This window comes from Sodalis sp. dw_96 (genome assembly GCF_018449575.1).
In the GTDB taxonomy this organism is placed as follows: domain Bacteria; phylum Pseudomonadota; class Gammaproteobacteria; order Enterobacterales; family Enterobacteriaceae; genus Acerihabitans.
Map to the genome: position 1 here is coordinate 1 of NZ_JAAVUT010000025.1, position 57671 is coordinate 57671.

52 protein-coding genes, 1 tRNA gene and 1 pseudogene are annotated in these 57671 nt (G+C 52.4%); 25 read left to right on the plus strand and 29 right to left on the minus strand.

Translation table 11 applies throughout. The features are described from left to right. A pseudogene (locus HB631_RS23525) lies at positions 1-313 on the plus strand (bifunctional acetaldehyde-CoA/alcohol dehydrogenase); the annotation flags it as partial. A gap of 558 nt (positions 314-871) precedes the next feature. Here the strand turns inward: HB631_RS23525 and HB631_RS23530 are convergent. Next, positions 872-1504 carry a thymidine kinase gene (locus HB631_RS23530; RefSeq protein WP_213993613.1) on the minus strand — a complete coding sequence of 211 codons (633 nt, stop codon included), beginning with the start codon at positions 1502-1504 and terminating at the stop codon, positions 872-874. A gap of 562 nt (positions 1505-2066) precedes the next feature. Here HB631_RS23530 and hns point away from each other — a divergent pair. Further along, entirely contained in the window at positions 2067-2474 is a 408-nt protein-coding gene (hns, locus tag HB631_RS23535) for a histone-like nucleoid-structuring protein H-NS (protein ID WP_132921376.1), read from the plus strand. 360 nt (positions 2475-2834) lie between these two features. On the opposite strand, the gene HB631_RS23540 is transcribed toward hns, so the two are convergent. The 4 genes from HB631_RS23540 to rssB form a co-directional block, all read right to left on the minus strand. Further along, positions 2835-3845 (minus strand): NAD-dependent epimerase, encoded by a 1011-nt coding sequence (locus HB631_RS23540; protein ID WP_213993614.1) that lies wholly within the window; start codon positions 3843-3845, stop codon positions 2835-2837. Between the two features lie 7 nt (positions 3846-3852). Then, the gene (locus tag HB631_RS23545) at positions 3853-5196 is read right to left on the minus strand and encodes a UDP-glucose/GDP-mannose dehydrogenase family protein (protein WP_213993615.1); all 1344 of its coding nucleotides are present in this window, start codon (positions 5194-5196) and stop codon (positions 3853-3855) included. Positions 5197-5242: 46 nt separating this feature from the next. Then, positions 5243-6151, minus strand: coding sequence for a UTP--glucose-1-phosphate uridylyltransferase GalU (gene galU / locus HB631_RS23550; protein WP_213993616.1), 909 nt, complete (start codon positions 6149-6151; stop codon positions 5243-5245). 210 nt (positions 6152-6361) lie between these two features. Next, entirely contained in the window at positions 6362-7375 is a 1014-nt protein-coding gene (gene rssB, locus HB631_RS23555; protein WP_213993617.1) for a two-component system response regulator RssB, read from the minus strand. A 457-nt stretch (positions 7376-7832) separates the two neighbouring features. Between rssB and HB631_RS23560 the strand changes: the two genes are divergently transcribed. The 4 genes from HB631_RS23560 (at position 7833) to xthA (ending at position 10450) form a co-directional block, all read left to right on the plus strand. Continuing rightward, a complete protein-coding gene (locus HB631_RS23560; RefSeq protein ID WP_213993618.1) occupies positions 7833-8297 on the plus strand; it encodes a YchJ family protein in 465 nt (154 codons plus the stop codon). Positions 8298-8366: 69 nt separating this feature from the next. Next, on the plus strand, positions 8367-9215 hold the full coding sequence (gene purU / locus HB631_RS23565; RefSeq protein ID WP_213993619.1) for a formyltetrahydrofolate deformylase: 849 nt from the start codon (positions 8367-8369) through the stop codon (positions 9213-9215). Between the two features lie 181 nt (positions 9216-9396). Beyond that, a tRNA-Tyr gene (locus HB631_RS23570) sits at positions 9397-9481 on the plus strand. 159 nt (positions 9482-9640) lie between these two features. Beyond that, positions 9641-10450 (plus strand): exodeoxyribonuclease III, encoded by an 810-nt coding sequence (gene xthA, locus HB631_RS23575; protein ID WP_213993620.1) that lies wholly within the window; start codon positions 9641-9643, stop codon positions 10448-10450. Between the two features lie 118 nt (positions 10451-10568). On the opposite strand, the gene HB631_RS23580 is transcribed toward xthA, so the two are convergent. Both HB631_RS23580 and HB631_RS23585 read right to left on the minus strand, forming a co-directional pair. Beyond that, positions 10569-12500, minus strand: a complete 1932-nt coding sequence (locus HB631_RS23580; RefSeq protein WP_213993621.1) for a DNA topoisomerase III — start codon at positions 12498-12500, stop codon at positions 10569-10571. Positions 12501-12548: 48 nt separating this feature from the next. Next, positions 12549-13100: an NAD(P)H nitroreductase gene (locus tag HB631_RS23585; protein ID WP_213993622.1), complete on the minus strand. Its 552-nt coding sequence runs from the start codon at positions 13098-13100 to the stop codon at positions 12549-12551. Positions 13101-13349: 249 nt separating this feature from the next. Between HB631_RS23585 and sppA the strand changes: the two genes are divergently transcribed. From sppA to pncA, 3 genes are all read left to right on the plus strand, one after another. Further along, a complete protein-coding gene (gene sppA / locus HB631_RS23590) occupies positions 13350-15200 on the plus strand; it encodes a signal peptide peptidase SppA (RefSeq protein ID WP_213993623.1) in 1851 nt (616 codons plus the stop codon). A gap of 114 nt (positions 15201-15314) precedes the next feature. Further along, on the plus strand, positions 15315-16349 hold the full coding sequence (ansA, locus tag HB631_RS23595) for an asparaginase (protein WP_213993624.1): 1035 nt from the start codon (positions 15315-15317) through the stop codon (positions 16347-16349). Next, on the plus strand, positions 16346-16981 hold the full coding sequence (gene pncA, locus HB631_RS23600) for a bifunctional nicotinamidase/pyrazinamidase (RefSeq protein WP_213993625.1): 636 nt from the start codon (positions 16346-16348) through the stop codon (positions 16979-16981). Before ansA ends, pncA begins: the two co-directional genes overlap by 4 nt. A gap of 67 nt (positions 16982-17048) precedes the next feature. Here the strand turns inward: pncA and HB631_RS23605 are convergent, their stop codons facing one another. Together HB631_RS23605 and msrB are read right to left on the minus strand one after the other, a co-directional pair. Next, a complete protein-coding gene (locus HB631_RS23605; protein WP_213993626.1) occupies positions 17049-17327 on the minus strand; it encodes a DUF1315 family protein in 279 nt (92 codons plus the stop codon). A 75-nt stretch (positions 17328-17402) separates the two neighbouring features. Continuing rightward, positions 17403-17816, minus strand: a complete 414-nt coding sequence (gene msrB, locus HB631_RS23610; protein WP_213993627.1) for a peptide-methionine (R)-S-oxide reductase MsrB — start codon at positions 17814-17816, stop codon at positions 17403-17405. Between the two features lie 350 nt (positions 17817-18166). On the opposite strand from msrB, the gene gapA reads away from it, so the two are divergent. Continuing rightward, positions 18167-19165 carry a glyceraldehyde-3-phosphate dehydrogenase gene (gapA, locus tag HB631_RS23615; RefSeq protein WP_213993628.1) on the plus strand — a complete coding sequence of 333 codons (999 nt, stop codon included), beginning with the start codon at positions 18167-18169 and terminating at the stop codon, positions 19163-19165. Between the two features lie 208 nt (positions 19166-19373). Further along, positions 19374-20249: a D-hexose-6-phosphate mutarotase gene (locus tag HB631_RS23620; RefSeq protein WP_213993629.1), complete on the plus strand. Its 876-nt coding sequence runs from the start codon at positions 19374-19376 to the stop codon at positions 20247-20249. A 66-nt stretch (positions 20250-20315) separates the two neighbouring features. On the opposite strand, the gene HB631_RS23625 is transcribed toward HB631_RS23620, so the two are convergent. From HB631_RS23625 to HB631_RS23635, 3 genes are all read right to left on the minus strand, one after another. Beyond that, a complete protein-coding gene (locus HB631_RS23625; protein ID WP_213993630.1) occupies positions 20316-21473 on the minus strand; it encodes a DUF4765 family protein in 1158 nt (385 codons plus the stop codon). Between the two features lie 277 nt (positions 21474-21750). Next, positions 21751-22599 (minus strand): aldo/keto reductase, encoded by an 849-nt coding sequence (locus HB631_RS23630; protein WP_213993631.1) that lies wholly within the window; start codon positions 22597-22599, stop codon positions 21751-21753. A gap of 97 nt (positions 22600-22696) precedes the next feature. Further along, positions 22697-23386 (minus strand): MipA/OmpV family protein, encoded by a 690-nt coding sequence (locus HB631_RS23635; protein ID WP_213993676.1) that lies wholly within the window; start codon positions 23384-23386, stop codon positions 22697-22699. A 498-nt stretch (positions 23387-23884) separates the two neighbouring features. Between HB631_RS23635 and HB631_RS23640 the strand changes: the two genes are divergently transcribed. Together HB631_RS23640 and HB631_RS23645 are read left to right on the plus strand one after the other, a co-directional pair. Then, complete coding sequence (locus tag HB631_RS23640) at positions 23885-25819, plus strand: PrkA family serine protein kinase (RefSeq protein ID WP_213993632.1); 1935 nt, start codon at positions 23885-23887, stop codon at positions 25817-25819. A gap of 36 nt (positions 25820-25855) precedes the next feature. Then, on the plus strand, positions 25856-27130 hold the full coding sequence (locus tag HB631_RS23645) for a YeaH/YhbH family protein (RefSeq protein ID WP_213993633.1): 1275 nt from the start codon (positions 25856-25858) through the stop codon (positions 27128-27130). Between the two features lie 144 nt (positions 27131-27274). Here HB631_RS23645 and HB631_RS23650 read toward each other — a convergent pair whose 3' ends face one another. Continuing rightward, positions 27275-28627, minus strand: coding sequence for a diguanylate cyclase (locus HB631_RS23650; protein WP_255557246.1), 1353 nt, complete (start codon positions 28625-28627; stop codon positions 27275-27277). A gap of 499 nt (positions 28628-29126) precedes the next feature. On the opposite strand from HB631_RS23650, the gene HB631_RS23655 reads away from it, so the two are divergent. Further along, positions 29127-30854, plus strand: a complete 1728-nt coding sequence (locus tag HB631_RS23655; RefSeq protein ID WP_213993635.1) for a potassium/proton antiporter — start codon at positions 29127-29129, stop codon at positions 30852-30854. A 2-nt stretch (positions 30855-30856) separates the two neighbouring features. Here the strand turns inward: HB631_RS23655 and HB631_RS23660 are convergent, their stop codons facing one another. Next, entirely contained in the window at positions 30857-31291 is a 435-nt protein-coding gene (locus HB631_RS23660) for a MarR family transcriptional regulator (protein ID WP_213993636.1), read from the minus strand. Positions 31292-31403: 112 nt separating this feature from the next. Then, on the minus strand, positions 31404-32690 hold the full coding sequence (locus HB631_RS23665; RefSeq protein ID WP_213993637.1) for a D-amino acid dehydrogenase: 1287 nt from the start codon (positions 32688-32690) through the stop codon (positions 31404-31406). Between the two features lie 329 nt (positions 32691-33019). Between HB631_RS23665 and HB631_RS23670 the strand changes: the two genes are divergently transcribed. Further along, positions 33020-34555 (plus strand): SpoVR family protein, encoded by a 1536-nt coding sequence (locus HB631_RS23670; protein ID WP_213993638.1) that lies wholly within the window; start codon positions 33020-33022, stop codon positions 34553-34555. A 194-nt stretch (positions 34556-34749) separates the two neighbouring features. Here the strand turns inward: HB631_RS23670 and fadR are convergent, their stop codons facing one another. Next, positions 34750-35469: a fatty acid metabolism transcriptional regulator FadR gene (gene fadR, locus HB631_RS23675; RefSeq protein WP_213993639.1), complete on the minus strand. Its 720-nt coding sequence runs from the start codon at positions 35467-35469 to the stop codon at positions 34750-34752. Between the two features lie 372 nt (positions 35470-35841). Here fadR and dsbB point away from each other — a divergent pair, with 372 nt between their 5' ends. Both dsbB and HB631_RS23685 read left to right on the plus strand, forming a co-directional pair. After that, positions 35842-36372 (plus strand): disulfide bond formation protein DsbB, encoded by a 531-nt coding sequence (gene dsbB, locus HB631_RS23680; RefSeq protein ID WP_213993640.1) that lies wholly within the window; start codon positions 35842-35844, stop codon positions 36370-36372. 181 nt (positions 36373-36553) lie between these two features. Beyond that, positions 36554-37645 carry an acyltransferase family protein gene (locus tag HB631_RS23685; RefSeq protein ID WP_213993641.1) on the plus strand — a complete coding sequence of 364 codons (1092 nt, stop codon included), beginning with the start codon at positions 36554-36556 and terminating at the stop codon, positions 37643-37645. A 122-nt stretch (positions 37646-37767) separates the two neighbouring features. On the opposite strand, the gene HB631_RS23690 is transcribed toward HB631_RS23685, so the two are convergent. Continuing rightward, the gene (locus tag HB631_RS23690; protein ID WP_213993642.1) at positions 37768-38118 is read right to left on the minus strand and encodes a hypothetical protein; all 351 of its coding nucleotides are present in this window, start codon (positions 38116-38118) and stop codon (positions 37768-37770) included. A 544-nt stretch (positions 38119-38662) separates the two neighbouring features. On the opposite strand from HB631_RS23690, the gene HB631_RS27165 reads away from it, so the two are divergent. Together HB631_RS27165 and HB631_RS23700 are read left to right on the plus strand one after the other, a co-directional pair. Beyond that, the gene (locus HB631_RS27165) at positions 38663-40567 is read left to right on the plus strand and encodes a hypothetical protein (RefSeq protein ID WP_255557247.1); all 1905 of its coding nucleotides are present in this window, start codon (positions 38663-38665) and stop codon (positions 40565-40567) included. After that, positions 40564-40923, plus strand: coding sequence for a hypothetical protein (locus HB631_RS23700; protein WP_213993643.1), 360 nt, complete (start codon positions 40564-40566; stop codon positions 40921-40923). The genes HB631_RS27165 and HB631_RS23700 overlap by 4 nt, the downstream gene beginning before the upstream one ends. A gap of 183 nt (positions 40924-41106) precedes the next feature. Here the strand turns inward: HB631_RS23700 and HB631_RS23705 are convergent, their stop codons facing one another. From HB631_RS23705 to HB631_RS23730, 6 genes are all read right to left on the minus strand, one after another. Continuing rightward, positions 41107-41988: a hypothetical protein gene (locus HB631_RS23705; protein ID WP_213993644.1), complete on the minus strand. Its 882-nt coding sequence runs from the start codon at positions 41986-41988 to the stop codon at positions 41107-41109. A gap of 161 nt (positions 41989-42149) precedes the next feature. Then, on the minus strand, positions 42150-42596 hold the full coding sequence (locus HB631_RS23710; protein WP_213993678.1) for a YcgN family cysteine cluster protein: 447 nt from the start codon (positions 42594-42596) through the stop codon (positions 42150-42152). 106 nt (positions 42597-42702) lie between these two features. Beyond that, positions 42703-43149 carry a YcgN family cysteine cluster protein gene (locus HB631_RS23715; protein WP_213993645.1) on the minus strand — a complete coding sequence of 149 codons (447 nt, stop codon included), beginning with the start codon at positions 43147-43149 and terminating at the stop codon, positions 42703-42705. Between the two features lie 87 nt (positions 43150-43236). Then, entirely contained in the window at positions 43237-43893 is a 657-nt protein-coding gene (locus HB631_RS23720) for a fumarylacetoacetate hydrolase family protein (RefSeq protein WP_213993646.1), read from the minus strand. A gap of 219 nt (positions 43894-44112) precedes the next feature. Beyond that, the gene (locus HB631_RS23725) at positions 44113-45177 is read right to left on the minus strand and encodes a lytic murein transglycosylase (protein ID WP_213993647.1); all 1065 of its coding nucleotides are present in this window, start codon (positions 45175-45177) and stop codon (positions 44113-44115) included. 122 nt (positions 45178-45299) lie between these two features. Next, entirely contained in the window at positions 45300-45572 is a 273-nt protein-coding gene (locus HB631_RS23730; RefSeq protein ID WP_213993679.1) for a YcgL domain-containing protein, read from the minus strand. A gap of 134 nt (positions 45573-45706) precedes the next feature. Between HB631_RS23730 and minC the strand changes: the two genes are divergently transcribed. Genes minC through minE form a run of 3 tightly spaced genes read left to right on the plus strand, consistent with a single transcriptional unit; the run spans position 45707 to position 47495 of the window. Then, positions 45707-46387 carry a septum site-determining protein MinC gene (minC, locus tag HB631_RS23735; RefSeq protein ID WP_213993648.1) on the plus strand — a complete coding sequence of 227 codons (681 nt, stop codon included), beginning with the start codon at positions 45707-45709 and terminating at the stop codon, positions 46385-46387. A gap of 22 nt (positions 46388-46409) precedes the next feature. Continuing rightward, positions 46410-47222, plus strand: coding sequence for a septum site-determining protein MinD (gene minD, locus HB631_RS23740; RefSeq protein WP_213993649.1), 813 nt, complete (start codon positions 46410-46412; stop codon positions 47220-47222). Positions 47223-47225: 3 nt separating this feature from the next. Next, the gene (gene minE / locus HB631_RS23745; RefSeq protein WP_213993650.1) at positions 47226-47495 is read left to right on the plus strand and encodes a cell division topological specificity factor MinE; all 270 of its coding nucleotides are present in this window, start codon (positions 47226-47228) and stop codon (positions 47493-47495) included. Between the two features lie 108 nt (positions 47496-47603). On the opposite strand, the gene rnd is transcribed toward minE, so the two are convergent. From rnd to HB631_RS23770, 5 genes are all read right to left on the minus strand, one after another. Next, positions 47604-48764: a ribonuclease D gene (gene rnd, locus HB631_RS23750; RefSeq protein WP_213993651.1), complete on the minus strand. Its 1161-nt coding sequence runs from the start codon at positions 48762-48764 to the stop codon at positions 47604-47606. A gap of 156 nt (positions 48765-48920) precedes the next feature. Then, a complete protein-coding gene (gene fadD, locus HB631_RS23755) occupies positions 48921-50585 on the minus strand; it encodes a long-chain-fatty-acid--CoA ligase FadD (RefSeq protein WP_213993680.1) in 1665 nt (554 codons plus the stop codon). 147 nt (positions 50586-50732) lie between these two features. Then, positions 50733-51356, minus strand: a complete 624-nt coding sequence (locus HB631_RS23760) for a Slp family lipoprotein (RefSeq protein WP_213993652.1) — start codon at positions 51354-51356, stop codon at positions 50733-50735. Between the two features lie 60 nt (positions 51357-51416). Then, positions 51417-52118, minus strand: a complete 702-nt coding sequence (gene tsaB, locus HB631_RS23765) for a tRNA (adenosine(37)-N6)-threonylcarbamoyltransferase complex dimerization subunit type 1 TsaB (protein ID WP_213993653.1) — start codon at positions 52116-52118, stop codon at positions 51417-51419. 167 nt (positions 52119-52285) lie between these two features. After that, positions 52286-54187 carry a helicase C-terminal domain-containing protein gene (locus HB631_RS23770; RefSeq protein ID WP_213993654.1) on the minus strand — a complete coding sequence of 634 codons (1902 nt, stop codon included), beginning with the start codon at positions 54185-54187 and terminating at the stop codon, positions 52286-52288. Between the two features lie 113 nt (positions 54188-54300). Here HB631_RS23770 and HB631_RS23775 point away from each other — a divergent pair, with 113 nt between their 5' ends. Further along, positions 54301-54645 (plus strand): Rid family hydrolase, encoded by a 345-nt coding sequence (locus HB631_RS23775; protein WP_213993655.1) that lies wholly within the window; start codon positions 54301-54303, stop codon positions 54643-54645. Positions 54646-54808: 163 nt separating this feature from the next. On the opposite strand, the gene HB631_RS23780 is transcribed toward HB631_RS23775, so the two are convergent. Then, positions 54809-55066 (minus strand): YoaH family protein, encoded by a 258-nt coding sequence (locus HB631_RS23780; RefSeq protein ID WP_213993656.1) that lies wholly within the window; start codon positions 55064-55066, stop codon positions 54809-54811. A 165-nt stretch (positions 55067-55231) separates the two neighbouring features. On the opposite strand from HB631_RS23780, the gene pabB reads away from it, so the two are divergent. Next, a complete protein-coding gene (gene pabB / locus HB631_RS23785; RefSeq protein ID WP_213993657.1) occupies positions 55232-56599 on the plus strand; it encodes an aminodeoxychorismate synthase component 1 in 1368 nt (455 codons plus the stop codon). Beyond that, positions 56589-57173 (plus strand): CoA pyrophosphatase, encoded by a 585-nt coding sequence (locus HB631_RS23790; protein WP_213993658.1) that lies wholly within the window; start codon positions 56589-56591, stop codon positions 57171-57173. The genes pabB and HB631_RS23790 overlap by 11 nt, the downstream gene beginning before the upstream one ends. The last annotated feature ends 498 nt before the right edge of the window (positions 57174-57671 follow it).

Below are 57671 nucleotides of genomic sequence, written 5' to 3' on the forward strand. Positions count from 1 at the left end.
CGAAATCAAGGCCGATTTGGGTATCCCGACATCTATACGTGAAGCCGGCGTGCTTGAAGCGGATTTCCTGGCGAAAGTTGATAAGCTGTCCGAAGATGCGTTTGATGACCAGTGTACCGGCGCCAATCCGCGCTATCCGCTGATTGCCGAACTGAAGCAGATCCTGCTGGATACTTACTACGGACGTAAATTCGTTGAGCCCTTCGCAAATGCCGCCGCGGTGGCCAATGCGCCGGCCCTTCCGGCCGATGCTGTGAAAGCGGCGTCTGCGGAAGCGAAAACCGAGAAGAAAGGCAAAAAAGTGACCAGCTGATCGCGGCTATAAATTCCCGCGTTAAGCATGGTCCCCCGCTGTTCGGGGGAAACACATCAGGCCCCTTTTGGGGCCTGATTTATTATGCGGAACGAACAAAATACTTCACACAGAAAGCTTGAAGCGGGCGTGTCAAAGGGAGACCGTGCTGAGGCCGGGTCGAAGCGGCCATCACCTGACCGCTTTAGCGCTCTAAACGCCTCGCTGCGGGCCTTTAAACGCCATCTGGCCGATGCATCCACTCCTAACCTGTCAAACGCGCCACGCCCTGCAAAATCACAGCTGAAGTCCAGCTTTGGAACAGAGCAGCCAGTGCCCGCCGCCGCTTACACCGAATGTCGAACACCGAACGCCGACGTTCAAGGGCAAAATTTTAAAATACCCTATATTATGGCCGACAGCGCGGTGACATTAAGGGACGGTGCGATGACCCCACCGAAGACTGAAAACCTCGCCACGGCTTTCTGAAGCGCATATAAAGCCCCCCTTGGGAGTGATCCTTTACACGGCTGCCGGCAGCAAAAGCCCGAGCTAAAAATTCGGTCGGCCGCGAGGCGGCTAAGATTGACCGGTAGTGGACGGAGCGAGTGACCTGTAACCCGGCACCGGTTTATCTTCCACCATGGCCTGCTTAAAATGTTTGCGACATACCGACACGTAGCGATCCTCGCCGCCGATAACCACCTGCTGGCCGTCATGCAGGGGTTTCCCGTCTTCACCCAGGCGAATCACCCGGTTTGCCTTGCGACCGCAATAACAAATGGTTTTCAGCTCAATAAGCTTATCCGCCCAGGCCAACAGATAATGGCTGCCGGGAAACAGCTCGCCGCGAAAATCGGTGCGCAACCCATAACACAAGACCGGAATATTAAGAAAGTCCACCACGTCCGATAAGCCGGCAACCTGTTCACGGGTTAAAAACTGACTTTCATCCACTAATATGCAGTGAAGGGTTTGCTGCTCATGGGACTGGCGAACAACCGCCAGCAAATCGGTATCCGGCCGATAGAGCTCGGCCGGTGAGGAAAGGCCGATACGGGAACTGACCTGACCGTGGGCAAAACGATTATCTATTTCTGCGGTAAATACCAGGGTGCGCATGCCACGCTCCTGATAATTATACGAGGACTGCAGGAGTGCAGTGGATTTACCCGCATTCATCGCAGAATAATAAAAATAAAGTTGAGCCATCAGCCCCTCTCTTCGGAAAAAATCAACGACATAATAAATAAGACACCTAGTGTATCATAAACTTTAACCCACGGGCCGAGCGGTGCACCCCATGATGTTTAACAACGTCAAGCGGTGCAAACGACGCAGCCGACCAGTAATTAGCCCCGTGGGGTGTTGTCTTTAAATTACGTTCCCACCTTAATGAATCATTACCAAATGCCCACCCTTCATCACCTAACATTTGCCCGAAGTGTGACGCGGAAGGTGAACGCTATAGCCACGATCGCGCTCTGGGTCTAAACATTGGTTATAAAAAAGCAAATTTTTTCTACGATATAAACATGGCTTATAATGAAACGCGCTGTGCAATATGCACTCCATTAACGGGTGAGGTGGAAAAACGCAACATAGTGAATCAATTTGTCATTACCTGGCAAAGAGCATATATTTAGCGCTGTCGGGCAGTGTGGTTAAAAAAAAAGATTATTTTTTACCTTACTTACAAACTAGCTATTGCAGAAAAGAAACTACCGCTCTATTATTACTCCGACGCCCCATTATATTATTCGAGATTAGGACAATGAGCGAAGCACTTAAAATTCTTAACAACATCCGAACTCTGCGTGCGCAAGCCAGAGAATGTACTCTTGAAACTCTGGAAGAAATGCTGGAGAAACTTGAGGTAGTCGTCAATGAGCGCCGCGAGGAAGACAGCCAGGCACAGGCTGAAATCGAAGAACGTACGCGCAAATTACAGCAATATCGTGAAATGCTGATTGCCGACGGTATTGATCCGAATGAATTGCTGCAAACCATGAGCGCATCTAAAGCTACTGGTAAAACCAAGCGTGCAGCTCGTCCGGCTAAATATCAATATACCGATGAAAATGGTGAAAGCAAAACGTGGACCGGCCAAGGCCGTACTCCTGCTGTCATCAAAAAGTCTATTGAAGATGAAGGCAAAACGCTGGACGATTTCCTGCTGTAATCGTATATACCCTTTATTATAAAATGCCCGTTTGAATACTCAGCGGGCGTTTTTCTTATCATCTCTGCTGGGTTAATTTTTAACCATCCCGCCGAATTCCAGCCAACTGTATCCGTTCACTCTTTCGGCTATAGTCGTAATGTTTTTCATCTCCGGTCATTAACGCGCTCTACAGCCTATAAGCGTATAAATTGTAAGCAGAGCAATGATTTCCTATGCCGATGTTTCCCCGGTCTAACCGCTAATTGCCACCGAGCGAAGGCCGCGGCAGCGTTATGAATAAAATTGCAGTCCCATAGACGTTAAAAGCGGCCATAAGGTCGCTTTTAACGTCTACCAGGCTTACATTGTCACAATCAGTTAATTGGTGTGGTAATAATGACGATACCAACTGACAAAGCGCCCTATTCCTGCGTCTATCGCCGTCTGTGGTTTAAAACCAATCGCCTTATACAAGGCCTCGGTGTCGGCGCTGGTTTCCAGAACATCACCTGCTTGCATCGGCATTAAATTTTTTACGGCCGTAATGCCCAACGCTTTTTCCAGCGCCTGTATGTATTCCATCAATTTAACCGGTTGGCTATTGCCGATATTATATACACGATAGGGGGCAGAACTGGCGGCAGGGGATCCCTGCTCAACCGTCCAAGACGTATCCGCCACGGGAAGAAGATTTTGTAAACGAATTATTGCTTCGACAATATCATCTATATAAGTAAAATCGCGGCGCATTTCACCATGGTTATAGACATCAATACTACGCCCGGCGAGCATAGCCTCGGTAAATTTGAATAATGCCATATCAGGTCGTCCCCATGGGCCGTAAACGGTAAAAAACCGCAAACCGGTAGTGGGAAGCTGATACAAATGTGAATAAGTGTGTGACATTAATTCATTAGACTTTTTCGTGGCCGCATATAACGACACCGGATGATCCACGGAATCGTCGGTGGAAAACGGTATTTTACGATTTAATCCGTAAACTGAACTGGAAGAGGCATAAAGTAAATGCTCTACCTGTGTATGCCTGCACCCTTCCAGGATATTCAGATGTCCGATAAGATTGGAATCAGCGTAGGCGAGGGGATTCTCCAAAGAATAACGGACGCCGGCCTGAGCGCCGAGATGTATCACCCGTTGGAACCGCTGTTGGGTAAAAAGATCGGCCATTCCCTGCCGATCAGCCAAATCCAATTTATAAAAACTGAAGGATTGCTTATCTTTTAATCTCTCGAGGCGGGATTCCTTGAGGCGCACATCATAATAATTATTAAGATTATCGATACCAACGACCTGATGGCCGTCAGCGAGCAGACGCTCACTGACGTGAAAACCAATAAAGCCCGCAGCACCGGTTACCAGAAATTTCATGTAACCTCTACTTATAGGAAGTAAGCGAAGCTCCCCGGCCTATGCCGTAATAAACAATACCCCGGTTAGCCAAACGTTCAGGATCATACAGGTTACGTCCGTCAAAAATCACCGGCTGCGTTAACATGGATTTAATCATATCAAAATCCGGCGCGCGGAAATTCTGCCATTCGGTACAAATGATCAGGGCGTCTGCCCCCTGTAACGCGGATTCTTTGGTACCCATTAATTTTAAGTCACTACGATGCCCGTAAATACGCTGGGTTTCATTCATCGCTTCAGGATCGAATGCCTGTACCTGTGCGCCGGCCTGCCATAATGTTTCCATTAAAACCCGGCTGGAGGCTTCACGCATATCATCGGTATTCGGTTTAAAGGAGAGGCCCCATAAGGCAAAAGTCTTGCCCTGCAGATTTTCACCGAAATGGCGCTTGATAAACTGCGGCAGCTTGCTCTTTTGCTGATAATTTACATCTTCCACCGCCTGCAACAATTTCGGTTGATAACCGATATGCTGGGAAGTCCGAATCAGCGCCTGCACATCTTTCGGGAAACAGGAACCGCCGTAGCCACAGCCAGGATAGATGAAGTGATAACCGATACGGGAGTCGGAACCGATACCCTGCCGCACTTTCTCGATATCCGCCCCGAGCAATTCCGCCAGATTGGAAATTTCGTTCATAAAGCTGATTTTAGTGGCCAGCATGCAGTTCGCCGCATATTTGGTCAACTCGGCGCTGCGGATATCCATCAGGATCATCCGGTCGTGATTGCGGTTGAAGGGTTCATACAGCTCCCGCAATAATTCCACTACCTCTTCATTGTCTGTGCCCACCACGATACGTTCCGGACGCATGCAGTCGGCAACCGCGGCACCTTCTTTGAGGAATTCAGGGTTTGAAACCACATCGAACGTCAGCTTACTGTCGCGGGCCCGCAGGGTTTCCTGCATGACGGCGCGAACTTTATCCGCAGTACCCACCGGCACGGTGGATTTATCCAGCACAACTTTATGATCATCCATAAATTGAGCAATGGTATGCGCCACTGCCGTGACATATTTAAGATCCGCCGAGCCGTCTTCGTCTGGAGGAGTGCCTACGGCGATAAACTGCATTATGCCGTGCCTGACGCCCGCCTCGGCATCGGTGGTAAATTTCAGCCGGCCGGATTCATAATTCTGCTGCACCAGCGGTGTCAAACCAGGCTCAAAAATCGGGATATTCCCTTTCTTCAGGTTTTCCACTTTCTGTTCGTCGACATCCACACAAAGAACATCATGACCGACTTCCGCCAAAACAGCCGCTTGCACCAAACCAACATAGCCGATACCAAAAACAGTCACTTTCATGTTGAATATCCTGGTTGAAATTTAACCCTTATAAAATATAAGTGTATTAATTTACAATGGTTTCTTTGAGCCATTGGGTGAATTCTTTTCCAAGACTTTCATGACGAATACCATATTCAACGAAAGCTTCCATATAGCCCAATTTATTACCGCAATCATGGCTCAGGCCTTTAAGGTGGTACGCCTCAACGGTTTCTTTTTCCATTAACAAGGCGATGGCATCGGTGAGCTGGATTTCATTGCCGGCTCCCGGAGGGGTTTTTTCCAACAGGGCCCAAATATCGGCGGACAGAACATAGCGACCGACTACCGCTAAATTGGACGGCGCTTCTTCGGCGGTGGGTTTTTCAACCACATTGACCATGGGTGCGCTTTCACCGGGCCGGAGTTCTTTGCCCTGGATGTCGACTACGCCATAGTTGGTCACATCGTCAACCGGCTCAACCATAATCTGGCTGTGGCCTGTTTCGGCGAAGCGGACCAGCATTTCACTCAGATTATCGCTTTTCAGGTTAGATTCAAATTCGTCAATAATAACATCCGGCAATATCACCGCCACCGGTTCGTCGCCCACCAGAGGATGCGCGCATAGCACCGCATGGCCCAAGCCCTTGGCCAAGCCCTGACGAACCTGCATGATGGTCACGTGCGGCGGACATATAGCCTGGATTTCAGCCAGTAATTGCCGTTTTACCCGTTTTTCCAGCATTGCTTCAAGCTCGAAGCTGGTATCAAAATGGTTTTCAATGGAATTTTTAGATGAATGAGTCACGAGGATAATTTCATTAATGCCCGCGGCGATACATTCATTTACCACATATTGAATCAGGGGCTTATCAACCAGCGGTAGCATCTCTTTAGGGATGGCTTTAGTGGCAGGCAACATTCGAGTTCCTAATCCCGCCACCGGGATTACCGCTTTTCTGACTTTGGTATTTGTATTAATAGAAGACATCAACCACCTCTCTCACTTCGTCACGATAATAAAATTTCATTTATCTAAAATTAAACCAGATAAGTATACCAGTTTAGACTGTTGGCGCGCGAAGTAAGGCGACGTTTGACAAAAAAATAGGACAATTACCCATTTTTATAAGATATTGAAAAAGAATAGATTGGATAGATCTTGACCCCATTTCCGGCGGTGACCTTCAGCCGCCGGAATTCAATCAGCAGATAACATTAACCTTAATCGTCCGCCGGCACCCCAGACCTGACATTGCCAATCGGTGCAATGCTCACTGACCTGATTCAGGTAGGCGTTGTTCATGGTGCCCAGCGGCACACCGCTATTGACCTGGATTTGATGGTTATTCGCGCTGAGCGTGGCGTTCAAACCCGCCGACACCAGAATCAAATTATTCAGTCCGCGATGATAATACCCCACCAGCAAGGGGAATTGTCCGTCCAGATTGGCCTTGCGCAACAGCTGGTTTACCTGCCTCAGGAGGGTGGACAATTCCGGCAACCGGTGCGAGCGGTTGGCGATGTGCGCCTGCAGCAAGCCATTGAACAGTGCCCGCAGCAGCAGGGCCGCCAGTACGCCTTTTTCTTCAGCACGGGTAACATCCAGACAATAAAAAGCCAAATCATGCTCGGACAGCGCAGCGATATCCAACACCAGGCCCGGCTGTTCAGCCATGGTCAACTGCCGATAGTTGACCCTGCAGCGGGCGATGTTCTGCTGCACCGGCGGTTGTAACTGTTTTAGCAGCTTGGCGGCAGCGCCGGGATGCTGGCTCAATGCATCCCAATCCTGGAATAATTGTTCTTCTTCATCCACTTGCGACGTGAACATATCAGGATAAAGACAGCCAAGCACGCTTTCCCGCAAGCGGCCAAAATCATCAAGGGGTTTGAGCAAAACATCCTGCACGCCCAGGCGCAGCACCTTAGCAATATCGGTCATTTGATCGGTACCTGACACCACAAGTACCGGAGTGGCGGCATCAACCGCACGAAAACGTTCTACAAATGTCAGCCCGTTCATTTCGGGCATTTCCAGGTCGCAAATGATCAGATCGGGACGCGTGGAAGGCAGCATGTTCAATGCTTCCCCGCCATGAGACGCCTCATGGACTTCGGCACCCATCGATTGCAGGAATTGGGCCAGCACTGACCTGAATACCGCCTCGTCCTCAACAATTAATATTTGTTTGTTTATTAACGGCTTTGCCATCAAAGACCCCTTATTCCAATCAGCTTAATAGTGGCTCAGTCTCACCACTTTTACTTATAAGAAATGTCAGGGGCTGATTAGTCTGTCACTCATTATTATTCAATCACACATTCAACCAAAAACTGGGTCCATTTTCCCTGCTACCCCTTACTCTATAACTGGCCGGATAACCTTAACGAGAACGCAAAAATGTTCTTGCCTAAGTAAGGAGCGTAGTAGCCATTAGGTAAAAATGCATCTTATCCGGGCAAAATCATGGCTGTTTACCTAGCCCGTGACAAGGGAAATCGGCCATTTCCTTGAAATAAGTGGAGTTTAAGAATATAACGATGACGTATTTTGCAATGATCAAAATCAACATTTCCGCTTTTTGTTCCACAATGCTCAATGACCCGGTAATGGGTATCAGGTAAAGTCTATTATCATCTGATTTTTAGGGTTATCACTAAGGAGTTTTGTGGAAATTCCATGCCATTGTGGCAGCGGTTTAGGTTTTGAAGACTGTTGCGGTCCGTTTATCAGCGGTACCCGCTATCCCTTGACGCCGGTTCAACTGATGCGGTCCCGCTATAGCGCTTATGTATTGCAAAATCTTGACTATTTAATAGCGACCTGGCACCCCGATTGTCATGCTGAACAATGGCGAGACGATATAACCGCTCATTTTCCTGTTACCCAGTGGAAAGGACTCACCATTAAAGATGAACGTGCCGGCAAAAATAGCCATGAATCTTATGTGGAATTCATCGCGGTTTTTTATGACCGGCATACCCGGCGACCCGGATTTATTCATGAACGCTCACGCTTTGTCCAATTGAACGAACGCTGGTATTATATCGACGGCATACATCAGCAGCCCCTGAGAAATGCGCCTTGCCCTTGCGGTTCGGGTAAAAAATACAAAAAATGTTGCGGGCAATAACCCGGCGGGATTTCATCTGTCCGCTTTTTTTACAACGGATTCATGAGTTGGTATAGGATTGGCACGTCAATGCAGTCGCAAATAGTTCAAAGAAAAATACTACGCACCATTTGCCCGGATGCGAAGGGCCTGATAGCTCAAATCACCAGCATTTGTTTCAATCATCAGTTGAATATCGTGCAAAATAACGAGTACGTTGATCACCGCAGCGAACGTTTTTTTATGCGCACCGAATTGGAAGGCCGGTTTGACGATGAGCGCCTGCTGGCGGATCTGGATCGGGTCTTACCGAAAGGCACGGTACGGGAACTCAATGATGCCGGACGTCGCCGGATAGTAGTGCTGGTCACCAAGGAAGCGCATTGCCTGGGTGATTTGCTGATGAAAAGCGCTTTTGGCGGATTGGACATGGATATCGCCGCGGTTATCGGTAATCACGATACCCTGCGTACCCTGGTGGAACGTTTTGAGATTCCCTTTCACCTGGTGAGTCATGACGGTTTCAACCGCGAAGAGCATGATGCGCACATGATGGCGCAAATCGACGCCTATGCGCCGGAGTATGTTGTGCTGGCGAAATACATGCGCGTTCTGACGCCGGATTTCGTGCGCCACTATCCTAATCGGGTGATCAATATCCATCATTCGTTTTTACCGGCTTTTATCGGCGCCCGTCCCTATCAACAGGCGTATGAACGGGGCGTAAAAATCATCGGCGCCACCGCCCATTACGTGAATGATAATCTCGACGAAGGTCCGATAATCTGCCAGGACGTGATCAACGTTGACCATACCTATACCGCGGAAGATATGATGCGCGCCGGGCGGGATGTTGAAAAAAACGTGCTGAGCCGCGCGTTATACCGTGTGTTGGCCCAAAGAGTCTTCGTTTACGGCAACCGGACCATCATTTTTTAGGCGGATTGAACAACCGGCCGCCGCTTTCGCGGCCGGTCTCCCCTCCCGACCCCCTTTTTCAGCGGTTTTCCCACCCTATGTCGAAAAAATCGGCAAGTGGATAATTTCCCGATTATTTTTTCTTTACAGCCGCGTCTTATTTGATATGATGCGCCCCGCTTGATGCGATATTTATGCATAAGGTGGGGTTCCCGAGCGGCCAAAGGGAGCAGACTGTAAATCTGCCGTCACTGACTTCGAAGGTTCGAATCCTTCCCCCACCACCATCTTAAAGAACACCCCCGAATATCCTCACCGACTCAAAACTCAACATATTCCCCAGTGGGGGATGGATGAGAACCTTCGACCAAGGTTCGAGCCGGAGCCGTTTGAATGACGTCGTTTTTCTGCTACCATCATTGAAACCCCCCGTTATGGCGCAAAAAATGAAGTTTGTCTCCTTTAATATCAACGGACTGCGTGCCAGACCCCATCAGTTAAGCGCAATCATCGAGCAGCATCGTCCGGATGTGATTGGCCTGCAGGAAACCAAGGTTCATGACGATATGTTTCCCCTGGAAGAGGTGGCACGGCATGGTTATCACGTCTTTTATCATGGACAAAAAGGCCACTACGGCGTGGCGCTGTTATGCCGTGAGCAGCCGTTGGCCATTCGCCGGGGGTTTGCCGGTGATGATGCCGATGCGCAGCGGCGCATCATCATGGCTGATTTTGTCACCGAAAAAGGCATACTTACCGTGGTGAACGGCTACTTTCCCCAAGGGGAAAGCCGCGATCATCCGGTTAAATTCCCGGCTAAAGCTCGTTTTTATCAGGATTTGCAGGACTATATCCAACAAAATCACCATGCTGAATCCTCACTGCTGTTGGTGATGGGGGATATGAACATCAGTCCCGCCGATTTGGATATCGGCATCGGCGAAGAGAGCCGCAAGCGCTGGCTGCGCACCGGCAAATGCTCCTTCCTGCCCGAAGAGCGGGAATGGATGGGTCGGCTGCTGGACTGGGGCCTGGTGGATACCTTTCGCAGCCGCAACCCCGAGTGTAACGATCGATTCTCCTGGTTTGACTATCGCTCCCGTGGTTTTGATGAAAATCGCGGCCTGCGCATCGATTTGCTGCTGGCCTCGAAACCGCTGGCGCAGACCTGTCTGGCCACCGGCATTGATTATGATATCCGCGCCATGGAAAAACCGTCGGATCATGCGCCGATCTGGGTGGATTTTGCCCTGTGACAATCGGCAATAACCCGGCGCTTAACGCGTCAAAGTGACAACGTCTCTTACCCGCCGTATAAGCCTCATGATGGTACGGCTTAGCCGGTTCAGGCCGAAACGCGCCGGTAGCTAATGTTTACTCTGCCGCCTTACCGGGTTTTCGCGCACGACGCTTGGGCTTGGCGGCCTTGGCGCCGATCGCCGCGGCCGACGGTAAACCGCGCAGTGACGGCGGCGGCGGCTGTTGCCGCACCTGTTGAATCAATCCGCGCAGCGTCTCGGTCAGCGGCACCATAAAATCCTGATAGCGGCACTGTTTCTCGCTGATTTTGGTTAAGGTGGACTCCCATTGCGCGGTCATATCCGGGCTTGCCGCACTGTCCGGCAAGGCATGAATCAAACCGCGGCCGCTTTCGCTGGAAAAGATATTGCGGCCCTTTTTATATAAAAAGCCCCGTTTGAACAATAATTCGATAATACCGGCCCGGGTGGCCTCGGTGCCCAACCCGTCGGTGGCCCGCAGGATTTTTTTTAACTCCTTGTCCTGCACGAAACGGGCGATACCGGTCATGGCGGACAGCAGCGTCGCATCATTAAACGGCCGGGGCGGCTGCGTTTCCCTGGCGACCACCTCTCCCGATTCGCACAATAATTCATCCCCTTTTGTCACCACCGGTAAAGGCGTACCGTCGTTTTCCTCATCACGCTCTTTGGCGCCGAGCAAGGTGCGCCAGCCGGCATCCGCCAAAAAACGGGATTTGGCGACAAATTTGCCGCCTGCGATATCCAGATTAATGATACAACGCCGAAATACCGCATCGGCGCAAAATTGCATCAGGTATTGCCGGGCGACCAGGGCGTAAATTTTTTTCTCATCCTCGTTCAAGGCGGTTTTGCCGCTGCGCGCGGTGGGGATGATGCCATGGTGCGCATCCACCTTTTTATCATCCCAGCAGCGATTTTTTTGCGTCGTATCCAGGGTTGCCTGAGCCATCAGCTCAGGCATATGCGCATTGATGGCGTTCAACACCCCCTGCCGTCCGGCAAAATGCTCTTCCGGCAAATAACGGCAATCGGAACGGGGATAGGTAAGCAGCTTGTGGGTTTCGTAGAGTCGCTGACACAAATCCAACACCTGCTGTGCGCTCATACCGTAGCGTTTTGCCGCTTCGATTTGCAAAACCGACAGGGAAAACGGCAGCGGCGGTGTTTCCGACTCCCGTTTATCCTGGAAGAGCGTGACCACCGCCGGTTGACCGGCAATGCGGGCCACGACATGCTCCGCCAGCGGCCGATGCAGCAGCCGCCCCTCCTCATCCTGGTAGGATTCGCAGGCTTCACTGGGTTGCCAAAGGGCAACGAACCGTTCTTGTGACGGTGTCACTATGTGCGCTTTAACCTCAAAAAAGGTTTTCGCCACAAAATTCTCAATCTCCTCATCGCGGCGGACCACCAGACCAAGCACTGGCGTTTGTACCCGTCCCACCGATAATACCCCTTGATAGCCGGCGTTACGGCCCAGCAGAGTATAAGCCCGGGTCATATTGATACCGTACAGCCAGTCGGCCCGCGCGCGCGCCAGCGCCGATACGCATAACGGCACGAACTCACGGTTTTCCCGCAGGCGGCTTACCGCTTTGCTCACCGCCGCCGGATTAAGATCGTTCACCAGGCAACGCTTGGCGTTACGGCGCTTTTCACCGTCCAACGCCAGATAGTCCAGCACTTCGTCCACCAACAATTGCCCTTCGCGATCCGGGTCGCCGGCATGAATAACCTCCGACGCTCCCTCCAGCAGCCGCTTGACCACATTCAGCTGTTTCTGAACCGACGGGCGGGGCTGTAACCGCCATTTATCCGGCACTATGGGTAAATCCGCCAGCGACCAGCGGGCATAGCGGCCATCGTAGGCGTCGGGCTGGGCCTGCTCCAGCAAATGCCCGATACACCAAGTCACCATATGATTCTCGCCGCAGGCGATAAACCCGTCGCCCCGGCGGTGGGGTTGCGGCAGCACATCGGCGATGGCACGCGCTAAACTGGGTTTTTCAGCGATATAAAGCTGCATTTCTCACCATGGAACAAAAATGTTGCTGGAAATGTTACGCTCTCCGGGTCAGAAATGACGGACAAAAGGTTCGGTATCGGGAGGGAGAATGGTGGTGGAAGCTTTCAACTGCGGGGTACCCAAATAGAGGAACCCGACGATTTCGTCCTGCTCGCGACAGCCGAACGCCTGTTTAACGTCCGGCTGCGTCGCCCACAGACCGGTACGCCAGATTCCGTTAAAACCCTGGGCCAATGCCGCCATCTGCATCGCCTGTACCGCGCAGCCGGCGGAAATCACCTGCTCCAGGCGTGGAACTTTGGTTTGTGTATCGCACCAGGCCAAAACCGTTATAATCAACGGGGCCCGGAACGGCGCCTGCCTGGCTTTTTCGATGCCCTTTTCATCCATTCCCGTTTTCAGGGCGGATGCATGCAGCAGTTCGCTCAGACGCGTGCGGCCCTCCCCCTCGATAATAACGAAGCGCCAGGGCTGTAATGTGCCATGATCCGGCGCACGCATACCGGCGCGGATGATATTATCCAGCATGGGACCGGTGGGGGCCGGCTCAGCCAGCCGAGATGCGGAACGACGATTTAACAAAAGTTCTAGTGCATCCATTACTTACTCCTGTTGTTATGCATGGTTCTAACGTTAGCATATGCCCGGCGACGGTTACAGCATGACGCTTTTTTACCGAATTTTTATCTTTTTTCATGCTGACATTTAGCGGGCGGATCTTTAGGATACCTGACAATGAAGAAATATCGCCATTGCGAGCGAATAATGAGCCATACACGGGTCGATCGCCCGCGCCATGGCTAGATTTTACAATACGAATCCTGCACGAGGTTGTTTTATGGAGAGCACATGCGCACATTGTGGCGAATAATATCCAGCCCGTTTCGTTGGGCCTGGCGTTTGTTGAATTTTATACGCGAATTTATCCTTAACCTGTTTCTGATTTTTATCATCGTCGTCTGCGTCGGTATTTACCTGCAGGTGCACCGTTCCGCTCCGGAACCGGGCAAAGGCGCGCTGCTGGTGGATCTCACCGGCGTAGTGGTTGAAAAACCGTCGATGAACAATAAATTCCGCCAAATAGGCCGTGAATTATTAGGCGCCTCCAGCAATCGTCTGCAAGAAAATTCCCTGTTTGATCTGGTGAATTTGCTGCGGCAGGCCAAAGGGGATCAAAACATCACCGGCCTGGTGCTTTCCCTGAAGGATTTCGCCGGGGCGGATCCGACCTCGCTGCAATATATCGGCAAGGCGCTGCGTGAATTCCGCGACAGCGGCAAACCGATTTTTGCCGTGGGGGACAGCTACAATCAGTCGCAATACTATCTGGCCAGTTTCGCCAACAGGATTTACCTGACCCCGCAAGGCGCGGTGGATTTGCACGGCCTCGCCACCAATAATCTCTATTACAAGAGCCTGCTGGACAAACTGAAGGTAAATACGCACATTTTCCGCGTGGGCACCTATAAATCGGCGGTGGAACCCTTCCTGCGAGACGACATGTCGCCGGCGGCCCGCGATGCGGATACCCGTTGGCTGAGCCAGATATGGCAACATTATGTGGATACCGTCGCCGCCAACCGGCAGGTCACACCGCAGCAACTGTTCCCCGGCGCGCCTGTGATGCTGGCGGACCTGAAGGCCGTCGACGGGGATACCGCGCAGTTTGCCCTGCACAATAAATGGGTGGATACCGTGGCTTCCCGCTATGCCATCGAAACCGAGCTCACCAAGACCTTCGGTTGGAACAAGCAGAAAAAAAGCATAAATGCCGTCAGCATGTATGATTACCAGATGCCGACGCCATCGGATAAAGGCGATCAGATCGCGGTTATCTTTGCCGACGGCGCTATTATCGACGGACCGGAAACCCCCGGATCGGTGGGCGGCGACACCACCGCAGGCCAAATCCGCGATGCCCGGCTAGACCCCCATATCAAAGCCATCATATTCCGGGTCAATAGCCCCGGCGGCAGCGTAAGCGCCTCGGAACTCATACGTTCGGAACTGGAAGCGGCACGTGAATCCGGCAAACCGGTAGTGGTATCCATGGGCGGTATGGCCGCGTCAGGGGGATACTGGATTTCCACACCGGCCAATTACATTATCGCCGCACCCAGTACGCTTACCGGCTCCATCGGCATTTTTGGCGTCATCAATACCTTTGAGGACACGCTGGGCAGCATTGGCGTACATACCGACGGAGTGTCCACCTCGCCTTTGGCGGATTTGGCCATCACCAAAGCCTTGCCGCCGGAATTTTCCCAAATGATGCAGATGAACATCGAAAACGGCTATAAAAACTTCATCACCCTGGTGGGTAAAGCACGTAACAAGACGCCGGAAGACGTGGACAAAATCGCCCAGGGCCATGTCTGGATCGGCAGCGACGCCAAAACCAACGGCCTGGTGGATCAACTGGGTGATTTCGACGATGCCGTGGCGAAAGCCGCCGAACTGGCAAAGTTAAAGCAATACCACCTCAATTGGTACATTGAGGAACCCAGCCTGATTGATTTGGTGCTGTCGCAAACCAGCGCCTCGATTTACGCCCGTTTGCCGGCGACTATCCAGGCCTGGCTGCCCGCGCCGGCCAGTCAGATATCCGCTCTGTTTTCGGCACAGCCGGGCTTGCTGACCAACCTGAACGATCCGCAAAACCGTTATGCCTATTGCCTGTCCTGCGGCGACATTCAATAGCGACATCGCCGGCGGCGGTCAACGTCGTCGGCGCTCAATGGTATGGGACTGGTGTTATTGCCGCGGGACCGTATAATTGACGCTATAGCCCCGTGACAGACCGTGCCTTGTCTCATGCAAAAAAAATCCATTTATGTCGCTTATACCGGCGGCACCATCGGGATGCAACGCTCCGATAACGGCTATATTCCGGTATCGGGCCATCTGCAGCGCCAATTGGCATTGATGCCGGAATTCTATCGCCCGGAAATGCCCGATTTCACCGTACATGAATACGCCCCGCTGATTGATTCCTCCGACATGACCCCGGACGATTGGCTGCATATCGCCAGGGACGTGGCGGAACATTATGAAAGCTATGACGGGTTTGTCATTCTGCACGGTACCGACACCATGGCCTTCACCGCCTCCGCGCTGTCGTTTATGCTGGAAAATCTGGCCAAACCGGTGATCGTCACCGGTTCCCAAATCCCCCTGGAAGCGTTGCGATCCGACGGCCAGACCAACCTGCTGAACGCGCTCTATCTTGCGGCCCATTATCCGGTAAACGAGGTCAGCCTGTTTTTCAACAACAAGCTGTTTCGCGGTAATCGCGCCACTAAAGCCCATGCGGATGGTTTTGACGCCTTCGCCTCCCCCAACCTGCCGCCGTTATTGGAAGCCGGGATTCATATTCGCCCTGTCGCGCCGCCGCTGCCCCATCGCCCCGGCGCCGAACTGATTCTCCATCCCATCACGCCGCAGCCGGTGGGTGTGGTCACGCTGTATCCGGGTATTTCCGCCGATGTGGTGGGCAACTTTTTGCGACAGCCGGTAAAAGCGCTGATCCTACGCTCTTACGGCGTCGGCAACGCGCCGCAGCATCCGGCGTTACTGGATGAGCTGCGGCAGGCGGTGGCCCGCGGCAGCGTGGTGGTAAATTTGACCCAATGTTTTTCCGGCCGGGTGAATATGGGGGGGTATGCCACGGGTAACGCCCTGGCGCGGTCGGGGGTCATCAGCGGCTTCGATATGACGGTGGAGGCGGCGTTGACCAAACTGCACTATCTGCTCAGCCAATCGCTCTGCGCCGAGGAGATTCGACACATCATGCAGCAGGATCTTCGCGGCGAGCTCACCGGCGACGATCAGAGAGGGGAGATGGAATGAAACAAGCTTTACTGCTGATTGATTTACAGAATGATTTTTGTCCGGGCGGCTCGCTGGCGGTTCCCGACGGCGATAAAGTCATCGCGGTGGCGAATCAGGCCATGGCGCTCTGCCGGCGGGAAGACATACCGGTGTTGGCCTCGCTGGACTGGCATCCGTCTAACCACGGCAGTTTCGCCGTGAATGCCGGCGGACGAGTGGGTGAAACCGGTCTGCTTGACGGACTGCCCCAGGTATGGTGGCCGGTGCATTGCGTACAGGATACTCTTGGGGCGCAACTTCATCCCGATCTGGACGCCGAAGGCATCCTCCAGCGCATATACAAAGGCCGCCAGGCCAATATCGACAGCTACAGCGCCTTTTATGATAACGGCCATCGCGCCCGGACCGATCTGCATGATTACCTGCAGTCCCTGGGGGTCCATAGCCTCTCCATCATGGGCCTGGCGACGGATTATTGCGTGAATTATACCGTGCTGGATGCCCTCTCGATGGGCTACGCCGTGGACGTCATCGTCGATGGCTGCCGTGGCGTGGACCTTCATCCCGGCGACAGCGCCGAGGCGCTGGCGGAGATGCACCGCCGTGGGGCGGGGCTTATCACACTGCCGGAATTTGCCGCCGGCTTCTAGAGGGGCGGCGGTAAACATCCCTGTTTCGCGTCAGCCCGGTCTGGAGGCATAAGGCTTCAACCACACCTTAATCCGCTTTGGTCCGATAAATATCCGGCGGCTCACCGGTCAATTCCGCCAGCAGCTCCCGCTTGCTTTTCATCACAATGTTGCCGTCGGTGCCGATGCTCATATGTTCCGGCCGGTGATTATTTCTGGCCTGCCACAGCATGACAATGTGCAGGCAATGCTCTTTTTGTTCTTCGGTAAGGCGATTACCGTCAGGCCATTTTCCCAGTTCCACCGCCGTCAGCAACCGTTGGTAGATTTCCGGGGTCAGGGTGGCCATTAACGCATCGACATCCATGACAGTCTCCTTAACATGATGCCCTCAAAGGAATAATTAGCTGAATCGTTAAAGCTAAAACGTGGCTGTTGGATTTCAGCCGTTGATCTCTTCGCCGCTATCCTTATCCTTGAAACGCAGCGAGGCTGAATTGATGCAAAAACGGGCGCCGGTAGGCTGCGGGCCGTCAGGAAAAACATGCCCCAGATGAGCGTCGCAATTTCCGCAACGGATCTCCACCCGGTGCATGCCGTGGGAGTCGTCGTCCAGATAACGGACCGCAGTATCGCTTACCGGTTCATAAAAACTCGGCCAGCCGCAGCCGGAGTCATATTTGCTTTCAGAATAAAACAGCGGCGCATTGCAGACCAAGCAGTGATACTGCCCGGTTCGCTTGTTCTCCAGTAATTTACCGCTGTAGGGCGGCTCGGTGCCCCGCTGCTGGGTGACATACCGTTGCATCTCGGTCAGCGGGTCCGTGGGCTGCCGTATCGTTTCGTCTTTAGCCATAAGTGCGTTCCTCGGACGGTTAAGGGAAAAAGGCAGGTTCAAATCAAGTTATTATAACAAATAATTAACAACATCGGAGACATTTTTAGCTTAAACTAGGGAACGAGAAACAACGTGAGCGGTAAGTGTGATGCATTTCACATTTAGCTGCCAGGTGCAGTTTTAATTGAGGGCGATCGGCCTCATATTATTCGTAGCTGAGCAGGCAGCGGAACGAACGTTAAACGTTCAAAAGATGTTGTTGGGTTTGATTTGTAGCAACTATTGACACGATTCCGCTTGACGCTGCGTGAGGTTTTTGTAAATTTACAAGCAACTTTTTATTCACTAACAAATAGCTGGTGGAATATATGACTATCAAAGTAGGTATCAACGGTTTTGGCCGTATCGGCCGCATTGTTTTCCGTGCTGCGCAGGAACGTGACGATGTGGAAATCGTCGGAATTAACGACCTGTTAGATGCTGACTACATGGCTTACATGCTGAAATATGATTCAACCCACGGCCGTTTCAACGGTACCGTGGAAGTCAAGAACGGCCATCTGGTTGTAAACGGTAAAACTATCCGTGTTACCGCAGAGAAAGATCCGGCTAACCTGAAATGGGGAGAAATCGGCGTCGACGTAGTCGCAGAAGCCACCGGTCTCTTCCTGACCGACGAAACCGCCCGTAAGCATATCACCGCCGGCGCGAAGAAAGTGGTGTTGACCGGTCCTTCCAAGGACAATACGCCGATGTTCGTTATGGGCGTCAACCACAAGTCCTATGACGGCCAGGATATCGTTTCCAATGCATCTTGTACCACCAACTGCCTGGCGCCGCTGGCTAAAGTACTGAACGACAAATTCGGTATCGTGGAAGCCCTGATGACCACGGTGCATGCCACCACCGCTACCCAGAAAACCGTTGACGGCCCGTCCCACAAAGACTGGCGCGGCGGCCGCGGCGCATCCCAGAACATCATTCCGTCCACTACCGGCGCGGCAAAAGCCGTGGGTAAGGTTATCCCCGAGCTGAACGGTAAACTGACCGGCGTGGCTTTCCGTGTTCCGACCCCGAATGTATCCGTCGTGGATTTGACCGCCCGCATCGAAAAAAGCGCAACCTATGAAGAAATCTGCGCCGCGATGAAAGAAGCCTCCGAAGGCGAATTGAAAGGCATCCTGGGCTATACTAACGATGACGTCGTTTCCACCGATTTCAACGGTGAAAAGCTGACGTCCGTATTTGATGTCAAAGCCGGTGTCGCCTTGAACAAAAACTTTGTTAAATTGGTATCCTGGTACGATAACGAAACCGGTTATTCCAATAAAGTACTGGATCTGATTTCCCATATCGCCAAGAAATAATTGCCGATATACCCTAAATAATTCGAGTTGCAGGAAGGCGGCAACGCAGCGAACCTCAGGAGCTTACGCAGGTAAGTGACTGGGGTGAGCGAGGATAGCCAACGTATCTGCAGCTTGAAGTATGACGGGTATAACAGAATGAGTAAGGGGCGACAGTGATGTCGCCCTTTTTATTTGATCCGTTTCCTCATTTCAATAAGGCCCGAATATGTACGACACTCTTTTTGCGTTACCCGTTAAAGAACAGCTCTCTTCATCGGTCAGCCTGCGACAATTGGATCAACTGCCGGTAATCGTCATCGATCATCCCCAGGTGCGGGCGGCGGTGACATTACAGGGCGCCCATCTCATCGCCTGGCAACCCGCCGGGGAAGAGCCGGTTTTGTGGCTAAGCGAAACCAGCGCGTTCAAAGACGGCGTAGCCATCCGCGGCGGCGTCCCCATCTGTTGGCCCTGGTTCGGCAAAGTCGCCAGTCCGAATCATGGCTTTGCGCGTATATTGCCCTGGCAGCTGAGTAAACATCAGGAAGACGATGGGCAAGTCACCCTCAGCCTGACGCTGCATGACAGCACCGCCACCGAACAATACTGGCCGAAACCCTTCACCCTGACCGCCACATTTGTCCTGGGCAAGACCTGCAGCGTCGAGCTTGAGGCACAGGGAGATTTCCAGAACACCACCGCCCTGCACAGCTATTTCAATATCGGCGACATTGCCAAGGTCAGTCTCGGCGGTTTGGGCAATAGCTATATTGATAAGGTCAAAAACGGCATTACCGCGACGCAAAAAGGTGATTTGAGCTTCAGCGGAGAAGAGGTGGATCGTGTTTATACCCATCCTGAATCGGTCAGCCAGATTCACGATCCGCTGCTTAAACGTATTATCGAGATACATCATCACAATCACAGCGATGTGGTGGCCTGGAATCCGGGCGCCGAGCTGGCGAAGCAAATAGGCGATATCCCCGATGAAGGTTACAAGACCTATGTCTGCGTCGAGACCGCCCGCGTAAACGACCCGCTGGTGACCGCGCCGTCAGCCCCATCCCGTTTGTCTACGGTAATCAGCCTGCGTAAGGCCTGATCTCTGTCCGGGGTAGTGCTGGCTGACGTGACGGTAATTCATGACACTCATGCTACCCCGCTCCCATTACTCCCCCGTGCGCGCCAGCAATGATATTCCCCGGTTTGTCAGCACCCCGTCCTTACTCACATAGTGCCGCCAGCGTCCGAGCGTGAGTCCTCTAGCCCTGACATATCCTTTCTGGCGGCCGGCGGTCCAGCGCTCCTCTTCGGGCAAGTCCAGCCAGGCGCGCACATAGGATGCCAACTGTTTTTCATCCATCGGGGCTGACGACTGCGCCGCCATGATTTTGCCACGGTTGGTCAATATCCCGCTTGCCCCAACGTACCGTCTGAGGGCGCGGAGAGTCACACCGTTCTGCTTGGCATACAGGGACATGTCACCGCAGGGCAAACGCCCGTCTTTCGCCATGGCGCTCCATCGCAGGACATGCTCCGGCATAACTTTCCTGTTATTTTGCCCGGTTGCCTGCTGCAGAACAGAGGGAAAGGCCGCGATCGTCGGGCCTTTTCCCGCCAAAGGGGTTTTGACACTGACAGGGCATCTTATGCCATGGGAAATGACCAGCGTTGACATGTAGCTTAGACGTGAGGGAAAGGTCCATGCCATTTCCCGCATGATCAGGTTGGCATATTCTGATGCGCCGGCCCAGCGTTCCGCCTCAGTGGCATTGAGACTTTGCATCAACGCCCAAATCATCTGATATAAAAGGAGTTGTCGTCCTTCACAGGCCTCTCGCCCTCTGATGGGATAACAGGCTTGCTGAAGCCCGTCCACTTCTCGCACCAGCCCGCACCACTCCAGGGTAGCGTAATGAGATGAAACGGCGTCTTTCTCGCCGGGCATTAATTGCCAGCGTCCGGGCGCATCTCCCCTATCGCTGATGATTTTCCACCGGTTGAACAACCGCCGGAATGTCCGGCTGATTCGGTAAATCTCCATCAGTTGCTCATTTACCGCCGCTTCAATGGCGCGCTCGGCAGGCAGGAAAAACTTATCATACAGGGCGAGGGAGCCCATGATCCTCTCCTCTTCCCGCGCAATCTGATCCAGTTGAACACGTAACCACGCGGGATTGCGTGCCTGCCAGTCCAATACCCTGTCATGCGGGTACCGCTTCGCCATATATGCGCCGTACGCCTCGGTCTCCCAGGAAGGAATAACCGATGAATGCAATGCGGTAGAGGGGCGGGAAGAGGACAAACAGCCAATGAGTGAATGCATATCTCACCGTTTTCATCATTATTCGGCACGGGGTTTTTCTCGCGTCCATCGCTCGAGATCATCCATCCAATAGCCTAAGGCGGGCAGGTGCCGTCATGCCAAGCATGCCCGTACTCAATTACCATAACCCGTAGTTATATAAAAAGCGTTTGATTTTCCGTTAATTAAATATTTCATCAATGCCATGAAAATTCGACGCCGCGCAGATCCGCCCGGCGGATTGAGGTCAGTGATGACGCCCAAGGCGCGGGAGCGGACGCGGACAAGAAGAACGGGATTAGACGATATCGAGATGGGTTTTGCGTTTGGGCGCCGGAAACGCCTCATCCAGGGCCTGTAACTGACGCGGGCTTAACTCAATGCCCAGCGCCCCGGCATTTTCCTTCACATGAGCCTCGCTGCCGGCTTTGGGTATCGCTATCACGCCGGGCTGACGGATGACCCAGGCCAACAGAACCTGCGCCACCGTCACTCCCAGCTCCTGGGCAATGGTCAATACCGCCGGGCTGTCCATTAATCCGTTGCGCAGTTTCCCGGCCTGCGCCAGGGGGCAATAGGCCATTACCGGCAGCGACCTTTGCCGGCACCAGCTCAGCAGATCATATTCGATGCCGCGGGAAGCGAGGTGGTATAACACCTGATCGGTCATGCAGGCGGTTCCGCCGGGCAGCGACCACAGCTCCTGCATATCGGCCAAATCCAGATTGGAAACGCCCCAGCGCTTGATTTTACCGGTCTGCCGTAAATGTTCCATGGCGGAGATGGTGTCGGCCAGGGGGATACCTCCCCGCCAGTGCAACAGATACAGATCGATACAATCGGTTTGCAGGCGACGCAGGCTGTTTTCACAGGCGGTAACGGCTTTCTCACCGCCGGCGTTCTGCGGGTAGACTTTCGACACCAGAAAGACTTCATCCCGCCGTCCGCGAATGGCCTGAGCCACCACTCTCTCCGCCCCGCCGTCGGCATACATCTCGGCGGTATCTATCAATGTCAGTCCCTGATCGAGACCATATTGTAATGCACGCGCTTCCTGCGCGATGTCGCTGGACCGTTCTCCCATATACCACGTGCCCTGACCTACGGCGGGCACGGAATATCCGTCGGGAAAAATCACCTGTTTCATGGTTCTAGACCCTCCTGTTCTCATGAATCACGGTAATCGCACTATTTTAATGCAATAAACTTTAAACGCTTTATTTTGGTGCAAAGTATGCACTATATTAGAAGCGATAGGTCAATCCAACCCCCACTGTGGTGGTGGAATTGGCGTTTACCATCGGACTATCTTTAACTTCACTGTTCAACCGGGTGTACCGGGCCATTACCGATGCATGCCAACTGTCGGTCAAGGCATAGACAGCGGTCATCTCCAGATAAGGAGACCAGCCGTCATCGGCTTGGTATTGATTCAGACCGCTGCGCCGGGACTCTGACTGGCTGACGCCGAAGTAATAATCGTTTTGATTGCCGCTGGCCCATGCGGCCCCAATCCCCGGCAAAAGTGTCAATCTATCGAAGGTAAAGGGATAGAGATAGGCTAAATCGGCGGTGAAGCCATTACTTTCATTGAGGATATCGCCGAGATATTCGGTGCGGATTATCCCCCAGCTGGCGCTGAACCGGTAGCGCAATCCGGCCATTACGGTGGAGCGGCGCCTATCCAGCTGTTTCATATACCCGTAATCGTCATCGCTGGGCTTGAAACCGAAGGGTGAATAGGCGGCGGTTAATGATAATTGATTTTGTTGATCTTTCCAGAGGTAATAACCGGCGCTGAGCCCTTGCAAATAGACGCTCTCGCCGTCGTAATTGATGACCGGAAAGGGCAAGACCTTTTCATCACCGCCTTTATACGGAGAGGTGGAATAGAGCGCCGAGGCGCCCAGGGACCAGGTGCCCGCCACAGCCATCGGCACATAGAGCACCGCCGCGACGGCGATGGCCCCTATTTTAAGCGAGTGACTTTTCACGATGGAAGTTTCCCTTAATGTAAAAAAGCACAACAGCTACAACCAATCTAAATTAGAAGTGTAAAGTAAAGCTTTGGTCATTGTCGGTTATTTACAGAAACGAACAATTAACATCTAAATTATATCCTATTTTTCTATAAACTATAACGGAATCTGTTGACAGCCCTACAGACCGCGCCACAATGGGATCTAGTAGATATTTCGGCAACTGAGTCATTGATATATCTTAAAAAAAGCGTTAACACTTAAATGACATTTCCAAGATGCCAACTAAACTTTATCTTAGAGAAAGATTTGACCTGAGAGCGGTTACGGCAAAGTGTGTACAAGTTGGCATAGTGGTTGCTGTACTCAGGAGGGATCTTTTTTTTCAGGAGCCGCAAAATATCAATTTAGCTCCTTTTTAACCTGTGCTAATAACGAAGGACGGGCATCGCCATGAACATATTTGACCAGTATCGTCAGCGCTACGAAGCTGCCAAGGACGAAGAGTTCACCTTGCAGGAATTCCTGGCCGTCTGCCGCCAGGATCGCAGCGCGTTCGCCAATGCGGCTGAGAGGCTATTAATGGCCATCGGTGAGCCAGTTATGGTTGACACCGCTCAGGAACCGCCTCTCTCCCGGCTGTTTTCCAACCGCGTTATCGCACGCTATCCTGCCTTCGAAGAATTTTACGGCATGGAAGAGGCCATTGAGCAAATTGTCTCATATCTGAAACATGCCGCTCAGGGGCTGGAAGAAAAGAAACAGATTCTCTATCTGCTCGGCCCGGTAGGGGGCGGTAAATCCTCCTTGGCGGAACGCTTGAAGTCATTGATGCAGCGTGTGCCTATCTATATCCTCAGCGCCAACGGCGAACGCAGTCCGGTTAACGATCACCCGCTCTGCCTGTTCAACCCGCTGGAAGACGCCAATATCCTGGAAAAGGATTATGGCATCCCCCACCGTTATCTCGGCACCATCATGTCGCCCTGGGCGGCCAAGCGCCTGCATGATTTCGGCGGCGATATCACCCGCTTCAAGGTGGTCAAGGTGTGGCCGTCCATCCTTGAACAGATTGCCATTGCCAAAACCGAACCCGGGGATGAAAACAACCAGGACATTTCCGCGCTGGTGGGCAAGGTGGATATCCGCAAACTGGAAGACCATGCCCAGAACGATCCCGACGCCTACGGTTACTCCGGCGCATTGTGCCGCGCCAACCAGGGCATCATGGAATTCGTGGAAATGTTCAAGGCGCCGATTAAAGTGCTGCATCCGTTGCTGACCGCCACCCAGGAAGGCAATTACAACGGCACCGAAGGGATCGCCGCATTGCCGTTCAACGGCATCATCCTGGCGCATTCCAATGAATCGGAATGGGTTCAGTTCCGTAATAATAAAAACAACGAGGCTTTCCTTGACCGGGTATATATCGTCAAGGTGCCTTACTGCCTGCGGGTATCGCAGGAAATGAAGATTTATGAAAAGCTCATCAGCAACAGTGAACTGGCGGAATCTCCGTGCGCGCCCGGGACACTCGAGACCCTGGCCCGTTTCTCCATCCTGTCGCGCCTGAAGGAACCGGAAAATTCCAGCATGTATTCAAAAATGCGGATATATGACGGCGAGAGCCTGAAGGATACCGACCCGAAAGCGAAATCCTATCAGGAATATCGCGACTACGCCGGTGTGGATGAAGGCATGAACGGTTTGTCCACGCGTTTCGCCTTTAAAATCCTCTCCCGGGTATTCAATTTTGATCATGGCGAAGTCGCCGCGAACCCGGTACATTTATTCTATATTCTTGAACAGCAAATTGAGCGGGAACAGTTCCCACAAGATATTGCTGAAAAATATCTCGAACATTTGAAAGGTTATCTTATCCCTAAATATGCCGAATTTATCGGCAAGGAGATACAAACCGCTTATCTGGAATCTTATTCTGAGTACGGGCAAAATATATTTGATCGTTACGTATCCTATGCGGACTTCTGGATTCAGGATCAGGAATATCGTGATCCCGATACCGGACAATTATTTGATAGGGAAGCATTGAACGCTGAGCTGGAGAAAATTGAAAAGCCCGCCGGGATTAGTAATCCGAAAGATTTCCGTAACGAAATCGTTAACTTTGTCCTTCGTGCCCGCGCCAACAATAGCGGACGTAACCCGAATTGGACCAGTTATGAAAAACTCCGTACCGTGATTGAGAAAAAAATGTTCTCAAACACTGAAGAGTTGTTGCCTGTAATTTCATTTAATGCGAAAACATCTACAGATGAGCAGAAAAAACACGACGACTTCGTGGATCGCATGATGGAAAAAGGTTACACCCGCAAACAGGTCCGCTTGTTATGCGAATGGTATCTGCGGGTAAGGAAATCGTCTTAAACGCGGCGCGTAGACACTGTCGTCCGGAGGAGATATATGGCCTACTTTATTGACCGACGACTTAACGGCAAAAACAAAAGCATGGTTAACCGCCAACGCTTTTTGCGCCGCTATAAGTCACAAATCAAACAGTCGATTGCCGGGGCCATCAACAAGCGTTCGGTTACCGATGTGGAGAGCGGGGAATCGGTATCGATTCCCAACACTGACATCAACGAACCTTTTTTCCATCAGGGACGAGGGGGGATGCGTCATCGCGTGCATCCCGGCAATGATCATTTTATCCAGAATGACCGTATCGAGCGCCCGCCGGGAGGCGGGGGCGGCGGCAGCGGGCAGGGAAACGCCAGCCAGGACGGCGAGGGGCAGGATGAATTTGTCTTTCAGATCTCGAAAGACGAATACCTTGATCTGTTGTTCGAGGATTTGGCGCTGCCCAATTTGCAAAAGAACCAGTACAAACAGCTCAACGAGTTCAAAACCCACCGCTCCGGTTATACCTCCACCGGCGTTCCGGCCAACATCAGCGTGGTGAGGTCGCTGCAAAATTCTCTGGTGCGGCGTACCGCCATGACGGCGGGCAAACGTCGCTCCATCCGGGCATTGGAAGAAGAGCTGGCGCTGTTGGCCAACATCGAGCCGGTACAGCTACTGGAAGAAGAGCGTATCCATAAGGAAATCGCGGAACTCAGGCAAAAAATCGCCCGGGTGCCGTTCATCGATACGTTTGATCTGCGCTATAAAAATTTCGAACGGCGGGCCGAGCCTTCCAGCCAGGCAGTGATGTTCTGTTTGATGGACGTGTCGGGTTCAATGGATCAGGCCACCAAGGATATGGCCAAACGCTTTTATATTCTGCTGTATCTGTTCCTCAGCCGAACCTATAAAAACGTGGACGTGGTCTATATCCGCCATCATACCCAGGCCAAGGAAGTGGATGAGCATGAGTTCTTTTATTCACAGGAAACCGGCGGCACCATTGTTTCCAGTGCGTTGAAACTCATGGAGGAAGTGGTTAAGGACCGTTACAACCCGTCACAATGGAATATTTATGCCGCACAGGCGTCTGACGGAGATAACTGGGCGGATGACTCCCCGTTGTGCCATGAACTCTTGGCTAACAGACTGCTGCCGATGGTGCGTTATTATAGCTATATCGAAATAACCAGGCGCGCGCACCAAACCTTATGGCGTGAATATGAAGACCTGCAGGCCAAGTACAGTAACTTTGCCATGCAGCATATTCGCGATCAGGAAGATATTTATCCGGTATTCCGTGAATTGTTCCACAAGCAGGTAAACGAAAGATAACCACACACTAATGAATCAGCCAGACAGCGGGCGGTTTCTGGCTGATTTTAGGCACGGAGCCGCTTTTCACCCCTGCCCTTTAACCGGCTCCAAGCAGCCCCCTTCTTCTCTACTCCCTTGCGGGCCTCCTGAATGGAAATACTGTCATCCCTTGGGATGGTAAGTTTCCGCGCGGTTGCGGCCGTTTTGCTTGGCCACATAAAGGGCGCTATCGGCTTTGCGGATCAAGCGTTCATAATCCGGATGTCCGTCAAACATACACAGTCCGACGCTAACCGTCAGATTGATTTTTTCGCTGGCGCTGTGATAAACCGGCCGGCTTGCGATTTTAGCGCGAATAGTATCGATAATCATATTGGCCTGGCTTTCGGATATCTCCACAAAAACCAGCATAAATTCCTCGCCGCCGTAACGAAAGACATAATCGCTGCTGCGCACGCTTTCATATAAGATCGAAGCAATATTTTTCAATGCCGCATCGCCGGCATCATGGCCGTATTTATCGTTAATTCTTTTGAAATAATCTATATCCAGCATAGCCACCACAAAGGGCGAATTGGTGCGCATGGCCAAGGCGATTTCCCGTCGCAGAATAGTGGGAATAAATCGACGGTTCAATAAATTCGTCAATGGATCCTTACCATTTTCGAATTTTGCCAGTTCTTCAAATAACGAGGACAGGAGAGATGCCAATTTCACGATCCGATTGCGCACGGTCCGCAACAGCACATAGCGCTCTTCCACTACGGCAATCATATCGGCGGTATAGGTCTGAATAAATTCATCCGTACTGTTCACCAGTGCGGTGATTTCCAACACTTCATCCACTTGCGCAAAAACATGCCGGCCTTTGTGCTGGAACCATAATCCGAACTCCGACTCCTTCAATTCCTGGATTTCGGTGGCCGGCGAGCCGGTGGCTACAGTGTAAATAAAGCGGTTTTCCCAATTGAGCAAGGCGGCGAGCTGCCGTTCGCGCTCAACGCCGACATTATCCAGAATGGAAAATAAGCGATAATTTTCCTGATCCTTGGTGGTGCTTTCGTGGGTACGGGAATAGGCGGTAGTCATGACTTCAATGGCGGTATCCATGGCAAGGGAACAAAAGCGCATGGCGTCGTAACATAATGCCGGGTCCATTTTTTCCCGTTGCAGCCTGCTGTAAAGGCTCTGTTTAACCCTGCGGGCGCCACGGGCCACCAGGTCAATGGGGATACCGATGCGAGCGTGAATATTCCCCACTTTACGCTGATCGGCAATCAATACCGCCAGGTCGGCGGTGGAACTGTGCAACACCTGTTTAATCCAATTTGCCAGCGTGGCATGTAACCGATCATGCACCTGCTGGCTGGACAGAAACAGCCGGGCGTCGTCATCGTCCAGCATATAGGCGTAAAAATCGTCCACCAGCAGATTGATATCATGGTCGGGAAGCGACATCACCAGCGAGTGAGCGGCATCGCTGGTGATGTCGATCAATTCATGCCACTCGCTCATAATCAGCGCATCGTAATATTGCCCGTTTATTTTCATTGGAAGTCAATTTGAAGACTAATAATATTTGTTGCTCTATAATAGCATGAATGAACGGCAGAGGCAGTCACCGATAGGAGAGTCACCCTTTCCCTTTAGAGGTTAACGACGCCGAAAATAGCATATCCGGCTAAACGGGGTGAGGTTTTCAAGGGTTATCCCGTCAGAAATAAGCTAAAGGGTCAAAAGCAGCCCTTTCATCCTCAACGGCTTTTGTGTTACCGTAAAAAAGAGCTGTTTTTTCAAGCCCGGTCAAGGAGCGGTTTGGCCCGGGTTTGATCCCTCCACACCCCAGGCACGTCGGCATGGGCGAGCGGTTTCGCCGGAGAAATGAGGGACTTCCCTCTTATTTTGTCACAAATGGCTAAAAAATGATTTAAGACGTCAAGGCGACAGATCTGCCTAACGCTCCCAATCAGGATAATCAGGGCCGCTAACGATTATAAAAAAAGGAGAGCGACGTTTGGATAGCAGCACCATTATCAATTTATTCATTATCGGTTCGCTGTTGGTGGGCGGCAGTATTTTGCTGAGTTCGTTCTCCTCGCGTCTGGGTATCCCCATACTGGTTATCTTTCTCGCCATCGGCATGTTGGCGGGGGTGGACGGCATCGGCGGCATCGGTTTTGATAACTACCCGGAGGCCTATTTAATCAGTAACCTGGCGCTGGCGGTGATTTTATTGGACGGTGGTATGCGCACCCGCGCCACATCGTTTCGCGTGGCCCTGTGGCCAGCCCTGTCGCTGGCCACGGTGGGGGTAATCATCACCGCCGGCCTGACCGGCATGGTCGCCGCCTGGCTGTTCAAACTGAACCTTATCGAAGGGTTATTGATAGGCGCCATTGTCGGCTCAACGGATGCGGCGGCGGTGTTCTCGCTATTAGGAAACAAGGGCCTGAACGAACGCGTCAACTCCACGCTTGAAATCGAGTCCGGCAGTAATGACCCGATGGCGGTCTTTCTTACCATTACCCTGATTGCGATGATTCAGCAGGGACAATCGCATCTGAGCTGGATGTTCCTGGGGCATCTTGTCCAGCAATTCGGCCTGGGGGTGCTGTTCGGCTTCGGCGGCGGCTGGCTGCTGCTGCAAACCATCAACCGCATATCCCTGGCGGGCGGGCTTTATCCCTTGCTGGCGGTAAGCGGCGGCATCATGATCTTTGCCCTCACCACCGCCCTGGAGGGCAGCGGCATCCTGGCGGTGTACCTTTGCGGGTTTTTGCTCGGAAATCGGCCGATACGCAGCCGCCACGCCATATTGCAAACCTTTGACGGCATGGCCTGGCTCAGCCAGATCTGTATGTTCCTGGTGCTGGGTCTGCTGGTGACGCCCAGCGATTTGTGGGTTATCGCCATCCCGGCGTTGTTATTGTCGCTCTGGTTGATGCTGGTGGCCCGGCCGTTATCCATCCTGGTGGGCCTGCTGCCTTTTCGCAATTTCACCACCCGTGAACGGTTTTTTCTGTCCTGGGTCGGCTTGCGTGGCGCGGTACCCATTATCCTGGCGGTGTTCCCCATGATGGCCGGGTTGGAAAATGCCAAGCTTTTTTTTAATGTCGCGTTTTTTATCGTATTGATTTCGCTGCTGCTGCAAGGTACTTCCCTGGGTTATGCCGCGAAGCTGGCCCGGGTAGTCGTCCCTCCCACCGCCTCCCCCATCAATCGCGTCGGGATGGATATCCACCCTGAAAATCCCTGGGAACAGTTTATTTATCAGCTGGGCAGTGAAAACTGGTGCGTCGGCGCGGCATTGCGGGATATGAAAATGCCGAAAAATACCCGTATCGCAGCGCTTTTTCGCGATAACGTGCTGCTGCATCCCACCGGCAATACTCGTCTGAAAGAAGGGGACGTCCTGTGCGTCATCGGCCGCGAACGGGATTTACCCGCGCTGGGCCGGCTGTTCAGCCAGTCACCGCCGGTGGCATTGGATCAACGGTTTTTTGGCGATTTCATCCTGGAGGCGAGTGCCAGGCTCACCGATGTGGCAGCCATCTACGGTCTGGACTTTGATGAAAAATATGGACAGGATCTCACCCTCGGCGAGTTTGTCATGAGCCTGCTCGGCGGCGGCGAACCGGTGGTGGGGGATAATGCCGTCTCTGAAGGGCTGGTGTGGACCATCGCTGAGAAAGAGGATCAACGGGTCAATAAAATCGGCATCAGGATAGCCGAGGAACAATAACCTCAGGAAAGGGATTCCGTGGCGGCGTAAACCTCAGCCAGTACGCGCATCGCCACCTGCAAATCCGACTCCGCCACTTTTTCCAGTATCTCCTCACCCAGCGCGTCCGCTTCGCTGCGGACCTTTTCATACAACGCTTTGCCGTCCGCCGTCACCACCAATAACTTTTTTCGCCGATCGGCGAGCGTGGGCACGCGCTGCACCAGGCCGATTTTAACCAGTCTGTCCACCATGGTAACGATAGTCGCCCCTTCCACTCCAAGGAACTGCGCCAGTTCGCTTTGGGATAACGGAGTCTGCGCGCCGGCAATGGCGGCCACCGCCACCCAGCTCGCCTGGCTTAATCCGAGGTATTTCAAGCGTCGGTCAATGGCCATTCGCAACGCGCGAGAGGTAAGATGTAATAACTTCGAGAAATTTTTATATTCAGTATTCATCAGCAGACATTAAATTTAGTAATAATATGACAAAAATTATCACACTTTAGCCAGGTTGACCATTGACTATATGGTACGATCCGGTACTGGGGAAGCCAGGACGGGCAACGGCTCAGGCCATGGTGGGTTCGACGCCGGGCCGGAAACCTTCAGTATAACGGGCTACGGAAAGATCGTCATAGGGGATGTCGGGCGCCTTGTCGCTGATAATATCAGCCAATAAACGTCCCGAACCACAGGCCATGGTCCAGCCGAGAGTACCATGACCGGTATTCAGGTAAAGATTACTGAACGGGGTTTTGCCGACAATCGGCGTTCCGTCGGGGGTCATCGGCCGCAACCCGGTCCAGAAGGTCGCCTGGTGTACATGTCCGCCGCCGGGGAACAGATCCCGCACCACCATTTCCAGTGTATCTCGGCGCGCTTTGGCCAGTTCGGTGTTAAATCCGACGATCTCCGCCATGCCGCCGACCCTTATGCGTTCATCGAAACGGGTAATGGCAATTTTATAGCTTTCGTCCAATACCGTGGAAACCGGGGCGGCGCGTTCATCCGCCAATGGAATGGTCAAAGAATAGCCCTTCAGGGGATACACGGGGATGGACAAGATATCACGCAGCATGGCGGTGGAATAAGAGCCCAGCGCCATCACATAGGCATCTCCCTGCAAAACATCGCCGCCGCACCTCACCCCGGTTATGCGGTCGCCGGAACGAAGCAGGCCGGTAATATCGCTGCCATAGCGGAATGTCACCCCCAAATTTGCCGCCATTTTTGCCAGTTGCTGCGTGAATAACTGGCAATCGCCGGTTTCATCGTTGGGCAATCGCAAGCCGCCGGTAAGTTTGTGCGCCACACCAGCCAAGGCGGGTTCAACGCCGGCCAGTTGCCGGGATTCCAATAATTCAAACGGCACCCCTTCATCCCGCAATACCGCGATATCCTTGGCGGCGCTGGCGAATTGCTGTTCGGTACGGAAAATTTGCAGCGTTCCGCCCTGGCGGCCTTCGTATTGAATGCCGGTATCAGTGCGCAGGGCTTTCAGGCAATCGCGGCTGTACTCGGCCAAACGCACCATCCGGCTTTTATTAATATAATAATGCCGGCTATCGCAGTTGCGCAGCATCTGCCACATCCAATGAAACTGGTGATCGGTGCCGTTAAGGCGGATGGCCAAGGGCGAATGGCGTTGGAACATCCATTTTATCGCTTTCAACGGCACACCGGGCGCCGCCCAAGGCGCCGCATAACCGGGGGAAATCTGGCCGGCGTTGCCGGCGCTGGTTTCCAGCGCCGGACCAGGCTGCCGTTCAAGTACCATGACTTCATGTCCCGCCCGGGCAAGATACCAGGCGCTGGTGACGCCGATGACGCCGCTTCCTAAAATGATAACCCGCATTGTTAATCATTCCTTTCCAAAAAATTTAACAGCAATATACTCAATCAGAAGACAAATCCCCTACGAACCGCGCCCCACCGGCAAGCCAAAAACATGCGCTTGCTCACAATTCATTTAATACTCAGCGACAACATCATTTCAACAGTTAAATGACGATATTTAGATACCTTCGATTCAGCGCTGAAATTTTTACAAAAAAAAGACCGTTCCATGGAGCGTCATTTCCGGGTCAAACACCCCGTAATTTTCATCTTGCACTTTTCATCTTGCACTAGGATTAATAATAAGCCAGCATGATGATGTACTGTCTGTAACGATGAGGTGCGCTGATGACGATTTCCATTGATGAACGTTTAAAGGATTCCACTTGTCTTAGCGATGGGCCCGACTGGACATTTGAGCTATTACAAGATTACCTGGACGAGATTGACCGGGTGGCTAAACTCTATCGGCTGGAGACCTATCCCCATCAGATAGAAGTGATCACTTCCGAACAAATGATGGATGCTTACTCCAGTGTCGGTATGCCGATAAATTATACCCATTGGTCATTCGGCAAGAAATTTATCGAAACTGAACAACGTTACAAACAGGGTCAGCAAGGATTGGCATACGAAATTGTCATCAATTCCAACCCCTGCATTGCTTATTTGATGGAAGAAAATACCATGACCATGCAGGCGCTGGTGATTGCCCATGCCTGTTACGGCCATAACTCTTTCTTTAAAAACAATTATCTGTTCCGCAGTTGGACCGATGCCAGCTCCATTGTGGATTACCTGATTTTCGCCCGTAATTACATCACCAAATGTGAAGAACGTTATGGCGTCGAGCAGGTGGAACAGTTGCTGGATTCCTGCCATGCCTTAATGAACCATGGGGTGGATCGCTACAAGCGTCCGCAAAAAATCTCCTTAGAGGAAGAAAAATCCCGGCAGGAAAGCCGCGAGGCCTATTTGCAAAGCCAGGTCAACGATCTTTGGCGCACCCTGCCCCGAAGGGATAAAGAAGAATCTCCCGCAGAGGCCAGCCGCTATCCCCATGAACCGCAGGAAAACCTGCTGTATTTTATGGAGAAAAACGCGCCCTTGCTGGAACCCTGGCAGCGGGAAATTTTGCGTATCGTTCGTAAAGTCAGCCAGTATTTTTATCCGCAAAAACAAACCCAGGTGATGAATGAGGGCTGGGCCACTTTTTGGCATTATACTATTCTTAATCATCTCTACGATGAGAAAAAAGTCACCGATCGGTTCATGCTGGAATTTCTTCACAGCCATACCAACGTGGTGTATCAACCGCCTTACAACAGCCCCTATTACAGCGGCATCAACCCCTATGCCCTGGGGTTCGCCATGTTTCAGGACATCAAGCGCATCTGTGAGTCGCCCACCGAAGAAGACAGGCACTGGTTCCCGGATATCGCCGGCAGCGACTGGCTGGAAACCCTGCATTTCGCCATGCATAATTTCAAGGACGAAAGCTTCATCAGCCAATTCCTCTCGCCAAAAATCATGCGTGATTTTCGTCTGTTTACCGTTTTGGACGATGATCATAATAATTATCTGGAAATCGCCGCCATCCATAATGAGGACGGCTACCGGGCAATACGGCAGGAGCTCTCTTCCCAGTACAATTTAAGCAACCTGGAACCAGATATACAGATCTGGAATGTGGATTTGCGTGGCGACCGCTCGCTGACTTTGCGTTATACGCCGCAAAATCGCGCGCCTTTGGCGAAAAACCGTCGTGAAGTCATGAAGCATATTCATCGGCTTTGGAGTTTTGATGTCTATATGGAGCAGCTTAATGAAGACGGTAATGTGGAATTGATTGAACGCTGTCCCGCACGCAATATACCTTTGTGATATCAGGTAGTCGCTCGAAACGGTGAAGGTCGTCGCATTAGCCTGGCCTTCACTCCCTTCTGATCGGCGCATCATGCAGCCCCTTTATGGGGAAAACAATACCGCGTCGGGATGATCCCGTTTCAGGTAAATCGATGGCGCTTCAGCATCAAGTCGCTGTTGATAAAATCACCGTGCTTCGGAGTGGTGCCGGTTCAGCGCCTGGCTTCGGCGATATCATGGGGTATGGAGGACTGCATGCTGTTCCAGATGGCCCCGCTTTCGTTGCCGTAATGACGCACCAGATCGATGACCTGATCATATAATCCTTCCCGGCACAAAGAGGAAAGATGGGTGTAAAAATTACGCGCCAGTTCGCGGGCCTGCGGATTGGAAAAATAATACCGCCCCACTCGCAGGTATAGCCCCTTCAGTCCGTTGAAAATCAGGCCGTAAATAGGATTGCCGGAGGCAAAAGCCAATTCATGAAAAATACGGTAATCCATTTCGGTGAAAGCATCCGCCTGATCTTCCAGATTTGCCGCCTGCGCCAGGACATTTTGCGCTTTGTCGGGGTAAAACCGTATCGCCATGCGAATGAATATCGAGGCAATATTGGTACGGACCGACAATAAGTTATCAATGAGCTGCGGAACACTATCATGATCAAGACGGGCCAGCGTCTCGAGAATATTCAGGCCCGAGGTTTCCCAGACATTGTTCACCCGGGTCGGCTTACCATGCTGAATGGTCAGCCAACCGTCCCGGGCCAGTCGTTGCAGCACTTCCCGCAAGGTGGTGCGCGTAACGCCTATCACATCTGAAAGTTCACGTTCCGCCGGCAGGATGGATCCCGGAGGGAAACGATTATTCCATATGCTTTCAATAAGATACTCTTCCGCGAAACCGGCGGGACTTTGCGCCTTGATAACCATAATAGTATGTTCCGTAGCAGCATGCGTAGGTAAGCTAAAACGGGCTAATGATAGCAGATAGCGCCAAGCTGATATAGGGAGATAAAGGGACTAACGATAAAACCTCGGGGGTCATGGTAATAATGGGACATATTTGTCACCTCATCATTAATTTTGATAATGTTTTCATCAAACATAATACCCGCATCATTCTAAGATACGTTAAAAGTCGCCGCAAAAATATGACTTAAGGTGAATTCTTCATGACACGAGTTTCAATGAAAACGAAACAACCATAGGAACGAAACGCACTTTACATAAAAAAGAGGCTGGCATCTGTCTTTAATTGATTTAAACTGCGTGTTTACAAGCAACTGGCCTGGATAATAATATATGTTGCAATTTCTTAACCGCTGCTCGCGGGGTCGTGGCGCCTGGATATTGATGGTGCTTACCGCCTTGGCGTTGGAGCTGGTGGCGCTATATTTTCAGCATGTGATGTTATTAAAACCCTGTGTGTTATGCATTTATCAAAGAGTTGCGCTTTATGGCATCATGGGTGCCGGGATCATCGGCGCCATCGCGCCGACGACGCCGCTACGCTACGGCGCACTGATTATTTGGCTGTACAGTGCCTGGGAAGGCCTGAAACTGGCTATGAAGCATACCGATATCCAGTTGAATCCCTCGCCGTTTGTTACCTGTGATTTTTTCGTCAGTTTCCCCTCCTGGCTGCCGCTGGACAAATGGCTGCCGTCGATTTTCAGCGCCACAGGCGATTGCGCGGTCCGCCAGTGGCATTTTATGTCACTGGAAATGCCCCAATGGATGATCGTGATATTCAGCGCCTATCTGCTGGTGGGCATTTTGGTGCTGATCGCCCAATTTTTTCGCCCGAAAAAACGCGACCTGTTTAACCGATAAGAAAAAAGGACCCGCAGGGGTCCCTTTTCTTACCCGCCCTTTATCACGATGGGCGGGATGTATAATAAATGAACAAAAGTGAAATTGTTCGTTAACCCCTAATTTCACTTGAGCCCTGTCCCCCCCACCCGTTACTTTCCGTTTAACTTCGCTTAACATCACCGCCGACGGGGAGTCTCCCATGCCTGCCTCCGCAAAAAAAATCCAATGGATTAATTCCCTGAAAGGCATCTGCATTTTACTGGTGGTGCTGAACCATATCATCACCACCAGCTATATCCCCTCGCTGACGGTCATTCACCAGCACCTATTCATTACCCATGTCTGGGTGGGGATCAATCATTATCTGGTGCCGCTGCGCATGCCGGCGTTTTTCTTTATTTCCGGCCTGCTGGCGGCGGATGGCGTGATCAACCGCTCCTGGAACGAGGTTATGACCAAAAAAGCGGTCAACCTGTTTTATCTCTACCTGTTATGGTGCCTGGTGCAGTGGCTGTGCGTAAGTTTTATCAACCGGGAGCTGGCGGTTGGCGATTGGCGGCTGATGGCGCACAACGCCGCTTACGCGAATTCAACGGGTCAATTTCTGATGTACGTGGCGGCGGCAATGTCCAGCCCCTGGTATCTGTACGCGTTGGCGCTCTATTTTGTCGTCTGCAAGCTGTGGCGGCGTCATTGGATAGTGCTGCTTGCCCTGGGGGCGCTGCTTAACTACGCCTGCGTCCTGGGCCTGGTTCCATGGTGGGGACCGGCAAGCGTGGCGCAAAACGGGATTTACTTTTTTATCGGCTGTTTTCTGGGGACGCGTATCATCGCCATGCTGGCCGAGAGACGATCCCGCCTGATACTGCTGGCCGCCTTAACGGGGATGGCACTTCTCCACGCAGTGTTCACCCTGGATCATAGCTTGTTTACCAGCGCGCTGGCGGTATGCATCGCCATATTATGCTGTCAATGGGTTAACCGCTATTGGCGATGGCACAGCGGGTCGCTGCGGGCCCTTAACTGGATAGGTAAAAACACGCTGCAAATTTATGTGCTGCATAAATTGCTGACCGAACTGATGGCCGTGCCGGCGTTGGGGGCGCTGGTGCGGTATCACGCCTTCGATAATCACCTGTTTTCGCAGCTGTGGCTGGCATTTTACCCGCTGGCGGCCACCGCCTTATGCGCGGCGGGAGCGATTGCCATCTGGTGGGCCCTTAATCGCGGCGTCGGGCGCATCTTGTTCCAGTATCCGTCGCTTATGCGCGCGGAAAAGGCGCTGGTTTGAAAGGGACCAAAATCCGAATTTGCAGGTAGCAGGGTTACAAGGTATCGAGTTAACGCCGGGTTACAGCGGAAAAGAGCGTACATTAAATATGACCGCATTAATAATTAATGCCTTTGTCTCGTTCATTCACCACTCGATGACCGATTATTTTTACCGAGACTTTCCCCGCCATGAAACCGCCCGAATATCCGCGCGGACATAATTGCCATCAGCAATGCACCGAGGCCGGCGGTGCCGGCGTCCGCCGTAACGCGAATATCAAAATAGCCTACCCGATAGAAAAGCAGGTAGCCCAGCACGATATTGAACGCGCCCCACAGCACATTGACGGTGGATGAAGATAACCCTTTACCCGAAGGCGTGGCAAACGGACTTTGGAAAGACCGGCCCATCACTCCGCTGACAAAATGTGGAATCGCATTGGAAACAAACATCCCGCCCAGGAAGTAAGAAAGGTATTGATACCACGGCATCGGATGGCTCTCCATTGGTCAAAACAGTGTGTGACGCCGCTTTATGCGCGAAGCGGTCGATGAATGTGGTCCCATGACGCATCTGCCGGTTCGCCATGCCAGAGACTGGGCAGCACAGGTATCAAGATTCCCACTAAGCAGTTAAACTTGCAAGATAAACTTGCAAGATAAACTTGCAAGTTTGGCTGCCTATGCTGGCTATCCGTTATTCTATAGTTCTCATCCATTATTAAAGTACAGTTTGATAACTATCAGTGATAAACCTTCATCGCGATGCGGCAGTTCATAGAATATTAAGCCAATAAATTTTTCTTTATTAAAATCCATTTAAATATCATGCTATTTATCCATCTACTTTATATCTTTGATAATAGAGTTAATTTGTCCAGAATTCTGTTTAGGTAATTTTTAACCTCCCTGTGATTAATTACCTATTGTGTTTTATTTTTGTTGAGCATAATCCGGATAACAATCTTAATTATTTCCTCAAGAATAAATAGCATAAACGTAGCTTTATTTTTATTAATTAATCTAGGGAAAGACGATGAATAATAACTTTACAGGCGGATCAATTAATCATGGTAACGGATGGACCACCACTCACGATCCAAGGGGTGATATCCGACATTATACCGGCGAACAGCATAACGCCACTCCTTCAATTTCGCATAGCTTCCAAGCTGGCCATAACTCCTCTTATACCGGAAGGCACAGGAGCGGCACCAAAGGAACAAACAGATACGAGATGCAAAAAAAGTGGCGCGAGCAGAGAGAAAGGGCTGAAGCGGAAGAGGCTCGTATCAAGGCTGAACAAGAGGTCCATCGTCGCAAAGAAGAAGCTGCGCGTCAGGCCCAAGAAGCAGAACTTCGTAGATTAGAACATGAAAAATTTTGCGCCGAACATCCGCTGGAAGGCGCGCAAAAATGGGTTAATGAAGCAATTAATCATATCAATGCGATGGAGCATACTAAAAATCACGCTGAACATCTGGTGCGTGAAAGCGAAGCAATGGTTAATAGGTTGCAGGGTGAAATTCAACAAGCCCAAGAAAACATGCGACAAGAGGTCGAAAAAACCCCGAGGGGTTTTACGCGAAATGGTCCACGGGCAAGGGTTGCAGCAAAACATAACGAACATATAGGTCGGTTGCAAAATGAGTTGGCGCATCATCAAAATGAACTCCAGCAAAGAATAGCGCATCGCGACCATTGCTATCATCAATTACACGAGGCGCATCAAAATAAATCCCTCGCCGAAACCAACCTCAACCATATACAAAACAACATCCGCCAACAGCAAGAAGCCCATGCTGTCCATATAGCAAAACTTGAAGCTGCCAGGCTTCAAGAGCAGCAGGAGGCCAAAAAGAAAGCTGATGAGGCGGCCGAAGCGCAACACCAAATAGCCGAAGCCACAAAACAGCTGGATGCACAAATAAAAGCCGACGAGGCCGTCAGGGCAAAAGAGCAAGAGGTGGCCCGTCAAAAAGCGGAAGAGGCATCAAAGATAGTCAAAGACCTGATTGCCACCAGAAGCGTTGAAAATAACTATCTTGATACCGTCGCCAATCAATTCAGCTCCCTCGATATTTTACCACAGGCGGCACAACCTGCCGATCAAGATGGTGCAGGCAAAGCGGGCCAGCCCTCGGGTATCCCGGTATCCAATATTGAAACCCAAAAAATCGCAAACAGCTCTTTCAGTTCGAAACAGGTTCTCGATCTGCACAAAGAGCTAGAGGCCGCGAAAAAAACCGGCGCAGATACCAAAGGGATTTACGAAAAATATGCCGCGATCAGCCAGAAAAACCGCGAGCAGTTATTAGCGGAGGAATGCCCAAAAAATCCGTTCTGCGTGATTGGCGCGCAAGCGGAAATGGAAGGCGGTGATTCAATCGCCACCACCATAAAACGTTTTCCCTTTGTTTCCGACTTAAACAGAGAAGAACGGTCCCAGCTAGCCCGCTTTGTCTCGGCTGAGAATGAAGCCACCGCCGACGCCATCTACCAGGCCATGCCGACGTCGGTAAAAGTGGCGCTGGGCGCCAAGGAAGCGTTAGATGGCTTTGGTCATGGTATGCCGATAGGTGGCAAAGGATCGCCCGCGCTGGGGGTGTTGGAAAAGAACAAAAAAACCCACCAGCCCAATCAGGGTGCGGTAGGCAATATGGGAGAGTTCTTTAAACAAAGCGGGTTTGGTGATAAAGCGAGGAACAGTTCGCAAAAAACCGGTAAAATCTATCAGGGGCAGACGGTTTATAAGGCCACAACGAATATTAATGAAAACATTAAGAAGGGAGACCAATTCTATTTGGATGCCAAGCACAAAGATCATATTGAAGTATTCGATAAAAAGAATAACTTTAACGTTGTGCTAAACTTAGATGGCAGCATCAATACCAAGAAGACTCAAGAAGCAAAAAATGAAGGAAGGACATTATCAAAATGAAAAAAGATATTATTTTAAACAATTTAAAGATTAATTATATTCAAATCTTGAACGAGTTTTATCTGAATGGAGATAAAGATTTGTCTATAGATACTAATTTGGATCTTGATCGTGAACTTGAAAAGCAGATCTCCTGTCTGCAAGATGCCGTCGTCCTATTAGGAAAAACAAGAGATGCTGAAGATGAGATTGCAACTCAAGCGGCTTTGGTCTTTATCAGAGTATATGCAATGAGGTTGTCAAACTTTTTTGAAGACATCAAAGATGATGCTGATTTGTTAAATAGCATACCAGGATGGCCAGAAATACCTGAAAATTATAAAATTCCCGAACATTATAATTTTCCCCATAAATAACAATCAATTCCCGGCTTCGGCCGGGTCTTTCAGATTACCCGGTTATTATCAAACTTGTTTGCCTATATGGCATTCAAGATATAAAAAGCTACGCCAAATCCCCTAGAAACTGGCATTTGTCTATTCGCGATGATATGTGAAGAAGCCCCAGCGCCCCATTGGGTCTTAGCCATAATCTTATATCTATGATTTTTTACAAGAGTTGGCAGTAGCATTGGCATCAGAAAGACATTCATTTAACGCCTTAAGTGAATCGTCTTTGCCATTATGAACGATACGAATGGATTGCCTTTCCACACCATCTTCACTCTCATTTAAGTTACCGCTAAATAACATCCAATCATTCTTTAAGTGAAATTTATTCACCGTAATAATGCCCGCCTTTTCATCTGCTTTATCATAATCAACTCCGCTATCGATTAACTTTTGGTTTGTTTTATCGAAAAAATTGTTGATTTCAATGTCTCTCTTGGTAGCAATATTTTTCTCTTTCGCTACGTAAATTTCCCATTTGCTTTTGATTGCATTACCCCATATGCTTTTTTTTTGGTTTGGGGCATAATAAACATTCGATAGCTGCCTAAACATCATTGATTGATCGGAAGATATTTCATTTCTATTGAGTAATACCTCAATGGAATCAGCCCCGGTCCTGGACGCAATCTCGGCGATTGCAATGGATGTCGCCGCCCACTCCATCCTATTCCCACCCGTCACGCCGGCTTCAATTTTTACCAGCCTGTGATTATCCTTGAAGGCATTATTAAGCACAATATGTTCAATGACAAAAGGTAAAGACTTTGCCAGTTTCACTACGTTTGATTTGCAAGAAGATGAATCGCAATTAGTCTTATTTAAAAATTTAATTCCATTGACCTTATTGGATTTCCCTTGAGCTGAGCGGTTAACCGCAGGCGCGGCCGATGGCGATGGCGATAGCGATAGTGATGTTGCTGGCGCAGGCGATGGAGCAACTTCCCCTTGACTGTTGTACATATATGCCACTACGCCAAAAAAAATCACTGCAATCAGAGTGACTATCGGTTTTAATTCATCCATCTTCATAACAGGAGATCCGTAATTAACACTTTGTCACATCCTATCACTGACCGATCGCAAAGAAAGCCAATTGATCACTGAAAATTTATCAGGCTTTCGCCATGCTCGGTGAAAACCCAGGGTCAAATTTGGTTAAGCAGCCGAGAATAGCACTAATAATCATATAATTACCTAGCCCATTCAGGTTTATTCAAAATATGATCCTCCCAGTCCTCCACGTCCTTTTCCGGCACCGCAATATAGCGCACTGAAATACGCTCGCCATGCATGGCGGTTTTGGAGCCGGTAATCAGCGGATGCCACTGCGGCAGGGGCTTCCCTTCTTCCTGGAGACGATAAGCGCAGGTGGGCGGCAGCCAATCAAAGGTGACCAGATTTTCCCGCGTCAGCTTGATGCAGTCCGGCTCGTATTCAAAACGCGTCTCATAGTGGCGGCATTGACAGGTTTTGATATTGAGCTGGTTGCAGGCGACATTGGTGAAATAGACCTCTTCGGTATCCTCATCAATAAGTTTGTGCAAGCAGCAGCAGCCGCAACCGTCGCACAGAGATTCCCATTCCTCATCGGTCATCTCCGCCAACGTTTTTTCCTGCCAAAAGGGGCGTGTCGTCATCATTACATCCGGTGAGGGCCTAGTGGCTTTATATAAAGCTTTCTGTCACAGGTTGCAAATTTTTTTGCCGATCCGGTTCTCGCCCATACCTGGATATAATAACCCGCTATCTCGCCCGCGCCGGTTGAAGCAATAATTTTTTTCCCTTATTATTCAAGGCGCTTTCAGGCACCGCGATATGCCGCACGGAAATACGCTCACCGTGCATTGCCGCTTTGGAACCCGTAATCAGCGGATGCCAGTTCGGCAGGGGTTTGCCCTCAGCCTTGAGCCGATAGGCGCAGGTGGGCGGCAGCCAGTCCAGCGTGGCGATATTTTCCCGCGTCAGCTTGATACAACCCGGCACATGTTGAAAACGCGTCTCATAATGGCGGCACTGGCAGGTTTTAATATTTAGCAGTTTACAGGCGACATTAGTGGAATGAAGCGTTTGGGTTGTCCCGTCAATGTACTTATGCAGACAGCAACGACCGCAACCGTCACACAAAGACTCCCATTCCCGGTCGGTCATTTCGTCCAGGGATTTTTCTTGCCAAAAAGGAATAGTTGTCATCGTTGCCTCCGGTAAAATAGGACGGCTTTATATCAAGAGTTATGATACGTTGCCGCCTTTGTATTACAAGAGGCGTACAGCGGAATGCTAAATTATGCGGGTCGTCAGGGTAAGTTTGTTAACGGAGACCGTTAAGCTGTCTCCGGGCAGGAGTTTCGCCACGCCTTGAGGCGTTCCGGTCAAAATAATATCACCGGGGCGCAGCGTGAAATAGCGGCTCATATAAGCGATAAGCGGCAGGATTTTGGTGATCATATCACGGGTATTACCCTGCTGCCGGATTTCATTATTCACTTTCAACGTCAGGTCGGCCTGTTGCGCATCACCGAATTCCGCCGCCGGTATAAACCCGGAAATCGGACAGGACCCGTCGAAACCTTTGGCTTTTTCCCACGGCTGACCGGCTTTTTTGAACTTGGCCTGCAGCTCCCGCAGCGTCAGATCCAGCGCCACGCCGTAGCCGGCAATGGCCCGCGCCACATGATCCTCATCGGCCTGTTTAAGGGGCATGCCGATCAATACGGCAAGCTCCACTTCGTGGTGGACTTCTCCCTGATCGGCAGGGAGGGAAATGGGTTGATGGATATCGCACAGCGCGGTTTCCGGTTTGATGAACAGCACTGGCTCGGTGGGCGTGGCGCTGCCCATTTCCTTGATATGGTCGGAATAATTACTGCCGACGCAAACCACTTTATTGACCGGAAAATCCAATAACGCCCCTTGCCAATCTCTGTGTTGATACATGTCGTGTCGCTCCTGCCTGCCGGCTAATGATTTATACCCGTCATACTTCTAGTTGCAGGTGCGTTGGCTTTCCTCACTCACCCCAGTCACTTACCTGAGTAAGCTCCTGGGGATTCGCTGCGTTGCCGCCTTCCTGCAACTCGAATTATCTAGGGTATATCATGTTAATAAGTAGTAAACATCATCCTACATCCGCCGCAAAAAAGGAACAACACCCTGTCACTGCGCCAGCGTATCCGCAAGGGTACCGATGCTGATGGCAAAATAATAGGAGCGGTTCCAGCGCATCAGGGTGCGGAAATTATCATATACCAGATAACCTCGGCTCAGGTTATCGTCAGGGATGATGACCCAGGCCCGCTGCGAAGAGGCCGGTAATGGGCTGCCGTCGGGCAAGACAATGCCCTGCCGGCTCCAGTCGCTCACCGTTTGCGCCTGGGGGTCCTTCATGCCGGCCTTATCCGCTGGAAATCCCGCAGGCAGCCGAACCGCCCTGCCCCAGCCCTGAGAGCCATGCCAGCCTTCGGTGGCCAGATAATTGGCGGTGGAGGCAAAGACATCCATGACGTTATTCCAGATATCAATCTTGCCGTCATTATCGCCATCTGCGCCATAACGCAAATAGGAGCTGGGCATAAACTGGCTCTGTCCCATCGCGCCGGCCCAGGATCCTTTAAGTTGATCCACCGTCACGTTATTTTGCGCGAGAATACGCAGCGCCGCGAACAGTTCGTTTTTAAAAAAGGTTTCGCGCCTCCCTTCAAATGCCAGGGTCGATAGGGCGGAGATCACATCTTCATGCCCCTGGATTTTGCCGAAGCCGCTCTCCATTCCCCACAGCGCCACGATATAACGGGCCGGTACGCCATACCGGGCGCTGATAGGCGCCAGCTGGGGCTGATAGAGGCGATACATCTCCTGCGCCTGGGTGACTTTCCAGGCCGGCAAGGTTCGCTGCAAATACTCGTCCAGCGTGACTTTCTTTTCCGGTTGATTGCGGTCGGCGCTTATCACCCGGTCGACAAAATGCGCTTGGGCAAACGCCTGCTCAACGATGCCGGCGTCAATGCCCTGGGCCAGGGCCTCGGTTTTCAACTGCGCAAGGTACGCCGGAAACTGGGCCGGATCGCGGTTTTGTTGCGACAGCAGGGTCTTCCCGTCGCCGGACGGCGTGGAGGATGTGGCGGCGCCTTGGGCCACTCCTTGCTGCGGAGTATTTTCATGCCGGCTGCACTGAGTGAGTAAAAGACCGGCGGTCAGGATAGCAATGCTGGATAATTTCACGTAACAGTTCCTTCCGCATTGGACTTAAGTTTCGGGTCGTCATTGATACCGTTGCACCGGTTGGGAGAAAATATCTCTATCAAATTTACGCCTGTCCCGCTAAATAGTGGATTAATGATCAGTTATTTTTTAGTGGAGTTTAGGTGGATTGTCATTAAATTTTCGATAGGGGGCGGCAACTGCAGATAGTAGCCCTGCTCTTTCAAATCCTGTTTAACTTTATTTATATCCGCCGCTACCAGTTTTTTGCTACCATTTAACGGGAATAGCATTGAAAGCGCCGGTTTGCCGAAACGGGCCATTAACTCCGGCGGGACTCGGGAAAAATCATCTTTGTTTTCCACATAAAGATAAGTTTGGTCTTGTTTGGTACTTCGGTAGATCACACAAAACATATTTTCGCCTGGTTTACTTTGTTTAGTGACTTGCCTGAATATAGCAGTAACTATAACATGCATGCAGTGCTTCGGAATATCGCTTACCGGTAGCTTACCGGGAAAATACATGTGTTAAGACTGAGTCAGGATAGATGTCACAGACACCCATTGAGTTGAAAGGCAGTAGCTTTACCTTATCGGTAATTCATGTTCATGACGCCCAACCTGAGGATATTCGTCAGGCTTTACAAAAGAAGATCGAACAAGCACCCGATTTTCTCAAAGAAGCACCGGTGGTAATCAATGTGTCCGCCTTACCTCATGACGCCAACTGGCCTCAGCTTCGGCGAATATTTTCCGCCACCGGCCTGTATGTCGTCGGGGTCAGCGGATGCACGGACGAGCAGCTCAAACGCGCTATAGTCCGCAGCGGTTTGCCGCTGTTAAACGAAGGAAAGACGCAAAAACGCGCCGCTGCCGCCTCCATCGCTCCGGTAGCGGCCCAGAAGACCAAACGCATTGATGTACCGGTGCGTTCCGGGCAGCAAATCTACGCGCGCAACTGCGATCTGATCGTCACCAGCAGTGTCAGTGCAGGGGCGGAACTTATCGCCGACGGCAATATCCATATTTACGGTATGATGAGAGGCAGGGCATTGGCGGGTGCGTCGGGGGATGCGTTATGCCAGATATTTTGCACGCACCTCTCTCCCGAACTGGTTTCCATCGCCGGTCAATATTGGTTGAGCGATCAGATTCCGGCGCAATTCCTGGGTAAAGCCGCTCGACTGAGCTTGCAAGACAATACGCTTACCATTCAACCTTTAAATTAAGCCCTTGACAAGGAATCCATTTATGGCACGCATTATAGTTGTTACTTCGGGTAAAGGGGGCGTTGGCAAAACCACATCAAGCGCGGCCATTGCTACCGGCCTGGCCAGGAAAGGCAAAAAAACCGTCGTTATCGATTTTGATATCGGCCTGCGCAATCTTGATCTTATCATGGGATGCGAGCGACGGGTGGTGTATGACTTTGTCAACGTTATCCAGGGTGACGCCACGCTGAACCAGGCACTGATTAAAGATAAGCGCACCGATAATCTTTATATCCTGCCCGCGTCGCAAACCCGGGATAAAGAAGCGCTGACCCGTGAAGGCGTGGAAAAAATACTGAACGACCTGAACGGGATGGATTTTGAATTTGTGGTTTGCGACTCGCCGGCAGGTATCGAAACCGGTGCGCTGATGGCGCTTTATTTCGCCGATGAAGCGGTTATTACCACTAACCCGGAGGTCTCTTCCGTGCGTGACTCGGATCGCATTCTGGGAATATTGTCGTCGAAATCCCGCCGCGCCGAAAACGGCGAGGACCCGATAAAAGAACATTTGCTGCTGACCCGTTATAACCCGGGGCGCGTTAATCGCGGCGATATGCTCAGCATGGAAGATGTCATTGAAATTCTCAGAATTCCCCTGCTGGGTGTGATTCCCGAGGATCAGTCGGTACTGCGCGCGTCTAATCAGGGTGAGCCGGTCATCCTCGATGCGGAGTCTGATGCGGGTAAAGCCTATTCAGACACGGTTGATCGCCTGTTAGGAGAAGAACGTCCCTTCCGCTTCATCGAAGAAGAGAAGAAGGGTTTCTTAAAACGCCTGTTTGGGGGATAAACCATGGCATTACTCGATTTTTTTCTCTCCCGCAAAAAAACGACAGCCAATATAGCCAAGGAACGGCTGCAAATTATCGTTGCGGAACGCCGACGGGGTGATAGCGAGCCCCACTATTTGCCGCAGTTGAAACGGGATATTCTCGAGGTTATTTGCAGGTATGTGCAAATTGACCCTGAAATGGTCTCGGTGCAGCTCGAACAACGGGAAGGGGATATTTCCATTCTTGAACTTAATGTAACGCTGCCGGAAGCGGAAGAAAATCCGAAATGATACCAAGCCAATGATTCCCCTGCGTTAAGCAGGGGATCGTAGCGCCCGCAACCGCTGAACCGTCGCGGTCATCAAGTCCGTCCTCAATTCCTTGTACTCTCCTCGCCGTCACGCTATGTTCGCAGGATGTGCCGCATCCGCTTCGCCGTCATTCTCGAGTATTTCCCGCAGCGCAACGCCGAACAACTCTTCACGCCAGCCGCTCAACAGCTCCGGCGATCTTTGGACCGGCGTCAGGCGCCAATGCCAGCTGAGCAACTGGTTGATTTGTCGCCTCGATGCCAATAACTCCACGCTGAGCCCCGATTGCTGACTCACCTGAAGGATAAATTCTTTAATCTTTTTGAACTGGGCACGATAACCCGGGTGATCGATGAGATTCACCAGCGGCTCGGGCCACTGTTCTTCCGGCAGCGCCGCCGTTTGCTGCACCAGGGTCAGCAACATTTTGCCATGGTAACGGATTTCCGGTCCGCTTAAACCCAGCTGATCCAGCTCCCCCAAAGAACCCGGCATATAACGCGCCACTTGCCATAGGTTTTCCTCGCGCACGACAAAATTCACCGCCATATCCTTTTCGCGGGCCTTGCGCAAGCGCCAGGAGGCCAATTTTTGCAGGCACGCCAGTTGGCGCGTGCGTAATTGCCAGGCGTTGCCGATATCGCGATAAGCCAGTTCGGGATCGACTATCTCCTGACGTCGACGGCACAGGGCATCGCATTCCTGCTGGGCAGCGTCGCTCCAACCGGACTCGGCGGTTTCCTCAATCAGACGCGCGGCCATCGGCAGCAGCCAAAAAACATCCGCGGCGGCATATTCGCACTGCTTTTCGCTCAGGGGACGCGCCAGCCAGTCGGTGCGGGACTCGCTTTTATCCAGTACCACCTGCTGATATTCCGCCACCAGGGCGGCGAAGCCACAGGAAAGGGGCCGGCCGTTAAAGGCGGCCAAGACCTGGGTATCGATCATCGGGATCGGCATTTGGGAGAACGCGTGCAGGAAGACTTCAAGATCTTCGCTGCAGGCATGAAGAATTTTAACCACCGCCAGATCCGCCAGCAGATCGATAAACGGCTGCCATTGCCCGATAGCCAACGGATCGATGAGGGAAATGTTCTCGCCGTCATAGAGCTGGATCAATCCTAACTGCGGATAGTAGGTTCGGGTGCGGACAAATTCTGTATCGAGCGCAACCCGTTCATGGCGACGGGCAAGTTCGCAGATCTGCTGTAAATCAATATCGGTGGTGATCAATCGGTAATTTAACACTGCACTCTCTTTTTAGGTTTTAACTTTTTAGGTTTTAAAAAAGGGGTTCTAATAACAGGTTCTAATAACAAAAAAACGCCGACAGTATAATTCAATACCGCCCACGTTAAATAAAACTCACCCCGACGGCATCCGGCCACGGAGAACGGATGCCGTTCACCGGTGTTCATCGCGTAACTGTTTGCGCAATATTTTACCGACGGTTGATTTGGGTAATTCGGTACGGAACTCCACCAATTTTGGCACTTTATAACCGGTTAGAAACTGCCGGCAATGATCCAGCACTTCCTTTAGGGTGAGGGTAGGATCTGTTTTCACCACATAGAGTTTTACCGCCTCACCCGTTTCATCGCTGGGAACACCGATGACCGCGGCTTCCTTGATCTTGGGATGGCGGTTCACCGCGTCTTCGATTTCATTGGGGAAAACATTGAAACCGGACACCAGGATCATGTCTTTCTTACGGTCCACGATACGGATAAAACCCTCCTCATCCACTGTAGCGATATCGCCGGTAGAAAGCCAGCCGTCTTTAAGCACCTCGGCGGTGGCCTGCGGCCGGCGCCAATAACCCGCCATTACCTGTGGTCCCTTGATTAACAACTCTCCCCATTGCCCGACGCCGACATCGTTTCCCGCTTCATCCACCAGGCGAATGTCGGTGGAGGGCACCGGCAGGCCGCTGCTGCCGCTGAACTGCCGTAAATCATAAGGATTGCCCGCCACCAGCGGCGAACACTCCGTCAGGCCGTATCCCTCAATAATGGCGTCACCGGTCAGGGCCTGCCAGTTTTCGGCCACCGACTGTTGCAATGCCATGCCCCCGCCCACAGACAGGTGCAGGGCGGTAAAATCAAGGCGCCGAAAGTCCTGGTTGTGCAATAAGGCATTGAACAGGGTATTGACTCCGGTTATGGCCGTGAAACGATGGCGACGCATCTGCTTTACCGCGGCCGGCAAATCGCGGGGATTGGTAATCAACAGATTACAGCCGCCCACCGCCATGAACAGCAGGCAATTGATCATCAGGGCGAAGATATGGTAAAGCGGCAGCATGGTGACCATCAGCTCCCTGCCCTCAATTAAAATCGGCCCATAGGCCGCTTGAGTCTGCGCAAGATTGGCCAGAATATTGCGATGGGTCAGCATGGCGCCTTTCGACAGGCCGGTGGTTCCGCCGGTGTATTGCAAAAAAGCCAGGTCGTCGCCGTCAATGAAGGGCGGGACAAAAGGCATCTTTGCGCCTTGCCGCAATGCTCGTCGCAAGGGGATGGCAGCGGGCAACCGATATTGGGGCACGCCGCCCTTCAGGTATTTCACGGCGATATTCACCATGCAACCCTTAACAATCGGCAATAAATCGCCGATCCGGGTCAACAATACGTGCCTGACCGATGTATCCGGCAGCGCCTGTTCAAGAGTATGGGCGAAATTGGCCAATATCACGATGGCGACGGCGCCGCTGTCGGTTAACTGATAACGCAGCTCCGACGGGGTATAGAGGGGATTGATGTTAACCGCCACCATGCCTGCGCGCAGGATGCCCAGCAGCGCAACGGGATATTGCAGCAGATTGGGCATCATCAGCGCCACCCGATCCCCCTGCTGCAGATGCAACCCCAGCCTCAGATAGGCGGCGAAGGCCCGGCTTTGCCGCTCAAGCGCGGAAAAGGTCAGCTGCTCGCCGAGATGTATATAAGCCGGCAGGGGGGCAAAACGCGCGACCGAATGTTCAAAAAGCGCCGCTAGCGAGCCATAACGGCCCGGATCGATCTCCGCAGGGACATCCGCCGGGTAACGGTGCAGCCACTGTCGATCCAGAACTGCCCCGGAGGGATTGCTGGTGGTTTTCATCGCGGGCTCATAGTGCTTTATGCCATGAGCCTAATGATAACCCAGCGGTATCATTTTTACCCGTCATACTTCAAATTGCAGGTACGTTGACAATACTCTGCCACGCACGAGCTTTTATTCTGTAATGATGGTTTCAACCCGGGCATCGCCGCCATAATATCCCCCCCAGCCCATGCCGCCATAGCCCCAGCCGCGATCGTAGGGACCGCCCCAGCCCCAGGGCGTCAGCGGCGGTCCCATGGGTGCCACCACCTGCTGCGCAAGTTGCCAGCGTTTATAGCCGTCGGCCTGTATCACAACATAATTATACGCGGCCTGATCGATGGCGCCTTTCTCGGTGCCGGTAATCGGCCCCACCACCGTTACCCACTGCCGGTTAAAATCCGTCGGTTCGAGGAAACCCGGCACATAAGCGACGATGCGGCCGAGGGAAGGCTGATGAATCATGGGGCGGGCCCCGTCATCCAGCGGCACGGTGGCAATTTCCAGACGGGTGCGTCCGCTCAGGTTGTCCACCTTGACCACCTTGCCGCCAAAGCGCGACTCCTGGCCGACATACAATGCCGGGGCGTTCATGACCCGCACCAGATCCTGCTGCGGCGTGGCCGAGGTCCCGCGGATGGATTCCGGTACGGTCACGCAGCCTGACAGAACCAGCACCGATGCCAGCGTCGATAACCACACCGATAACAACACAGCCAGGCGCACAAGATACTTCACTATACGTGCAACAGACATACGACAACCCTTTTGCAATGCTTACCCATTAAGACATGCGGCTTGGGTATAAGTTGCCGCCTACTCCCGGCCAGGAAGCTTTTTCCAGGCGACTTCGTTGCGTAAATAAGTCGGTTGCGCGAGGTCAACCGACATCGCCTCGCCGTGGCGCAGGCTTTGCTCCGCCAGCGGCAGCATGTCGGCGGCATTCGGTAAGCTTATATTGCCGCTGCGGATTTGCAATTGCGGGGACTGAACCAAGTCGGGATAGGTTTCCCAACCCGTACCGGCACTGGCCCACAGTCCGCTCAGCCCGGCGACGGACGATGCCAGCCTTTCAGGCTTGATCACGACTTCGCTTTCAGCACCCTGCCAGCAGCCGTCGGCGTCACGGCGGTACACCGCCCAATAGACTTCCCCCATGCGGGCATCAATGGCGGCGAATACTCCGTCGGTGCCGGTCTGCCGCCAGGCGCCCTGCGCCAGCGCAGCCAGGGTGGAAACACCGATCAACGGCAAATCCACCCCCAGCGCCAGGCCCTGGGCGATGCCTATGCCTATGCGCACGCCGGTAAAGCTGCCCGGCCCACGACCGTAAGCCACTGCATCAAGCTGCGGTAAAGCGATACCGGCCTCTGCCAACAGGCTGTCCACCATGGGCAGAATGCGCCGGGTATGTTCCCGGGGACAAATTTCAAAACGCGCGCTGATTTCGCCGTCCAGCCATAGAGCGGCCGAGCAGGCTTCAGTTGCGGTATCAAGGGCTAAAATTCGCGTAGACATGCCAAACCTCAGGCGGGAATAAAGATTTCATACCCGTATATGACCAAAAACGGGTATGCATAATAGCATAAGAGCGCCGTCATGGGCATACGGGCACCGTTCCCACCGCCGTCAAATCCGCGGGATATCGACACGGACCGGCGCCCCGCATGAAAACTCATCGCCCGCTAGCGGTTTTGTAAAAAATCGATGGCACGCTGCAGTGAACGGGTGCGGGGCGCCGGCGGCAGGCTTTTAAGAAAAATCTCCCCATAGGGCCGGGTTACCAGCCGCTGATCGCAGATGATCAGCACCCCCCGGTCATCGTTGTCCCGGATCAACCGACCGACGCCCTGCTTTAGGGCAATCACCGCTTCCGGGACCTGAACTTCGATAAAGGGATCGCCGCCGCGCAGCTGACAATCTTCCACCCGTGCCTTCAGCAAAGGATCGTCGGGAGAGGTAAAAGGCAGTTTATCGATAATGACGCAGGATAGCGCCTCGCCGCGCACGTCCACGCCTTCCCAAAAGCTGTTGGTGGCCACCAGCAAGGCGTTGCCGGCGGCGACGAACTGCTCAAGGAGCTGGCGTTTGCCGGTTTCGCCCTGCAGCAACACCGGCAGCGTCAGCGCGGCGCGGAACTCCGCCGCCAGATCCCGCATCATCTGATGGGAAGTGCACAGGAAAAAACACCGTCCCCGGTTGGCGACGATAACCGGTATCAGCATGCGCGCCAACTGCACCGCCGCGCCCCGTTGATTGGGTTCGGGCAAAAAACGCGGTACGCACAGCAATGACTGGGAGGCGTAGTCAAAGGGGCTGGCCAGCAGCAGGGTCTTGGCATCTTCCAGCCCGATTCGGCGGGTGAAGTGATCCAGCCGGTCATTCACCGATAAGGTGGCGGAAGTAAAAATCCAGGTTCCGGCCTTCTCGCCCATTACCTCGCGAAAGCGGTCCGAGACCGATAACGGCGTCAGGGCAAGGACAAAATGGCGGGCGTTGCATTCGTACCAATAGCTGAAGCCCGGTTCCTGGATATTCTTTAAACGTTTCAGGCGGGCACGATACAGCGCGGCGCGCTCGAAAGCGGCATCCAGCAAAGCCGAACGGCCGAGGGCCAATTTGGCCACGTCATGGCATAATTCCAAAGCATCATCCAGCAGCAACAGGGCGCGCTGCAGGGAGGGCTGTGCCAGCACATCGCGCAGATTGCCGCGAAAGCCCGGCTCCCCAAGCGCCAGCCGGAAATCCTGGGTGCGAAACGTCAGTTGGTCGGCGCTTTTTTGCAACTGCGCCATGTCGCGCAAATCAGTGCGGTAGGCCAGGGTCATATCCCGCGCCAGATCCGTCAACTGCCGGCTGGTGAGCTGCTGGCCGAAATACTGACTGGCGATATCCGGCAGTTGATGCGCCTCATCAAATATCATGACGTCGCCGTTAGGGATCAGTTCGCCAAAGCCCCCTTCCTTCACCACCATGTCCGCCAGGAACAGATGATGATTCACCACAATAATATCGGCATCCATGGCGTTGCGGCGCGCTTTCACCACAAAACACTCTTTGTAAAGCGGGCAGTCGCTTCCCAGGCAGTTATCATTGGTACTGGTGACCAGAGGCCATACCGGGCTGTCCTCCGGAATACCGCTGCAGGTGGCGATATCGCCGTCCGTGGTTTGCAACGCCCAGCCGCGCACTTCCACCAGTTCACCAAGGGTCTCCGGCGCCACGTTGCCGACCGCCAGGGTTTGCTGTTCCATGCGCTCCAGGCAGAGGTAATTCGACCGTCCTTTCAGCAGGGCTGTCATACCCTGGTATTTCAGCGCCGCGGCGACCTTCGGCAAATCGCGCGCATACAGCTGGTCCTGCAAGGCTTTTGAGCCGGTGGAAATAATCACTTTGCGTTTAGCCCGCAGCGCCGGCACCAGATAAGCATAGGTTTTACCCGTGCCGGTTCCGGCCTCCACCACCAGCGGCTGTCTGTTTTCAATGGCTTCTTCGATCGCCTGGGCCATCAGGCGCTGCGACTCGCGGGGTTTAAATCCGGTAATGGCCGAGGCCAACGCGCCTTCCGGCGCAAAATCATCTGTCACACTGACTCTCTGTGGTTCGGTTGCTGACGGATTATGCCAAGCCCGGGGGCCGGTAACCACTCTTTAATATGTTATGCTCTGCCGCACCCTTTACTGCCATGAGGCGAACAGCCGTGAATATACAACGAATAGACCCCGGTCCAAGGATGTCGGAAGCGGTTATCCATAATCAGACGCTGTATTATACCAGCGTACCGGAAAATCTCACCGGCGGCGCGGGCGAACAGACCGCTGACGCGCTGGCGGTTATCGATAGATTGCTTAAACAGGCGGGTTCCAATAAGACCCGTCTGCTGGACGTGACGATATTTTTGGCCGATGGGGATGATTTCGCCGCGATGGATGCGGCATGGAACGCCTGGGTCGTCCCGGGCAGCGCGCCGGTGCGTTGTACCGTCGAGGCCAGGTTGATGAACCCGCTGTATAAGGTGGAAATCAAGGTTATCGCGGCCATTTGAACCTGAGACGGCCCGGTTTGAACCGTAGTTAAGCTGTAGTTAAACCGTAGTTAAGCTGTAGCTGAATTCTAGCTGAACCGCGGTTAAATCTCAGTTGAGCAGGCGTGAACCGGCGTTTCCCAAGAACCGTGCCAGAGTGATGGCGCCGGCGCCCATACCGGACTCAGAACTCTTCTTTCTCGTCCACGTCCCAGCTGTTGTCGGGCTGGGCCTGGTTGCCCGCTTCGTCGTCACCCGGTTCGTCGTCTTGCTCGTCATCCCAGCGTATCGATACCCGTTCACCGGTATGCGTGGCGCGAATTTCGGTGGACACCTGCCTGATGGCTTCGCCGCTGCTCATACCTTCAGCCATTAATGCCTGGATGCGTTCAACCGCCTGCTGCTGCTGTTCATGGGTTAACGCGGGCATATCGGTCAGCATGGTATTTCTCCAGAGAGGGATCGGGAGGGTTATTGTCTCACGTCGGCAACCGCCGCGCCAATCAATGCGCACGGGCCGAACAATGCGCTTTATGTCCGGCCTGAGAGTCGCTATCATTCATTTCGTTCCTTCCGGCTCCCCCTGCCGGCTTATTGGTTGGACCCTATGACTGAGCCACAATTGATTGATTTGCCTTACCACCCCGATGCCATGGTGACGCTGTTCGCCCCTTACTCATCCCGGCCGTGGTCGACCTTGCTTCACTCCGGTCACGCCGACCATCCGGACAGCCGTTTCGATATCATGTCGGCGGACCCCATCACCACCTTGGTCACCCGGGGCGACAGCACGGAAATATCCCACGCAGGGAAAACCTGGAGCGATACCGCCGATCCTTTCGCCCTGGTGCAACAGCAGTTGGACGCCGCCGGAATCCGTACCGCCGCTCTGGACAATCTGCCGTTCCTGGGGGGCGCCCTGGGCCTGTTCGGCTATGATTTGGCGCGTCGGCTTGAATCGCTGCCCCGGCGGGCGCGGCAGGATATCCGGCTGCCGGATATGGCGGTGGGGATTTATGACTGGGCGGTGATAGCGGATCACCGCCTTCGCCGTCTGACGTTGGTCTGCTACGGCGATGCACATCGCCGACGGGCGGAGCTTATGTCCGCCGGGCGTGAGCCGTCCGTCCCATTCAGGTTGACCCGGCCTTGGCTAGCCAATATGACCCGCGAGCAGTATGGCGAAAAATTCCGCCGGGTTCAGCAGCATTTGCTCGCCGGCGACTGTTATCAGGTATGCCTGGCGCAACGTTTCCGTGCCGCTTACCGCGGGGATGAATGGCAGGCGTTTTGCCATTTACTGGCGTTTAACCGGGCGCCGTTCTCGGCGTTTATGCGCCTGTCCGGCCATGGGGTGCTCAGCCTGTCGCCGGAACGTTTTTTGCAACTGCGCCACCGGCGGATCCAGACCCGGCCCATAAAAGGCACCCTGCCCCGGCTGGCGGATCCGGAGGCAGACCGTATCCAGGGGGAAACCCTGGCGGCATCGCCGAAGGACCGGGCGGAAAACCTGATGATTGTGGATTTGCTGCGCAACGATATCGGCCGCATCGCGGTGCCCGGCAGCGTCCGGGTACCGGAATTATTCAAAATCGAAGCTTTTCCGGCGGTGCACCATATGGTCAGCACCATCACCGCCGAGCTGCCCGCCCATCGCCATCCATGCTCCCTGCTGCGCGCCTGCTTCCCCGGTGGATCCATTACCGGCGCCCCCAAGGTAAGCGCAATGAACATCATCGATACCCTGGAGCCGCAGCGGCGCAACGCCTGGTGCGGCAGTATCGGTTATGTGAGTTTCTGCGGCTCCCTTGACAGCAATATCGCCATCCGTACGCTGCTCACCGAGGAACAGCAAATATTCTGCTGGGCCGGCGGCGGCATCATAGCCGACAGCGACGAAGAGGGGGAATACCAGGAAACCTTGGCGAAATTGGCCACTATCTTACCGTTACTGGAGACATTAAATGCCGTTTAATGCCCCGGAACCGGACCTGACGCTGGCGGATTTCATTACCCGTTTTCAACTGCAACTGCCCTGTTACAGCGAGCCTGCGCGCAATGTCCGGCAGGCGGCGGTGCTGGTGCCGATTATTTGCCGGCCAATTCCCACCATGCTGCTGACGCGTCGGGCGGCGGCATTGCGTAAACATGCCGGTCAGGTGGCGTTCCCGGGGGGTTCCGCCGACCGGGGCGATGAGAACCTGATTGCCACCGCGCTGCGGGAAGCCTGGGAAGAGGTGGCCATTCCACCCCGGTCGGTACGCATACTGGGACAGCTGCCGCCGGTGGACAGCAGCAGCGGTTTCCAGGTCACGCCGGTGGTGGGTTTGCTCCCCGCCGAGACCCGCTTTAACGCCAGCCAGGACGAGGTGGCGGAGATGTTCGAGATGCCGTTAAACCAGGCGCTGTCCCTGGGCAGCTATACGCCGCTGCAAATTTTGCGGCGCACCCGGCAGTTACAGGTCTATTTTTCCTGGTACCGCAGCCATATGGTGTGGGGAATGACCGCACAAATCCTTTATCGCCTCGGGCAGCATATACAATCCTGAAATAGCGCTGCGATCCCTGTCACGTCCCTTGGAAAAACCGTTTCCCAAATTGTTTTTTGACGTTAAAATCCTCCAGGTAAAATCGATAATCCAGAATATAACACCAAAAAAATAATGATAAACGGTTATTTATATTACATCTTCATATAATTTATATCAGATGACGGTGGAAATACGACGCCGATATCAAATAAAAAAACTGGAAAAAAAGAAAAAAGGTTGAATAAAACGCTGAAAAAATAGCGTATTCAGATTAGACAAATTTGGCCTTATTCTCAAAAAATACCGTTAAAATACTTGATGTTACTGTGATACGGCGGGAAACCATTTCCCGGTACCATTAGTTTTTATCATGTGAAAGCCCGAGCCTAATAGGGCTGAAATCATTACAATTAAGGGCAATATCGCCAAGCTTATCTATCGTTGTTGTAATGAATATGGCTATGGTGAATAAGGGCGCGCTGAGAATAGGTGTTGTACGTATGGGTGCTGTAAATG

Coding starts and splice junctions, on each gene's coding strand:
- HB631_RS23720 (WP_213993646.1), bottom strand. CDS start 43,893: ATGTATCAACACAGAGATTGGCAAGGGGCGTTATTGGATTTTCCGGTC.
- minD (WP_213993649.1), top strand. CDS start 46,410: ATGGCACGCATTATAGTTGTTACTTCGGGTAAAGGGGGCGTTGGCAAA.
- HB631_RS23625 (WP_213993630.1), bottom strand. CDS start 21,473: ATGCATTCACTCATTGGCTGTTTGTCCTCTTCCCGCCCCTCTACCGCA.
- sppA (WP_213993623.1), top strand. CDS start 13,350: ATGCGCACATTGTGGCGAATAATATCCAGCCCGTTTCGTTGGGCCTGG.
- tsaB (WP_213993653.1), bottom strand. CDS start 52,118: ATGTCTACGCGAATTTTAGCCCTTGATACCGCAACTGAAGCCTGCTCG.
- HB631_RS23715 (WP_213993645.1), bottom strand. CDS start 43,149: ATGACAACTATTCCTTTTTGGCAAGAAAAATCCCTGGACGAAATGACC.
- rssB (WP_213993617.1), bottom strand. CDS start 7,375: ATGGCAAAGCCGTTAATAAACAAACAAATATTAATTGTTGAGGACGAG.
- HB631_RS23685 (WP_213993641.1), top strand. CDS start 36,554: ATGCCTGCCTCCGCAAAAAAAATCCAATGGATTAATTCCCTGAAAGGC.
- HB631_RS23780 (WP_213993656.1), bottom strand. CDS start 55,066: ATGCTGACCGATATGCCCGCGTTAACCCATGAACAGCAGCAGCAGGCG.
- HB631_RS23700 (WP_213993643.1), top strand. CDS start 40,564: ATGAAAAAAGATATTATTTTAAACAATTTAAAGATTAATTATATTCAA.
- HB631_RS23630 (WP_213993631.1), bottom strand. CDS start 22,599: ATGAAACAGGTGATTTTTCCCGACGGATATTCCGTGCCCGCCGTAGGT.
- pabB (WP_213993657.1), top strand. CDS start 55,232: ATGACTGAGCCACAATTGATTGATTTGCCTTACCACCCCGATGCCATG.
- xthA (WP_213993620.1), top strand. CDS start 9,641: ATGAAGTTTGTCTCCTTTAATATCAACGGACTGCGTGCCAGACCCCAT.
- HB631_RS23650 (WP_255557246.1), bottom strand. CDS start 28,627: ATGAGCGAGTGGCATGAATTGATCGACATCACCAGCGATGCCGCTCAC.
- purU (WP_213993619.1), top strand. CDS start 8,367: ATGCAGTCGCAAATAGTTCAAAGAAAAATACTACGCACCATTTGCCCG.
- HB631_RS23690 (WP_213993642.1), bottom strand. CDS start 38,118: ATGCCGTGGTATCAATACCTTTCTTACTTCCTGGGCGGGATGTTTGTT.
- HB631_RS23580 (WP_213993621.1), bottom strand. CDS start 12,500: ATGCAGCTTTATATCGCTGAAAAACCCAGTTTAGCGCGTGCCATCGCC.
- HB631_RS23705 (WP_213993644.1), bottom strand. CDS start 41,988: ATGAAGATGGATGAATTAAAACCGATAGTCACTCTGATTGCAGTGATT.
- gapA (WP_213993628.1), top strand. CDS start 18,167: ATGACTATCAAAGTAGGTATCAACGGTTTTGGCCGTATCGGCCGCATT.
- HB631_RS23730 (WP_213993679.1), bottom strand. CDS start 45,572: ATGTTTTGTGTGATCTACCGAAGTACCAAACAAGACCAAACTTATCTT.
- msrB (WP_213993627.1), bottom strand. CDS start 17,816: ATGGCTAAAGACGAAACGATACGGCAGCCCACGGACCCGCTGACCGAG.
- galU (WP_213993616.1), bottom strand. CDS start 6,151: ATGTCTTCTATTAATACAAATACCAAAGTCAGAAAAGCGGTAATCCCG.
- HB631_RS23790 (WP_213993658.1), top strand. CDS start 56,589: ATGCCGTTTAATGCCCCGGAACCGGACCTGACGCTGGCGGATTTCATT.
- hns (WP_132921376.1), top strand. CDS start 2,067: ATGAGCGAAGCACTTAAAATTCTTAACAACATCCGAACTCTGCGTGCG.
- HB631_RS23760 (WP_213993652.1), bottom strand. CDS start 51,356: ATGTCTGTTGCACGTATAGTGAAGTATCTTGTGCGCCTGGCTGTGTTG.
- HB631_RS23640 (WP_213993632.1), top strand. CDS start 23,885: ATGAACATATTTGACCAGTATCGTCAGCGCTACGAAGCTGCCAAGGAC.
- minE (WP_213993650.1), top strand. CDS start 47,226: ATGGCATTACTCGATTTTTTTCTCTCCCGCAAAAAAACGACAGCCAAT.
- HB631_RS23635 (WP_213993676.1), bottom strand. CDS start 23,386: ATGGCTGTGGCGGGCACCTGGTCCCTGGGCGCCTCGGCGCTCTATTCC.
- dsbB (WP_213993640.1), top strand. CDS start 35,842: ATGTTGCAATTTCTTAACCGCTGCTCGCGGGGTCGTGGCGCCTGGATA.
- HB631_RS23620 (WP_213993629.1), top strand. CDS start 19,374: ATGTACGACACTCTTTTTGCGTTACCCGTTAAAGAACAGCTCTCTTCA.
- HB631_RS23585 (WP_213993622.1), bottom strand. CDS start 13,100: ATGGATGCACTAGAACTTTTGTTAAATCGTCGTTCCGCATCTCGGCTG.
- HB631_RS23710 (WP_213993678.1), bottom strand. CDS start 42,596: ATGACGACACGCCCCTTTTGGCAGGAAAAAACGTTGGCGGAGATGACC.
- pncA (WP_213993625.1), top strand. CDS start 16,346: ATGAAACAAGCTTTACTGCTGATTGATTTACAGAATGATTTTTGTCCG.
- ansA (WP_213993624.1), top strand. CDS start 15,315: ATGCAAAAAAAATCCATTTATGTCGCTTATACCGGCGGCACCATCGGG.
- HB631_RS23605 (WP_213993626.1), bottom strand. CDS start 17,327: ATGGATGTCGATGCGTTAATGGCCACCCTGACCCCGGAAATCTACCAA.
- HB631_RS27165 (WP_255557247.1), top strand. CDS start 38,663: ATGAATAATAACTTTACAGGCGGATCAATTAATCATGGTAACGGATGG.
- HB631_RS23545 (WP_213993615.1), bottom strand. CDS start 5,196: ATGAAAGTGACTGTTTTTGGTATCGGCTATGTTGGTTTGGTGCAAGCG.
- HB631_RS23660 (WP_213993636.1), bottom strand. CDS start 31,291: ATGAATACTGAATATAAAAATTTCTCGAAGTTATTACATCTTACCTCT.
- HB631_RS23670 (WP_213993638.1), top strand. CDS start 33,020: ATGACGATTTCCATTGATGAACGTTTAAAGGATTCCACTTGTCTTAGC.
- HB631_RS23645 (WP_213993633.1), top strand. CDS start 25,856: ATGGCCTACTTTATTGACCGACGACTTAACGGCAAAAACAAAAGCATG.
- HB631_RS23665 (WP_213993637.1), bottom strand. CDS start 32,690: ATGCGGGTTATCATTTTAGGAAGCGGCGTCATCGGCGTCACCAGCGCC.
- HB631_RS23530 (WP_213993613.1), bottom strand. CDS start 1,504: ATGGCTCAACTTTATTTTTATTATTCTGCGATGAATGCGGGTAAATCC.
- HB631_RS23540 (WP_213993614.1), bottom strand. CDS start 3,845: ATGAAATTTCTGGTAACCGGTGCTGCGGGCTTTATTGGTTTTCACGTC.
- fadR (WP_213993639.1), bottom strand. CDS start 35,469: ATGGTTATCAAGGCGCAAAGTCCCGCCGGTTTCGCGGAAGAGTATCTT.
- minC (WP_213993648.1), top strand. CDS start 45,707: ATGTCACAGACACCCATTGAGTTGAAAGGCAGTAGCTTTACCTTATCG.